This window comes from Paraburkholderia elongata (assembly GCF_013177735.1).
GTDB lineage: Bacteria > Pseudomonadota > Gammaproteobacteria > Burkholderiales > Burkholderiaceae > Paraburkholderia > Paraburkholderia elongata.
Window position 1 is genome coordinate 1 of the sequence record NZ_WOEZ01000088.1, and the last position, 43159, is coordinate 43159.

Below are 43159 nucleotides of genomic sequence, written 5' to 3' on the forward strand. Positions count from 1 at the left end.
CAACCGCCTTCGCCACACGCCTGCCAGATCTACCACCCCGGGCCTTGATGGTTATGGACTTCGCGATCATCGGCTCGCTCGTCCGGCCGGGTAGGCCTCATATCTGGTTTCTGTTCGTCAGGTCGTGACTTTGCTACACGCTTCCTTCAGACCCCGCCTCACGACGACGCCCTTGCGTTTCACTAGCCCTTCACCACCATCAGGTTGGGCAGGGGACTTACACCCCCAAGCTGTTGCGCATGCTCGGCGCACCGAAAAAAACCCCGGCTGTTACCAGCCGGGGCCAACTCTCTCGCTCGTACACCGGAAACCGTACGGGCATAAGTACTGTACCTGCGCAAACGAAGCGGATATACATGCGACTCTGGAAGAGTCCTTTCCACCGTTCGCCGGCTCCGCGGCTCAAACCTGAACGCCCGTGTGCCGCGTATGCCGCGATCAGAAGCGCGTGCGCAGGCCCACGGTCCCCACCACCTGATTGCCGGTCGAAGACGCGCCGCCCGCCGTATTGATGAAGGCGGTGTAGCCCTGGCCGCTCACGTGCTGATACATCGCCTCGGCGTACACGTCAGTGCGCAGAGACAACGCATAGACGGCCTGCAGATTCACCTGATTCCACTTCGGATCCGAGCCAAACGTCGACGTGCCGCCGACATGCGCGTTCGTGTACGTGTACGAGGCACCGAGGCTCAATGCAGGCGTCACCGCATACTTGCCGTTCACTTCGAAATTGTCGAAACGCATGGAGCCATGCGTCGCGCCGAACGACGCCGTATTCTGAAACTGGCTATGCGTGTAGACAAAACCCGTCGTCACCGGGCCGAAGCCGTAGCTCAATGCAGCCCCGGCCGTGCGCTGAACATCGGCGCCGAGCTGGAAGCCACCCGTGCCATTGGCCGCCGATTCCGCGAGATCGACCGCGCCGCCGGTGTTCGTCGTCGAGTTGGAGCCGTTGATCTGCAGGTAGCCCGCGGCCGCCTTGAACGGACCGTTGCTATAGCTCACACCCGCGCTATACGCACGATTGACAGCGAAGCCGGTGTTGTTCGAAAACGCGTAGAGGCCGCCGAACTTAAGCCCGCCGTAGTTCACGCTCGTGTACTTGATGGCGTTGCTCATCCGCACCGAGTGGTTCAGGTTGTCGTTGTCGAACGGATGGGCGAAGCCTGTATCGCCGAAGGTGCCCGCCGTGCCCGATAGCGGCGCGACGAAGTCGACCAGCGAGTCGTATTGGCGACCGAGCGTGAGCGTGCCGAACTGCGTGCTGCTCAGGCCGGCAAACGCCTGGCGGCCGAACATGCGGTTGTTCTGGCCGAGCTTGCCGTTCTGCACGTTGTAGCCGTCTTCAAGCACGAAGATGGCCTTCATGCCGCCGCCGAGATCCTCGCCGCCGCGCAAGCCGAAGCGGCTGCCGTTGATATTGCCGCTCGTCGCCTGAACGAGCGCGCCCTGCGAGCCGCCCTTCTTGACGTTGTTGGTATACATCACGCCGGCGTCGATGAGGCCATACAGCGTGACCGAACTTTGTGCGTTCGCCGCGGTAGCGGCAAGTCCTGCAAATGCCGCGACTGCGGCGGAAATCTTTTTCACGGTGATGCTCCTGCGTAGCTGAGGTCTGGTTTTGAACAGCGACGCGGAGTATAGAAACCCGGAGCCGTAAATCGAATGGCTGGGCCTTGGAGCAGTCCTTTATAGATTCAGGAACAATCGTTCATCAACATGCAGCAATCCAGACGCGATGCGCCTAGGCACTGTGTTTTTGACCACCAGAGGACGCTGACCGGCGCGCCGGCGCCGCGGGTCAGGTTGTGTGCGAACAACAAGCCGGCCTGCCGGCAAGCCGCGCTATTTCATTCGTTGCCACACGACTTTGGACGATCCATAGCCGAAGGCGCCCGGCGTGATGTACGTCAGCCGATCGCCGTCGAGCGTAAATGGGCGGCGCTGAACTTCGGCGTCCCAATTCGGAAAGTTGCTCTTTTGAATGTGAAAGACGATAACCTGCGCCGCCGGGTCCACGGTGTACGTGCCGAAATGCGCGACATTGCCGCGAGTGACCTTCGCGTTTTCTTCCGCTGTGCCCTGCTGCCGTTCCCCCGAAGTGAATTTCGGCAGATCGGAACTCAGCACGAGCAGCACGTAGCGGCCGTCATTGCCGAAGATGAGCTGCCCTTGCGGATGCGGACCGAGCAAATCTATTTCGCTGCCGCTCTTCGCCACCGTCAGCGAGACGAGCGACCACGATCCCACCACGCTGTTCGCTGCCTGGGCAAAAGCGCTTCGCACCGGCACGCACAATGCGGCGAACGCGATCACGATGGCTGCAAGGACCTGGCGGGTTGGTTTCATGACGTTCTCCACGCGCGCGAAGACGTGAAGTCAGACGAATCCGTCGCGCTTCGCTAACACCTGCGTAAAGATTCGCCGCAGCATTGCGCGGCGCTCCGTTCCGGGTCTCAACCGCTTTCTGGTGTCCACGATCGGGTGGAAACGATGAGGTCGGGCGAGACAGAAGACAATGCGGATTGGGTTCGGGTGTTTTGAAGCGTAGGTGGTTTGCAGGCGAAAAGCTATGGGAGCGGGCCCGGCGCCCAGATGCCGGACCGCCCTCCTATGTCAAGATTCGGGCCGCTCGGGCCTCAGTTGAAATCCCCGGTTTCGAGCTCCACGGATCGTCCCCCGTTTTTTTCGAGGACCCGCCGCGTCGCATTTTCAATCTGTGCGCGATTTGCCTCGAAGGTCCCAACCAGATCGTGTGCTGAGGGTCCCTCGTTGCCGAAATGGTCGTTCAGCGCGTCCAGCGACACGCTGCACCAGACGTCAGCGCCATCGACATTGGCTTCGAAGGCGACGCGCGCCGCTGCCACCACTTCACGGCGTCCGGTGAATTCGATCCTCATAATGACCCTCCATTTGGCGAAAGAAACGCTGAGCGCGCAAAGGCTGTGCCAAGCCGCGCTTTAAAGCAGCTTTAGCCTGGCCCTAGTTGCCCGCGTTCAGCGCACTTTCTCCGCAAGGTGCATACTCGACATCGGCCGCCTTCGGGCGGCCGCGCTTATGCGTCGCGGCATGCATGTCGCCAGTCAAGCCGTCAGACGCTTCCAACATCCTAATACTATCGCCCCATGTCACGCAGCCCGCAATCGTCGCGTCCTTTAGTCATTGCCGCAGTCATGGCCTCAATGGCGATGGTCGCCATCGAAGCCACCATCGTTTCCACCGCGATGCCGCAGATCGTCGCGCAACTCGGCGATCTGCACCTGTATAGCTGGGTCTTTTCGTCGTTCCTGCTGACGCAAACCGCGATGACCGTGGTCTTCGGCAAGCTCGCCGACCTGTATGGTCGCAAGCCGGTCATGCTCGCCGGCATCGCGATCTTTCTGCTCGGCTCGGTGCTGGCCGGCTTCGCCTGGTCGATGCCCGCCATGATCGTGTTCCGCCTGATTCAGGGCGTCGGCGCGGGCGCGATCCAGCCGGTCACGCTGACCATCGTCGCCGATCTCTATCCGGCGCGCGAACGCGGCAAGGTGCAGGGTTATCTTGCCAGCGTGTGGGCCATTTCAGCGGTGGTCGGGCCGATGGTGGGCGGCTTCATTATTCACAACCTGTCGTGGGCGTGGATCTTCTGGATGAACGTGCCCATCGGCCTTGCCTCGGCAGCCGGCTTCATTGCGTTCCTGCGCGAATCGGAACGGCATGCGCGTCCGTCGATCGACTTCGCGGGCGCGGCGCTGTTCATGGCGGCGATCGCGGCACTGATGATGGCGCTGACTTACGCAGGCGACGACGACATCGCCAAGGCATCGCTCGCGGGTGGCGCGTTCATGCTGTGCCTGCTGTTGTTCGTGTTCCAGGAGCGCCGCGCGGCTGAGCCGATGATTTCGTTCGCGCTCTGGAGCCGCCGGCCGATTGCCGCGTGCAATGCAGCAACCTTGCTGTCCGGCATGATCCTGATGGGCGCCACCACTTTCCTGCCGATGTATGTTCAGGGCGTGCTGCACCGCTCGCCCGTGGTGGCCGGTCTTGCGCTCACGATGATGATGGTCGGCTGGCCGGCAGGCGCGACGCTCGCGGCGAAATCATTTCACCGCATCGGCTTGCGGCGCATTCTGATCGGCGGCAGCGCGTTCATACCGATCGGCGCAGTGCTGTTGCTGTTCCTGCAGCCTGGCGGCTCGCCGCTCATCGCGGCGTTCGGCTCGCTCATCATGGGCTTCGGCATGGGCACGTCGAGCGTCAGTTCGCTTGTGCTGATCCAGGAGATCGTCAAGATGGACGAGCGCGGCAGCGCCACCGCATCGAATCTCTTTTCGCGCAATCTCGGCAGCACGCTGGGCGCAACGCTGTTCGGCGCGGTGCTCAACTTCGGGCTCAGTCACTCGAAGGACGTCGCCGTGGTCACCTCGGATCAACTGAAAGCGCTGTTGCAAAATCAGGTGGCGAGTCTCGCCGACAGCGACATGATCCGCGTGGTGTTGCATCAGTCGCTGCATCTGACCTTTATCTCGATCTTCGCGATTGCGATATTTGTCGTCGTGCTGTTGGGCTTCGTGCCGGCGATCCACATCGGGCCGGCGAAGAAGACGCAGCTTGAAGCGTTGTCGCCGCTTGAGGACTGAACGTCGCTACGCGCCCGACACCATCGTGACGTTTGCCTTCGCCATGAAACTGCCGCGTGTCAATCACCGTTCCGGCAGAGCTTCATCATCCACGCATAAACCGCATCCACCGCCGCGGAGCGCGCCGGTTGGGCAGAACGCATCAACCAGAGCGGCGCAAGCGCGAATCCCGGCACCTGCCGCAAGACCTCGACGCGTCCGCTCGTCAATGCGTCCGCGGCGGTGAGCCGGGACACCATCGCAATGCCCGCTTCGTGCTCGGCGGCCGCCACGAGGATGCGGGGATCGTCGATCGTCATCGCGCGGCGCGTACGCAAACCACCGCGCCTTAACTCAGGCAACCACGGCGCCCACTCCGGACGCGGCTCAAGCACCAGCAATGGTGCTTGCGTCAAGACTTCGGGAAAGGGCGCCGAACGCAGACGGCGTGCAGTCATGGGCCCGCAGATAGCGACCGCCTCCTCTTCGAGCAAAGGCTCGCAGATCACCTCAGACGTGCGGATCTCCTTCGCGGAAACGACCAGGTCGACATCGACGCGATCGATCTCATTCACCTCTTCCCCAGTGATGAGCCAGATCTCGATGTTCGGCAACGCCTCCGAAAACGCCGGCATGCGCGGCATGATCCAGCCCGTCGCAAACTGCGGCGCGCAATAGACAATCACCGAATCGGGATTGCCATACGGCTCGATGCGATCGCGTCCATCCGCAAGGGTCGTCATCGCCGACGTCACGGTCTGCGCAAACAGCACACCGGCGGCCGTCAATGCGACGCCGCGCCCGATCCGCCGGAACAGCGGCACCCCGGCCCATTCCTCGAGTTGCTGGATCTGATGACTGATCGCCGATTGGGTCAGCGCGAGTTCTTGCGCCGCGCGCGTGAAGCTGCCGAGGCGCGCGGCGGCGTCGAAAGCGAGCAAGGCCTGCAGAGGGGGAAGTCTACGCATCGGGTGGTCTGGCTCAGATATTAGAAATATCGATAGTTCCAGCAAGATTCTTCGCTTTTCGCCGGAATATTGCCTCGCAATGATAGCGCCAGTTGCCCGTCACACGCCGCCTGCTGTTTCGGCAGACATGAGAAATATTTGTGTGACGGCGCTCATTGAAACTGACCGGATCGACCTGTATGACCCTGAATCTGAACGCTTTGCAACCCACCGCCCCCCTGCGTGCCACCGGAGCTGACGCCGCCGGGCAACCCGCTGCTCCCACCTACGCCGGCGTGCTGTCTTTCATGCGCCGGCCCTACACGCGCGATCTCACCGGCGTCGACGTCGCCGTATCGGGCATTCCGCTCGACCTCGCGACCACCTTCCGCCCAGGCACGCGTTTCGGCCCGGCCGGCATGCGGGCAGCGTCCGTACAACTGGCCGAACTGGGCGCGTTTCCGTGGGGCATCGATCCATTCGACCATCTGAACGTGGTCGACTACAGCGACTGCTGGTTCGACGCTCACAACCCACTCGGCATTCGCGACGCGATCATCGCTCACGCCCGCGAGATTCTCGCGACCGGCACCCGCATGCTGACGCTCGGCGGCGATCACTACATCACCTACCCGTTGCTGGTCGCGCACGCTGAAAAATACGGCAAGCCGCTGAGCCTGATCCACTTCGACGCGCATTGCGACACATGGCCGGACGACAAACCCGATTCGCTGAACCACGGCACGATGTTCTACAAGGCAATCCGTGAAGGGCTGATCGATCCCGCCCGCTCGGTGCAAATCGGTATTCGCACATGGAACGACGACTTCATGGGCGTGCGCATTCTTGACGCACCGTGGGTCCATCGCAATGGCACACAGGCGACGATCGATGAAGTGTTGTCGATCGTCGGCGATGCGCCCACGTACCTCACCTTCGACATCGACTGCCTCGATCCGGCCTTCGCACCCGGCACGGGCACGCCGGTGGCGGGCGGTCTGAGCTCGGCGCAGGCGCTGGAAATCGTTCGTGCGCTAGGCGCAGTGAATCTGGTGGGGGCGGACGTGGTGGAAGTGTCGCCACCCTACGACCACAGCGATGTGACCGCGCTCGCCGCGGCTCACCTGGCCGCCGACATGTTGTGCCTGATGCGCAACCAGAAGCTGCGACGCCATCAGCGTATGTAAAGCCGCCAACCGCCCTGTTGAAACCACTCTGGATGACCATCATGCCCCACCCCATCATGAAGCCCAGGCCGGCCGTGTCGATGCTGGCAGCGCTGCTGTTAAGCGCGTTCGGCGCCACCGCGCACGCCGATGAAAAGCTGCTGAACCTGTACAACTGGGCGGACTACATCGCAAAGGATACGGTGCCGAACTTCGAGAAAGAGTCCGGCATTCACGTGCGCTACGACGTCTACGACGGCGACGAAACCTTGCAGGCCAAATTGCTGACGGGCTCGACCGGCTATGACGTCGTGGTGCCGACCTCGAACTTTCTCGCCCAGCAGATCCAGGCCGGCATCTACCAGAAGCTCGACAAATCGAAACTGCCGAACCTGGTGAACCTCGACCACAGTCTGCTCAAGCTGGTCGCCGACGCCGACCCCGGCAATCAGTACGCGGTGCCGTGGGCATGGGGCACCACGGGGCTCGGCTACAACGTGACGCGAGTCAGGAAGATTCTCGGCAACGATACGCCGCTCGATAACTGGGACATCCTCTTCAAGCCCGAGTATCTGAGCAAGCTGAAGAGTTGCGGCGTGTCCGTGCTCGATGCGCCGACCGACGTGTTCGCGGTCACGCTGCACTATCTTGGCCGCGATCCGAACAGCGTGAATCCGGCCGATTACCAGGCCGCATACGAAGCGCTAAAGAAGATCCGCCCCTACATCACTCAGTTCAACGCGACGAGTTATATCAACGATCTCGCGGGCGACGACATCTGCTTCGCGTTGAGCTGGTCGGGTGACGTGTCGATGGCGAGCCATCGCGCGCGCGAAGCCAACAAGAGTTACGAAGTCAAATACTTCATTCCTCAAGGCGGTGCGCCGGTCTGGTTCGACATGATGGCGATCCCGAAAGATGCGCCGCATCCGGAAGCAGCACTCGACTGGATCAACTACATCGAGCGGCCCGAGGTTCATGCCGGGATTACCAATGAGGTGTTCTATCCGAATGCGGACGCCGCCGCGCGCAAATTCGTGCGACCGGAAATTCTCAATGATCCGACCGTGTATCCGCCTGAGTCCGTGCTGAAAACACTGTTTCTGCTCAAGCCCTTGCCCGCCCCGATCAAACGCCTGGAAGGCAGGCTGTGGGCGCAGTTGAAGACCGGGGGATAACGAATCGGCGGTGGACGGATCAGCCGCCTTTTGCGTACAACGTCGACTCCGCGAATCCTTCGGCCGCGAGCACCTGGCCCACCAGAATCAGCGCAGTCCGCTCAATATTGGTGGACTGCACTTTGCCGACGATATCGTCGAGCGTACCAGTGATTTTTTCTTCATCCGGCCAGCTCGCACGATAGATCACCGCGATCGGACAATCACTGCCGTAATGCGGCCGTAATTCTTCGACGATACGTGCGAGGTGGCGCACGCCGAGGTGAATCGCCATCGTCGCGCGATGTCTCGCGAGGTCGGCGAGTTGTTCACCTTCGGGCATCGACGTTTTGCTTGCAAAGCGCGTGAGGATCAGCGTCTGCGAAATATTGGGCAACGTGAGTTCGCAACCGAGCGTCGCCGCGCATGCTGCAGTCGCCGTCACGCCGGGCACGATTTCGTAGGGAATGTCGAGTTCGCGAAGTTTGCGAATCTGCTCGCCGATCGCGCCATACAACGACGGGTCGCCGGAATGCACGCGCGCCACGTCCTGGCCTTTGTCGTGTGCGGCCTTGAGTAACGCGACGATCTGATCGAGGTCGAGGTCGGCGGTATTCACGACCTGCTCCGCGCTATGCCCCTCCAACACAGCGGCCGGCACCAGCGAGCCGGCGTAGAGGATCACCGGGCAGCCGCGCACGAGGCGTTGCCCCTTCACTGTGATCAGTTCCGGGTCGCCGGGACCCGCGCCGATAAAAAACACCGTCATTAACTACTCCATGATTCGTTCGGCCGGCATGTCATGCATGGGCCCTTTAACATAAAACTTGACCTGCGACTTGCAATGCTTCCAGCAAGTCGGCCACGTTGGCAAACTCGCGATCGACCGCGGGCAATTCAGTGCGCCGCAGCATGACGACCGGCAAGCCGCGTTCGCGCGCGACTTCGAGTTTCGCTTCGGTGGCGCCGCCGCCGCTGTTTTTGCTAACGACGACATCGAAGGCCTCCGCGCTGAACAGCGTTCGTTCGCCTTCGAGCGTAAACGGGCCGCGTGTCGCCAGAATCCGCGCACGTGGATTGGCTTCGTGTGCGTCAAGGCAACGTACCGTCCAGAACTGCTGCGGCGGGATTTCGTCGAGATGCGCGAGCGGTTCGCGTCCGAGCGTGAACAGCGGCCGTCTGAACGGAGCGAGCGCGGCCGTGAGTTCGGCCCAATCGTCGACCATGCGCCAGTCGTCGCCGGCTTGCGGCTGCCAACCCTCGCGGCGCAGCGCCCAGCACGGTACGCGCACCGCGCCGCTCGCTTTCGCGGCATTTGCGCTGATCTGCGCGGCGTACGGATGCGTCGCGTCGATCACGAGGCTAATGCGTTCGTCCTGGATATAGCGCGCCATGCCTTCGCTGCCGCCGAAGCCGCCCACGCGCACCCCGCACGATAGATCGTCCGGCACCTTGCCGAGGCCCGCGAGACTGTACACATGCCCGGGGCCGAGCTGTCTGGCGATCCGCAAAGCGTCGCCCGTGCCGCCGAGCAGCAGGACCCGCATCATCGCGCGGCTCCGATCAAATTGCCCTGGCGGTCGATCGCGAACATTTCGACGGCGACCTGCGGCGGCACGATATCGCGCGCGACAGCCAGCGCGTGACGGCAGACGATATCGCCGAGCGGCACGTGTTGTGCGTGCGCCAATGCAACCGCTTGCTGACTCGTATTGGCTGCGAGGATCGCCGCCTGCAACGCGTCGTCCGCGCCACACTCGGCGGCCCATGTTGCAAGCCGTTCCAGATCGATGCTCGAATTGCGGCTATGTAGATCGAGGTGCCCGGCTGCCAGCTTGCTGAGTTTGCCGAAGCCGCCGCACACGCTCAAGCGCTCGACCGGCGCGCGCTTCATATGCTTGAGCACGGCGCCGACGAAGTCGCCCATTTCGATCAGCGCGATATCCGGCAGACCGTAGTGCGCGCGCATCGCGTCTTCGCTTGCGTTGCCGGTGCAGGCCGCGAGATGCATGTAACCGTTCGCACGCGCGACGTCGATGCCCTGATGAATCGATGCGATATAGGCCGAGCACGAGAACGGCCGCACGATGCCGGTGGTGCCGAGAATCGACAAGCCGCCGAGAATGCCGAGGCGCGGGTTCATCGTTTTCAGTGCGAGTTCTTCGCCGCCTTCGACGCCGATCGTCACTTCGAAACCGCCGGTGTATCCATGTTCCGCCGCGAGTTCGGTTAGATGCTCGGTCATCATCTTGCGCGGTACCGGATTGATCGCCGGTTCGCCGACCGGCAGCGTGAGGCCGGCGCGCGTCACGGTACCGACGCCAGGCCCCGCGCGGAATATCACACCCGGTTCGGCAAGCAAGCGCACGCGGGCGAATACGATCGCGCCGTGCGTCACGTCGGGGTCGTCGCCTGCGTCTTTCACCGTGCCTGCTTCCGCGCCATCGGCAGTCAGGCGGCAGAACACCAGCGGCATCGGCACGTGCTGGCCCTTCGGCAACACGATCTCGGCGACCTCGCTGACGATACCCGTGAGCAACAGACGCGCGGCCGCGAGCGACGTCGCGGTGGCGCAACTGCCGGTCGTATAGCCGCTACGCAGCGGTGCGGGTTGTTCGGGCGTTTCTTGGCGCATTACGGTTGGGGGGAGTCGGCTGATGTGGCTGAGGTGCCGGTTGTGCCATTAGCGGCATTGATGCCACTAGCGCCGTTCGCGCTGGTCGCACTGAACGTGCCATTGGCATCGTAAGCCGGCTTGGTGACCTCCAGCAGCGTGATCGGCAGCGCCTGGCGCCACGTATCGAAGCCGCCGAGCGGCTGGGCGTCGGCAAGCGCGATGCGGGTCAGCGTGCCGCCATGTTGCTCCCGCCACGCCGCGAGCGCCGCCTCGCCTTGCAAAGTGACCGCATTGGCAACCAGTCTCCCGCCGTCGCGCAAACGCGCCCAGCAGACGTCGAGCACACCTGGCACCGTCACGCCGCCGCCGATGAACACGGCATCCGGCACAGCCAATCCTGTCAGCGCATCGGGCGCGCGGCCGGCCACCAGTTGCAAACCCGGCACGCCCAACGCATCGCGATTGTGTTCGATGAACCGCTGCCGCTCCGCGTGCCCTTCGATCGCGATCGCGCGGCAAGTCGGGTGCGCGCGCATCCATTCGATGCCGATCGAGCCGCTGCCCGCGCCCACATCCCAAAGCAATTCGCCGGGCGTCGGCGCAAGGCGCGCCAGCGTGATCGCGCGGACGTCGCGTTTGGTCAACTGACCATCGTGGCGAAAGGCGTCGTCGGGCAAGCCGGAGGTCAGCGGCAAACGCGGGGCGCCTTCCGTCGCACGGCATTCGAGCGCGATCAGGTTCAGCGCCGCCACTTCGTCCGCGGACCACTGGTCAGCGCGTCCGTCGATGTGCCGCTCCAGATCGCCGCCCAAATGTTCCAGCACGGTCATCCGGGTCGCGCCGAAGCCGCGCGCATTCAGCAATTCGGCCAGCGCGGCGGGCGTACGCCCATCGGCGCTCAGCACGAAGACGCGCGCGCCGTCGTGCAGATGAGCATTCAGCGTCGGCAACGGCCGTCCCACCAGCGAAACCGTGGCGACATCCTGCAACGGCCAGCCAAGCCGCGCGGCCGCCAGCGACAACGACGACGGCGCGGGCAGCACCCGCAACTCACCTGCCGGCAACTGCCGCGCCAGCGTCGCGCCGACGCCGAACAGCATCGGGTCCCCACTCGCCAGCACACACACGGACCCGGTCCGCTCCGCCAGCAAAGGCGCGAGATCGAACGGCCTCGGCCATGCCGCCCGGCGCGCGGCGAGGCGCGCGGGCAGCATCGCCAGATGACGTTCGCCGCCATAAACCACCGACGCCTCCAGCAAAGCACGCCGCGCGGGCCTCCCCAAGCCGGCGAAGCCGTCATCGCCTATGCCCACCACGGTCAGCCACGCCGGCATGCATCCATCCTCGTTCTGTATCTTCAAATAATGCGCTGTGCCACGCCGATCAAAGCGTCCAGCCTCGTTGTGCTGTTCGAAAAAAGGCATAATACAGCCGCCGGTGCCCTTCGGGGCCGAAGAGGGAACACAGTGCCACTGTGGCTGCCCCCGCAACTGTATGCAGCGAGTCCGCCTGCGCTCCGCGCCACTGGTTAGACCGGGAAGGCCGCGGTGGACGATGACCTGCCAGCCAGGAGACCTGCCGGCCAGACTGTTCGTGCCAGCCTACATCGGGCGGGGTGTACCGATGCCGCAGCAATGCCCGCCTGGGCGGTGCTCGGGCCGTCGCGCGACGCTAAACCCGGTGTCCGTCTTGAATCAAGCTTCGCCCTCCACTGCTTTGCCCGATGCGGCCCTCGCGCTGCGGCCCTCGGCGTGTCCGGGGCTGCTGCGCGTCGTCGCTGCACGCGATGGGGGGATCTGCCGGATCAAATTGCCCGGCGGCAAGCTGAGCGCGGTGCAAGCTGCGGTGATCGCCGAGGTCAGCGAGCGGCATGCAGCCGGTGTGGTCGAGCTGACCAATCGCGCGAATCTGCAGGTGCGTGGCGTGCGAAGCGGACATGAAGAGGCGTTGATCGCGGCGCTGGTCGACGCGGGGCTCGGACCGATTCCGGCGACCGGTGCGGTGGATGCTGCTAGCTTGCTGCTCGCGACCTCGACGGATACTTCAGACGCATCTCCGTTCTGCGCAACGGATGCTTCGAATACGCGATCGACGACCGCACAACAAGCTCCTGCCGCAATTTCGGCATCCGCTGCGGACGATGTGCGCAATGTGATGGTGAGCCCGACTGCCGGGCGCGATCCATTTGCGCTGTTCGATACGAGGCCGCTTTGCGTCGAACTGCTCACCTTGCTGCAAACCGAAGCGCGTTTCGCGGCGCTATCGCCCAAATTCGCGCTGCTGCTCGACGGTGGCGAGCGCCTTGCCAGGCTCGATCATCCGCATGATGTCTGGCTGGCGGCGACGCAAGCGGAAGACGGTGTGCGGTTTGTGTTTGGTTTGGCGGGTTGTCCGCCTGGGGTGGCGAACGCGGATGCTGAAGCCGATGCGTTCCAGCATGCCGAATACGCCGACTCGCGTGAATCCACCGAGCGTCCTCGCACGGATAGCGCCGGCACCCTCGCAGCCGTGCTGCCTTCGCAAGTCGCCGTCCTTGTTCGCGCGTTGCTGCATACGTTCCTCGATCTGGCCGTCGCCGACGCCACGCGCATGCGTCATCTGCTTACCGCACATTCCATCGACGCCGTATTGCAGCACGCTCAAAAGTACGTCGATTTCCCACTGTCACGCGACACGTCGCTCGCAAACTGGCAACGCGGCACGCCGGCCGATGCCACGTTGCGGCTCGGCGCGCACGCGCAACGAGTCGTCGGAACGCTACACGTAGGCGGCCAACCGCCGCTCGGACGCCTCGACGCCGCCATCTTGCGCAGCCTCGCCACGCTCTCGCAACAACGAGGCAACGGCACACTGCGCATAACGCCCTGGCAAAGCGTATTGCTGCCCGATATCGCTGCCGATGCAGCGCCCGCCGTGCTCGCCGAAATGAATGCGCTGGGCCTCGCCTGCGATCCCGCACAACCCATTACACACTTAATCGCCTGCGCCGGTTCGACAGGCTGCGCAAAAAGCCTTGCCGACACCAAAGCCGACGCACTGCTTTTAGCGGATCGCTTGCCCGACGACGTCGACGTCCATCTGAGCGGCTGTCCGCGCTCGTGCGCCGCCGCACATTGCGCGCCGTACACGCTGCTGGCTGCGGCGCCCGGCATCTACGACCTTTATCGACGCGACGGCCAGCCGGGTTTCGGCTCGTGCGTCGCGCACCAACTCACGATTGAACAGGCCGCGGACGTGCTCGACCAATTGGCACACCCGGCCCGGAGCCCTATAGATGCTTGATTACATTCGCGACGGTCAGGAGATCTATCGCCAATCCTTCGCGACGATTCGCGCGGAGGCCGATCTCTCGCGCATCCCCGCCGACCTCGAGAAACTCGCGGTGCGCGTGATTCACGCCTGCGGCATGGTCGACGTCATTGACGATCTTCAGTTTTCCGAAGGCGCAGGCGCGGCGGGCCGCACGGCGCTTGCACAAGGCGCGCCGATTCTGTGCGACGCCGGCATGGTGGCCCAAGGCATCACGCGCGCACGATTGCCCGCGAACAACGAAGTGATCTGCACGCTCACGCATCAAGACGTGCCCGCGCTCGCGCGCGAACTCGGCAATACGCGCTCGGCCGCCGCGCTCGAATTGTGGCGGCCGCATCTGGCCGGCAGCGTCATCGTGATCGGCAACGCGCCGACCGCCCTCTTTCATCTGCTCGACATGCTCGACGACGGCGCGCCGAAACCCGCGCTAATCCTCGGTTTTCCGGTCGGTTTCGTCGGTGCGGCCGAATCGAAAGCGATGCTTGCCGAAGATAGCCGCGGCGTGCCCTACGTCGTGGTTCACGGTCGACGCGGCGGCAGCGCGATGGCCGCCGCCGCTGTGAATGCACTGGCAACGGAGGTCGAGTAAATGAGCGTGCAAGGCCGTTTATTCGGACTGGGCGTCGGCCCCGGCGACCCGGAACTCATCACGCTTAAAGCGCTGCGATTGCTGAAAGCGGCACCCGTGGTCGCGTATTTCGTCGCGAAGGGTAAGAAGGGCAACGCCTTCAGCATCATCGAGGCGCATCTGCATGACGCTCAACAGCATCTGCCGCTCGTTTATCCCGTCACTACCGAAGCGCTCGAGCCGCCGCTTTCGTATGAAGCGATCATCGCCGACTTCTACGACACCGCTGCGCAGATCGTCGCCGGCCATCTCGACGCGGGTCGCGACGTCGCAGTGATTTGCGAAGGCGATCCGTTTTTCTACGGCTCGTATATGTATTTGCACGACCGCCTCGCGGCGCGTTTCGAGGCTGAGGTCGTGCCCGGCGTGTGCTCGATGCTCGGCGGTGCGGCGGTACTCGGTTCGCCGCTGGTGTATCGCAATCAGAGTTTGTCGGTGCTCTCCGGCGTCTTGCCCGAAGACGAACTGCGTCGGCGTCTCGCCGATGCGGACGCTGCGGTCATCATGAAACTGGGCCGCAATTTCGATAAGGTGCGGCGCGTGCTCGGCGAACTGGGGCTCGCGCATCGTGCGCTTTACGTCGAACGCGCGACGATGGGCAATCAGCGCATCGTCCCGCTTGACGAAGTCGATCCGATGGCGTCGCCATATTTTTCACTGCTCGTGGTGCCGGGGGAAAAATGGCAAGGTTGATGGCGCCGGCGATTGTGATTCTTGGTGCGGGCGCGCTGGCGACGGCGCAGCGTATCCAGATGCTGTATGAAGGCTGCCAGGTTCATGCCTTGCAGGGCCGAGTCGAGGCTGACGTCTCATACACGGAACTCCGCGCGCATCTGTGTGATCTGTATGCGCGCGGTACGCCGATCATTGCGCTGTGTGCTGCCGGGATCGTGATTCGTTGCGTCGCGCCGTTGCTGTCGAACAAGGGCGTCGAGCCGCCGGTGCTGGCCGTTGCAGAAGATGGCAGCGCGGTCGTGCCGTTGCTCGGCGGTCTTGCTGGCGTCAACGTGATGGCTCGCGAGATTGCGGCTGCGTTGACCGTGTCGCCCGCGATCACGACGAGTGGCGAACTGCGCTTCGGCACGTGCGTGCTCAATCCGCCTGAGGGCTATGCGCTTGCCGATATTGCGCAAGGCAAGCGCTTTGTTTCGGATCTGCTGGCCGGAGAAAGCACTCGAATCGAGGGTGAAGCGCCGTGGCTCGATGATGCGCAACTGCCCCGTTCGGAATCGGCACGTCTGGCGATTCGCGTGACACCGCGTGCGTGGGATGGGCGTGATGATGAGTTGGTGATTCATCCGCGGAGTGTGGTGGTTGCGTTGACGGGTGCGGGTACGCGCTCCGCTACGAACGCGGACTTCGGCGCAAATTCCAGTTCAGATGCGCAGACGGGTTCAGGCGCGCGAATCGCTGCACTTGTGCGCGAGGCGTTTGACGCGCACGGTCTTGCGCTGCTTTCGCTCGCGGCATTGCTGGCTCCTTCCGAACACATGGCAGACTCGGCGCTCGCCGATGCCGCGGCGAGCCTGAACGTGCCGCTGCGTTTTGCCGAGCCGCGCCCGGAGGGCGGCGAGCCGCCGAGCAATTTGCTGCGTGCCGCGCTGCGCGTCCCTTATCAGACGGTGCATGACGACGCAGACACAGGGGTTGCGCTCGCGCTGGCGTCGTTGGCAATCGACTCGGACACGATTGGCCGCGCACGCGGCCGCTTGACTGTGATCGGCCTCGGCCCCGGCAGCGCCGACCTGATGGTGCCTGCCGCCCGAACAGCGCTGAACGAAGCCACCGATATTCTCGGCTACGAAACCTACGTGAAAATGGCCGGCCCGTTACGTGCCGATCAACGCGTACACGGCACGGACAATCGCGAGGAGATGCAGCGTGCGCGTCATGCGTTCGAACTCGCGAGCACTGGACGGTCAGTGGTGATGGTGTCGTCGGGCGATCCCGGCGTGTTCGCGATGGCGGCTGCGGTGCTTGAGGCGCTCGAAGAAGGAGGGGCGACGAACGCTGACTGGCGCGCGGTCCAACTTGCCATCGTGCCGGGGGTGTCCGCTGCCATGGCGACCGCGGCGCAAGCTGGCGCGCCGTTGGGCCATGACTTCTGCATGCTGTCGTTGTCCGACAATCTGAAGCCGTGGACCATCATCGAAAAGCGTCTCCGGCATGCCGCCGAGGCGGATCTGGTGATGGCTTTCTATAACCCGATCTCTCGCGCACGGCCATGGCAATTGGATAAAGCTTTGGACATCGTGCGGGAATATCGCCCGGCAGCGACGAAGGTGGTGCTCGGACGCGACATCGGCAGACCGGGCAGCACACTGCGTACGATCACGCTCGGCGAGCTGTGTTCAAACGATGTGGATATGCGGACGATGGTGATCGTGGGGTCGTCGACGACGCGGGCGTTTGCTAACGGCGTCGACGGTGGCGAGTGGGTTTATACGCCGCGGTGGTATGAGTGAATCGACGCACACTTATTGGTCGCTACCTGACTAGGGGACACATCTCCATCACCATCCCCATCTGCCTCCCGGCCGTCCGCTAACGCGAGCGTTCCCTACGCCGCCACCTTCAAATCCTCAATCGCCCGCTGCCTGACACCCAAATCGTCCCAAAGCTCCGGATGGCACGTGAACACCAGAATCTGGTGCCGCGTCGCCGCGTCGATCAGCGCGCGCTTGATCGCATCGCGTCGCGCCGCATCGGTATGCACGGCGGCGTCGTCGAGCATCAGCAAGGTCGGGCGGCCCGATGCCTTCAACAGATCCGCATACGCCAGCCGCGTCAAGATACCAAGCTGCTCCCGCGTGCCGAAGCTCAACGCATCGAGCGTATCCGCGCGACCATAACGATCCAACGTCGCGGGACTCAGATCGTCGCCGAGCGCAATCGTCGATTGCGGGAAAATCCGCTTGAGGTAGTGCCCAAGCCGCTCGGTCAGTGGCGCACGCAATTGGGCCACCGCCGCATCGCGTTCGTCGACAAGCACCTCGTCGAGCAGACTCAAAGCACCCGCCCGCAAGCTGAGTTCGTCCTTGCGACGCGTGGCCTGTTCGACTGAAGCATTCACCACCGCAAGTCGCTCCCCAAGCCCAGACGCGCCAACCGTCTCCAACTGACTGCGCAATTGCGTGATCCGCAGTTGCCGGTCGCGCTGCTCGTTGCGCGCAAGCTCCGCGGACGCACGATAGCGTTTCGCTTCAGCCGCCGGATCGTCGAGACGCACCGCCTCCAGTTCCCGCTCCCTTCCTTCAAGCTGTTTCTTCAGCGCCTCGACCTGCACACGCTGCTCGACAATTTTCGTCTGCCACTGCGCGCGGTTGCGACAAAACGCTTCATCGCTCAGTTGGGCTTCCTTTCGCTGCAACTGACCGGCGAGCGACTCCGTCGTAGCCATGGCGGTGGATTTGCTTTCCGCCGCCTGCGCCAGCACTTTTCTGGCGGCTTCCAACGCATCACGCGCGAGGTCGGCATTCCTGCGGGCCTCGTCGAGCGGTGGCGCGGCAGACACGTCGGGCAATAGAGCCAGCCGCTCATTCGATGTCTGCAGCCGCGCAGCAGCCGAAGCCAACGCAGCACGCAGCGCGTCGATCCCCTGTGGTGCATGCACCTCGAGAATCTTCGCCTGGCTTTTCTGCTGCGCGACCAGCGTCTTCCACTGCTCGTGCCTGGCCTCGGCCTCGCCCAGCGACGCCACGCCCAGCGCCCGCAACAACTGCACATGCCGGGCTTCAAGCGATGCCAGTTCAGACAACTGCGCCGACAGATCGGAGACGCCCGGAATCACGCGCAATTCGCCGAGCTCGCCAAGGCCGATCAGCTTCTCCTCGTCGAGCCGCAGCACGCCCTCGCCGCTTACCTTGGTACCGCCGACGGTGATCGCACTATTCAGCCGATATTCGATGCGCGTCATCGCCGCTTCAGTACGCGCGCGCAGCACGGTCAACTCCGCATCGAGCGACTGGAGCCGCTTCAATTGCGCCCCGTCGATTTCGAGTGCAGCCGCCGCACGCGTCGCCTCCAGCACGGCCTCGTTTGCCTTGCCGGCGGCCGCGATCGCCGCTTCAAGCCGCTCGCTCTCGGTGCGGTGCAGAGCTATCTGGCTGCGCAGATCGCCCGCGGTCACCGCGGCGTTGGCCAATTCGTGGGCGCGGCTGGCATCGGCGTACGCCTGTTCGAATTGCGCCACGCTCGCCTGAGCCTGCGCATGTTCGTTCTGTACCGCCGACACGTTGGCTCGCGCGGCATCGAGTTGCTGCCGCTCGCGAGCAACAGCCGCTTCGAGTTCAGTCGCCGCCTGTTCCTGCTGCAAGGAAAGCGCCAGTTCCGCCTCGCTCAATTGCAGCGACTGCGAGAGCGCCTGAAGACTACGCTCGAGTTCCGCCGCGGCATCGGCACGCTGTTGCGCCTGCACGGCTTTCTGCTCATGAAGCTCCCACGGACGCTTGCGTTGCGCGTCGTCGAAGGCTTCCTGCTGCGCGGCAAGCCGCACGATGTTCTCGTCGAACTGCTGGCGCTGCTGCTCCAGCTCGTCGCGCTCGACGATCAGCGCCGCCAACGCCTGTTCGGCCTCGGCCAGCGGCCCGGTGGACTTCTGCGTACGCGCCGTGAGCAGTTGTCGAAGCTCGCGCTGCACGGCGGCGATCAGCGCGTCCTCGCCTGCGGATTCGCTACTGCCCGACAGTTGCGAAAGCGCATCGCGCAGATACTGCGCCGCGTGCCCCGTGGAATCGCGCATCTCCTGCGTGCCGCCTTGTTGCACCCACAACAAACCGGGAACACCGGCATTTTCCGCCCTAAGCGGCCCACGCGCGGCACGCGAAAAACCGAGCAAGGCGGCGAGCTTGTCTTCGGCTTCGTCCTCGCCGAACACCGTCTGACCGATCTTCAGCTCGCAGCGCTGCCGTGTGACGAACTGCTTCGACAGCCTGCATGCCGTGCCGTCCATATCGAACGTCACTTCAACCGACGGCTGCCCGCTCGCCTTGCCCCACGGCAGCAGGTCTTTCAGATGCGAAGCCTTGTAGCGTTCGAGGAACACCGCTCGCACGGCTTCGGCGATGGTGCTCTTGCCAGCCTCGTTCGGGCCGGTGAACAGGTTGAGACCGGGCTCCAGATCGTCGATAACGAGCCGGCCGGTGAACTGCTTGAACTCCTGAATCGCGATACTTTCCAGCTTCATGCTGACCTCGCTTCGCGCGGCAGTTCACGTTGAAAACGCGCGAGAAGCAATAACGCCTCCGCCGCTCGCTTGACCTGTTGCGGGTCGGACTGCGGGTCCTCCTGCAAGCCTCGCAGACGCGCTACCACTTTCGCGAGGTAGCCGCTTTGCGCGCCGAGTTCGGCGAGGTCGTCGGCGGTGGGCAGCACCTGCAGGCCACTCAGATCGACACGTAGCGCACGCACCCGCGCGCGGGTCTCTTCCACCGCAACGCGAATCGCTTCGGCCTCGGCCAGTGCGGTCGTGCCGTTTACGGTGACCCGCAACACGTCGTGACTGCCCAACGCACTGAGGCGCGTCTTGAGCGAATCCACATCGGTCGGCACCGAGATCGTCTCTTCCCAGCGATGCCATTGATATTTACCCACCCGCACCGCTTCAACTGCCGGTGTGGCGCCAGGCTCGGTTAGCGTGACGTCGAGCATGAAGCCCGGATCGTTGGCGCGGAAACGGTCCTGTTCGTGCGTGCCGGCATACCAGGTCCGCTCGTCCACACGCAAATGACCGTGCCAATCGCCGAGCGCGAGATAGTCCAGACGCGCGCTCGCGGCACGCGTCGGGGCGATCGGGTTCGACGAATCGATGCCTTCCTGCAGAATTCCGCTCACGCTGCCATGCGCGAGCCCGACGCGGTGATAGCCGTTCGGCGTCTCCGTTGTGTCGAAGAAACCCGTCGTGTCGTCGTAGGTGATACGTTGCGTGAGCGGCGCGCAGAGCAACGCGCATTGGCAGGCGTCGAGCGTCACCACGCCGGGTTCGAGCACCACCCGCACGTTCGGCGCAATGCAATTCAGGCGCTGCGCACGGGTCCACACGCTCTCGACCAGCGCGGCATCGTGATTGCCAGGCAGCATGATCCACGGCCCGGAAAACGCTTGCAGCGCGCCGAACAAACGGCGGATCACCGTGTCCGATACGGTCTGCAGGTCGAATACGTCGCCCGCGACCAGCACGGCGTCGACCTTGCGCGCCGCCGCTTCCTCAGCGATCCGGCGTACGGTTTCGAAGCGCGCTTCCGCGAGGTGCGCGGCTTCGTCCGGCTCGAACTGGCCGAATTGCGTACCTATCTGCCAGTCCGCGGTGTGCAGAAACCTGATCACTGTGCCTCCATTCCGTTCAATTGCATCGTCACTCAACACTCATCAACACTCATTCGGCGCCCATGTTACCGCGCCGGCGGGTCAAAGAATGTCCCAGGCCGGTGCCACACGGCCGGAACAGCGGCGCTACACTCGCGTTTCCAGACGACCACGTCAATCGCACCGCAACATGTCAATCGAATTGAATCCCGCCGCCCCGCTGCCGATGAACAAAGAGACCGAACTGAAAAAGGCCAAGCGCACCCCGTTGCTGTTGCTGGCGGCGGCCGCCTGTGTTTTCCTCGTGACCGCTTTCATGCCGCGCGGCTTCTGGGTGGACGGCATCAAGGCGGTGGCCGAAGCCGCCATGGTCGGCGCGCTCGCCGACTGGTTCGCGGTGGTCGCACTGTTTCGCCGTGTGCCGATCCCGATCGTCTCCGCGCACACCGCGATCATTCCGAAGAACAAGCACAAGATCGCCGACAACCTCGCGGTGTTCGTGCAGGACAAGTTTCTGGACGTGCCGTCGCTGGTCGGGCTGATCCAGAAACACGACCCGGCACAAAGCATCACCGGCTGGCTGACGCAGCCGGCCAATACCGCGCGCCTGGGCGACTACGTGGTCAAACTGACGAGCGGCATTCTCGAACTGACCGACGACGTGCGCATCCAGGTCTTCATCAAGGACGCGTTGCGCGACGTGCTGGCCAAGGTCGATCTGTCGCAATCCATGGGCGCGATTCTTGACACGCTCACCAAGGACGGCCGTCACCAGGAACTGCTCGACGCCGGCATCAAACAGGTCGTAGCGCTGCTGAGCGAGCCGCAGGCGCGCGAGTTTATCGCTGAACGTATCGTCGAGTGGGTAAAGAGCGAATATCCGACGATGGAGATGATCCTGCCGTCGGCATGGCTCGGCGAAAAAGGCGCCGAAACGATCGCCAGTGTGGTGAACCGGATGCTTGAGCAGATCAGCGAGAACCCCACTCATCAGTTGCGCCAGAAATTCGACGACGCGGTGCAGAAGCTGATCGTCAAACTCAAGAGCGATCCAGCGTTCCTGCGGAAAGGCGAGGAACTGAAGCGCTATCTGGTGGAAGGCGAAGCGTTGAGCACGTATGTGAAGGACATGTGGGGCGAATTGCGCGCATGGCTCAAGCGCGACCTGCAGCGCAGCGATTCGGCCCTGCACGCCAGAGTGACGGCGATGGGTCAATGGGTAGGCCGCGAACTGGCGCAGGACCCCGCGCTGCGTCAGTCGCTCAACGACCATCTGGAAGAAGCGGCGCGCGCCATGGCGCCGGATTTCGCCCAGTTCCTCACGCGCCACATCAGCGATACAGTGAAGAACTGGGACTCGCGCGAAATGTCACGGCAAATCGAGTTGAACATCGGCAAGGATTTGCAGTACATCCGCATCAACGGAACGATTGTGGGCGGCTTTATCGGCTTGCTGCTGTATGCGAGTTCCCAGCTGTTCGAACTGCTGCGTTTGCACATGGGCTAGGGATACGGCCGCCGCACGCCAAAGCGCCTACAATCCGGGCATATGAATTGCTCAGGCGCTTTACCTGATTGCCGCCGTTCCATCCGCGCGTGCCCTCAATAAAAGCGACGGCGCCACCACATCGAGAAGTCTGCTCATGAAAATATCGTTACCGCCGCATGGGCGGCCGAACCGCGTATACCCGCCGGGTACGCCCGGTCTGCATGGTTTGGCCTCGATCATCACCGGCGTGGTGGTGGTGTGCGCGCTGTACTTCGGCCGCGCGGTGCTGATTCCGATCACGCTCTCCGTGCTGCTCAGCTTTCTGCTCGCACCGCTGGTGCAGGCATTGCGGCGCTTGCACATGGGTCAGTTGCCGTCGATCTTTATCGCCGTGCTGTTCGCCCTCGCCACCTTGCTGGCCGTCGGCGGGCTGATCGGAGCCCAACTGGTGCAACTGGCGAGCGATCTGCCGCAGTATCAGGTGGCGATCGAGCAAAAGATCGAGACGGTGCAGGAGAAAACCGTCGGCCGGGCCGATTCGCTGATGAGCCGCGCCGCCGCCACGCTGCAACGCGTCGCGCCGAGCAAGCCGAGCCCGCCGCGCCTCACCGGACGCGCGGCGCGCAATGCGCCCCCCGTGCCGACACCCGTCGAAGTGCACGAGCCATCGCTCACGCCGATGCAACTCGCTCAACGCGCGCTGTCACCGGCGATCGAACCGATCGAGACGACTTTCATCGTGCTGGTCGTGACGATCTTCATCTTGCTGCAACGCGAAGACCTGCGCGACCGTTTGATCAGTCTGTTCGGTTCGCGCGATCTGCACCGCACGACCACGGCGATCAACGACGCCGCCGGGCGGCTGAGCCGCTATTTCGTCGCGCAACTGGGCGTGAACCTCAGCGCGGGCGGGATCATCGCGATCGGTCTGGCGATCATCGGCGTGCCGGGGGCGCTGCTGTTCGGCGTGATTGCTGCGTTGCTGCGCTTCGTGCCGTACATCGGCATCTGGATCGCCGCGATTCTTGCCGTGTTTCTCGCCGCCGCCATCCAGCCGCAATGGACCATGGCGGTCTATACGCTGATCCTGTTTATCGTCGTCGACGTGGTGGCCGGGCAGATCGCTGAGCCGCTGCTGTACGGACATCGTTCGGGGCTGTCGCCGCTGGCGGTGGTGGTCGCGGCGATTTTCTGGAGCTGGCTGTGGGGGCCGATCGGCCTCGTGCTGTCCACGCCGCTCACCCTGTGCGTCGTCACGCTGGGCCGCTACGCCGATCGTCTGAACTTCCTCACGGTGCTGCTGGGCGACCAGCCCGCGCTTACTCCCGCGCAGACCTTCTATCAGCGGCTTCTGGCGGACGATCCGCATGAAGCCATCGTGCAGGCCGAGCGCCTGCTGCGCGAGATGTCGCTGATCGATTACTACGACAATGTCGCGCTGGAGGGCCTCAAGCTCGCGCGCAACGATGCGATGCGCGGGGTGTTGATGCCTGAGCAGTTGGCGCGAATCAACGACGCGCTGGTCGATATCGTCGAAAACCTGGAAATCGCCGACGGACTGCCGGATCGTCTGTCACGCACGGAACCGGCCGACGCCGCTGAGGCGATATTGGCTTCGGCGTCCGCGGATCTTTCGGAGCGGCACGACAGCCACATTTCGGTCCATCCACAGCAGCACCATGAAAGCGAAAAGACCTCGGCGCTGTGCGTGCCTGGACGCGGCGCATTCGACGAGGTCACCACCGCGATCGCCGTGCAGTTGCTCGGGCGCCAAGGGCTCGCGCCGATGATGGCCACGCACTCGGGTTATCGCAGCGCGCATGCCGGCGAACCGAGCTTCAAGGACGCGCCGATCATCTGCATCATCTCGCTCGACGCACCGGAATCGCCGCCGTATCTGCGCAATATGCTGCGGCGCACGCGAGAATGGCGGCCGAGGGCGACGCTGGTGGTCGGCGTTGGAGGAGCACCCGAAGGCGGCCCGGAGATGGGCGCGACGGGTGCTTCGCACGCGGCGCCGACTTTCCGTGCGATGATCGAGGAATGTCAGGTGGCGGCGAGCCTGCAGTACACGCGGCAGCCTTCGCACGCGGCCGGGGCGGATTGAGATAGTCTGCGGCGTCCCTGCATGATTGAATAAGAAAGGCCGTGAGGTGCTGGCGCACCCCACGGCTTTTCTATTTGCGGTGCGCTAGGGCAATGTACCCAAAATGAGGACAGCCACGCGCCACCCCTCCTTCATACTTCACCTATCGATTCGCACCGCCTCTAGAGCGCACTCAAGCCCCGGCGGGCAATCCATCGGCATCGAAGATCCAGGAGACACGCATGAGCCGCAGCTTCAAACCCTATCCGTTCACGCCTCGTCACTATGCGGGGGTGGTGCCGCCGCTGGTCGACGGGCATGACCCTGTGCGGCGCGCCGTAGCGATTGTCGGTGGCGGTCCGGTAGGCATGACGCTGGCGCTTGCACTGGCTCGCCAGGGCGTGCGCTCGGTGCTGATCGAAGCAGACGACGGCGTCTGCACCGGCAGCCGCGCGATCTGTATTTCACGGCGCAGCCTGGAGATTTTCAAACGCCTCGGTGCAGTGCGCGGCTTCCTGCAAAAAGGCCTGCCATGGACAGGCGGTCGCAGCTTCTACCGCGATACCGAAGTGTTCCGCTTCGCCATGCATCAGGACGACGAGCAATCGCTGCCGCCGATGATCAACATCGCGCAATACCAGATCGAACAGTTGCTGCTCGACGAAGTGGAACAGCACGCCGATCTGATCGACATCCGCTGGCAAACCCGCGTGACCGGTATCGAACAGCACACCGACAACGGCACCGCCGGCGCAACGCTTGACCTAAGCACCGGCGACACCACATGGAAAATGCGCGCGGATTGGGTCGTCGCATGCGACGGCGGCCGCAGCACGATCCGCGAAGCACTCGGCCTCAAGCTCACGGGCACGACCTATGAGGGCCGTTACGTGATCGTCGATATCGAATTGAAGAGCGAGCGCGCCACCGAACGTCTCGCCTATTTCGATCCACCCTCCAATCCCGGCTCGACCGTGCTGGTGCACAAGCAGCCCGACAATGTCTGGCGCATCGACTACCAGCTTCGCGACGATGAAGACCCCGAGGCCGCGGTCAAGCCTGAAAACGTGATGCCGCGTGTGCAAAGCGTGCTCGACTCGATGGGCGAAACAGGCGAATGGTCGCCGATCTGGGTTACGGTCTACAAGGCCAACGCATTGACGCTCGAACGCTACCGCCACGGCTCGGTGCTGTTCGCGGGCGATGCCGCGCATCTCGTGCCGATTTTCGGCGTGCGCGGCGCGAATTCCGGCATCGACGACGCCGACAATCTCGGCTGGAAACTCGCTTGCGTGGTCAATGGCATTGCGTCGGCGCGACTGCTCGACAGCTACAGCGACGAGCGCGTTTTCGCGGCGCGTGAAAACCTGAGCTACGGCATGAAGAGCACGGAATTCATGGCGCCGCCCTCGTTCGCATTCGACCTGATGCGCAAGGCGGTGCTGGGACTTGCCGAGCGTCATCCCGCCGTGCGGCCTCTGATCAATCCGCGGCAGACACATGCGATTGCGTATGCCCAGTCGCCGCTCAATCGGGTCGCGGCCGTTGCATCGGGCGCGTTCGCCGACGGTCCGGCGCCAGGCACCGTATTGCCGGAGTGCCGCCTTCAACGCATGTGCGACGGCGTAGCAGTCGATATCCATCTCACCGATCTGCTCGGGCCATGCTTCACCGCACTTCGCTTCGGCGCGGACGTGGCGCAAGACGAAGCATGGCAGCAATTGCATCATGCGCTCGGCGAACACAGCATTCCATTCAAAGCGGTCACACTGGTCACCGGCGACTCGCCGCGCGCCAGCAGCCCGCATGTGGTCGATCCGGCGGGACGCCTGCACGAGATGCTCGACGCGACCCCGGGCACCGTCTATCTGATCAGGCCGGATGGTCATGTGCTCGCCCGCTGGCGCAACGGCAACGCGGCGAACGTGCAAAGCGCCGTGACGGCCAGTCTGACGAACTGACGCAAGAGGAACTCACACCATGACCGATAGCGAACTCGACCTCGTCTACACGACGCTCTGCAAGACACTGACCGCTGAAGGCGAAGCGCAAGCGCCCTTGTATCTGGCACGCCTTGCGCTGCTATCCATGACGGAACTCGGCGATATGCAGCGGGCGTTGTCGTTGATCGAGGCGGCGAAGCTGCCGCCATCTTCGGCAGTGACTGCGTAGCAATGCCGAAGAGCGGCGGGAATACGGTGCAACGCCAAAGAAGTAAACCATAAGGCGAAAAAACCGCCCCGTTGATGACGCGGGGCGGCTTCTTACTACCGTAGCAACTTTCACTGTCCGGGATATAACCCCAACGTGCTTGCATGCAGACGCGCGAGCCCGAGCAACGCGTCCGTGTAAGGCGTAGGCACATCGGTAAGCTGCCCCAGTTCACGCACCGCGGCCACCAGCGCATCGAGTTCGACCGTTTTACCCGCCTGAACGTCCTGCAGCATCGAGGTTTTCATCGCGCCGAGTTTGAGCGTGACCTCGTGGCGATCCGCCGGCGCCTGCTCGATTGGAATGCCGAAGCGCGCACCGATCTCCTTTGCTTCCAGCATGATGCTCGTAACGAAGTTGCGCACCAGTTCGTCGCTGAGAATCCGGTCGGTGGTCGCGCCGGTGATGGCGCTGATCGGATTCATCGTCATATTGCCCCACAGCTTGTACCAGACGTCGCGCTGAATCTGCTCTGACATCGACGCATTGAAGCCCGCTGCGGCCAGCGTGGCGGTGAGCGTTTTGACGCGTTCGCTCGAACTCCCCGACGCCTCGCCGACGATCAGCCCATTGCCCTGATGATGCCTGATGACGCCCGGCGATTCGATCAAGCAGCTCGCATGCACCACGCAACCCACCGTCTGTGCGGTCGGAATCGCGGCGGCGATCGCGCCGTCAGGATCGATCGACTTCAGCCGCTTGCCCGCGAAATCGCGGCCGAGCCCGTCACAGAACCACCATGGCACGCCGTTCATCGCGGTCAGCACGATCGTATGCGGGTTCAGCAGCGGCGCGATATGCGCGGCCACCGACGCCATTGCCGGGCCCTTGACCGCCACCACGACGAGGTCCTGCACGCCGAGATCCGCCGTTTGTTCGCTCGCCTTCACCTTCACGGTATGCGTCGCGCCGCCTTCGATCAGACGTAAGCCGTGCTGCTGCAACGCACTGAGCGTCGCTCCGCGCGCCACCACGCTCACGTCGTGGCCGGCCTGCGCGAGCTTCACCCCCATCCAGCCGCCGATCGCGCCTGCACCGTAGATTCCTACTTTCATCGCTTCAATCCTTGCTTTAATCGTCGGGGCAATCTTCGCCTCAATTCTCGCGTTAGTTCTTTCGTTAGTCCTTGCGTTAATCCTTATAGCTCGCGTCGATGCGATCCACGCGCCGCACCAACGCGTCGAACACATCCTGTCCCGCACCGTGACGCGGATCGAACTGCAACGAGTCGCGCGAGCAGCGGATCGCCACTTCTTCGGGCACCGGCCGCGCGCGACCCATCGAGAACGTGGCCATCTGGATTTCGCATGCGCGGTTGAGCGTCCACAGAATAGCGAAAGTCTGCGGCAACGTGTGCCCCCAAGCAAGCAGGCCATGGTTGCGCAAGATCACCGCCTGTTTGTTACCGATATGTTCGAGCAAACGCGGCCCTTCTTCCGCATGCACCGTAATGCCTTCGAAGTCGTGATACGCGATGCGGTCATGCAACTGTGCGCTATAGAAGTTGGTTTGTTCCAGGCCGTTTTCGAGGCATGCCACTGCGACGCCGGCCGTGGTGTGCGTGTGCATCACGCAGTGCGCATCGGCCAAACCTTCGTGAATCGCCGCATGCACGACAAAGCCCGCGGGATTCACCGGATACGGCGAGTTGTCGAGCACGCGCCCTTGCGCGTCGATCTTCACGAGATTGCTCGCGGTCACTTCGCTGTAATGCAGGCCGAACGGATTGATCAGGAAGTGGCGCTCGCCGCCGCTCACGCTCGCCGGCACGCGCAACGTGATGTGGTTGTAGATCATCTCGGTCCAGCCGAGCATATCGAAGATGCGATAGCACGCCGCCAGTTGCACGCGCGCCTGCCATTCGTCGGGATGCATCGCGGCGGCCTTCGGCGGGGCCGCTGGTTGCATTTCAAGAGTCGTCATCAAGGTCTCCGTTGTTATCGTTCGATATCGTTCGCTGCGGTTCGCTATCGTTCGTTACGTTCGGCCGTTGCGAGTCACAGCCGTTATGCGCCCGCCACCACCGCCGCGATTGACGACGCCACATAGCCGGCGTTGCTCGCATTCAATCCGGCAACGCACATGCGTCCCGAACGCAGCACATACACGGCGTATTCGCTTCGCAAACGCTCGACCTGGGCTTCGCTCAAGCCCGTGTACGTGAACATGCCGCGCTGCGCCACGTAACGCGCGCGCATCACTTCATCGACGCGGCCTGCAAGGCCTTCATGAATCGTGCCGCGCATGGCGAGAATCCGTTCGCGCATGGTGGCGAGCTCCGCTTCCCACGAAGCACGCAAGGACGTGTCCGACAGCACATTGGCGACGAGGCGAGCGCCATGCGTCGGTGGATTGCTGTAATTGGCGCGCACCGCCGACATCAATTGCCCGAGCACGCGAGCCGCTTCTTCCTTGCTCTTGCACACCACGCTCAACGCGCCGCAGCGCTCGCCGTACAGCGAGAAATTCTTCGAGAACGAACTGGCGACGATCAACGGCACACCCGCATCGGCGAGCAGGCGCACGCAGGCGGCGTCCTCCTCGAGACTCGCGCCGAAACCTTGATACGCCATGTCGACAAACGCAATCAGTTTGCGGCGCTGCAATACCGGCACCAGTTCCGCCCATTGCGCCGGACTCAGGTCGACGCCGGTCGGGTTGTGGCAGCACGCGTGCAGCAACACGATGCTCTGTTCCGGCAAGCGGCCGATCGTGTCGATCATGTCGGCGAACCGCAGGCCACCAGTGTGTTCGTCGTAATAGGGATAGGTGTTGACCGTGAGGCCCGCGCCTTCGAATACCACGCGATGGTTTTCCCAGCTCGGATCGCTGATCCATATCTGCGAGGCCGGGAAATAGCGCTTCAGAAAATCCGCGCCGACCTTCAGTGCACCTGAGCCGCCGATGGTCTGCAAGGTCGCGATGCGGCCCGCTGCACGCGCTTCGTGGTCCGCGCCGAACACCAGCGCCTGTGCTGCGTCGCGGTAGAGCGGCAGACCGGCCATCGGCAGGTACGAACGCGGGCCGATCGCGCCGAGCAGCGCGGTTTCGGCATGCCGCACGGCGTCCATCACCGGCAGCTTGCCGGCGTCGTCGAAATAGATGCCGATGCTCAGGTTCACTTTGTTGGGCCGCGGATCGAGTTGAAAATCCTCGTTCAGGCTCAGAATCGGGTCGCCCGGATAGGCGGGAATATGGTCGAACATGGCAATTCCTTGAGTGGAGCCCCGCATGTGGCTGGATTGCGACCGGCGTATACCCTGAATGTGGACTGTTGCAGCCTGGTCTTAGCCGCGTGGGCGAGACGGAAGTCTAAGCGGGTTTCCAGCTTCCCGTCGACCAGGACGAGTGTCGACTAATGGCTCGCTGCATACAATCAATCGATTTTTCACGATTCGTAAGTTTTTCTTTAGAATCGCCTGATGCCACTCACACGCGTCACCATCCGTCAGTTCGAAGCGTTTCTCGCCATCGTCGATTTGCACAGTATCGGCGCGGCGGCGGAACGGCTCGGGCTGACCTCGTCGGCGGTCAGCCAGTTGCTGGCCGAACTGGAAACGGAACTGGGCTTTCGCCTCTTCGACCGTACGACGCGGCGCGTCAATCTGTCGAGCGCGGGGCAGGATTTTCTGTCGTCGGCCGAATCGGTGTTGCGCTATGTGCGCGCCGCCGCCCAATCCGCCGACGACATCCGCAATCGTGCGGCCGGCATCGTGCGAGTCGGCGCACCGCTGGTGCTCGCGGCGACCGCGCTGCCGGCGGCCATCGCCGAATATGCGCGTGACAAACCGAAAGTGGTCGTGCGCATTTTCGACACCGTGGTCGAACAGTTGGTGGAGCGCGTGGAAAGTGGCGACGTGGATCTGGCGATCGGCCCGGATCGCCAGAGCGGCACGCGGGTGCGTTGCGATCCGGCCTTCGCGAGCCCGTGGGTGATGTGGTGCGCACCGAGCCATCCGTTGAACGCACGGCGCCGGGTGCAGTGGCAGCATTTGCGCGACGTGCCGATCGTGGCCACCGGCCGCGATCACGAGCGCGCGGTCGAACAGATGCTGGCCAACCTGCCGGTGGAGGCGCGCATCATTCCGGTGGACGTGGTGGACAACGTCACCACGGCGTTCGGCCTGGCTTCACAGGGGCTTGCCGTGACGCTCGCGCCCGCCTATGTCGCGCCGCTCGCGCGAACCTTCGGGCTGGTGATGAAGCGGATCGTCGATCCGGAAACGATCCGCGAAGTTTGCGTGTATCGCTCAACCGAACGTGCACTGTCACCGCCCGCGGACGGTTTCGCGGAATTCATCATGCCGTGGCTGAAGCGCTGGGATCGTGAGACGCAGGCCGATGCGCGGGTTAAGCGCGGGTGATTTTCCATGCAAGTTCAATTGCGCTTCGGCTACCCATCAACTGCGTCGCAGTTAACCTACGGGCGCAGCTTCGGCGCGCCGGCTCAGGACCGCTCAGGCAACAGACATAGCGCGAACAACTGGCGCTGGCCGGAGATTCCCAGCCGCGCATAAGCGCGCTTCTGATACGTAATCACGCTGGTCGCCTTGATGCCCATTTGCTCGGCAATCTCGGTGGCGCTTGCGCCCTCGAGCGTGCCGCGCAGCACGTCGATCTCGCGCGGTGTCAGCGCCGGGCAGGCGCGTCTGACACGCGCCAGCATCGCGGCTGCCGTGCCTTTCTGATGCTGTCCGTTGAGCGCGTAATGGCTTTTCGCCGCGTGCGCGAACAGATGCGCCACGCTTTCTACGTGCTCCAGTTCGCCTGGCTGAAACATGTCGTATGCCCTGTCACGATACAGATTGATCGACAGCCAGACGCTTTCCATTGGTTGCAGAAGCAACGAAAGCCGGTCGGACACGTTGGGCTGTGCATAGCAGGCGGCGCGGTAGGCTTCGTTCTCGATTTCTTCGCTTTGCTGCTGGTGCAGCACTAATGCCTCGTGCGACTGTTTCGCTTGCGGGCGGCCGATGATGGCGCGATTGCCGTCGAGGGCGTAGAAGTGCGTAGCGTAGCGGTCGGCGACATCACGGAGAAAGCGGCCGCCGCGATGGTCGGCGGCAGAGACAGTGCGAGGCCTCGCGTCGAATTCATAGGCGAAAATCGTGCACTGCGAAACGGGAAGCGTGTCGCCGACGGTTTTCAGAATGCTTGCAGCGAGCGCGTCCGGGTCGGCATGCGAGATCGACATGACGAGATCAGTCACACGCGAAGTGTTGATTTGCCCGCTGCGGGGCGGTGTGGATATGCGCCAGGAACGCATGATAAAGGCGAGGTCGCAGTGCTTGGGTTTCAGTCTGGCAAGCGTAGCACAATGGCGCGTTACGGCTGGCGCTGCTCTGCCTTGGCGGCGGAGTCCGCTTACGCCGCTAGGGCCCACGCAAACCGGGCGACGAATGAAAAAACTATAGCGCCCCCAATTTAACAGCCAGGAAATCGACGAGCAGCCGCGTTCGCTGTGGCAAGCGCCGCGTTCTCGCCCACATCGCATGCAACGGCAAAGGCGTGAGCTGGAAATCCGCCAGCAAAACCTCAACCCTTCCTGATTCGACCCATTCCTGAATCTGCCAGAAGGCCGCTATCCCGACCCCCATGCCGCCCAGCACGCCCGCATTCACCGCAGCCACCTGATTGCTGTCGAAGCGCCCTGCCACATTCACCGTAATCTCGTGTCCATCGGACGACGTAAACACCCACCGCCCAGGATTAGGCACTCCCGTTCGGACGACACAATCGTGTCTCGCCAGATCCCGTGGATGCGACGGTCTGCCGTGTTCGGCAAGATAGGCCGGCGCTGCGAACACCACCCGCCGAAGCGTGCCGATCCGTCGCGCCACCAGCCGTGAATCCGGCGTTTCGCCAATGCGGATCGTCACATCGGCACCGGTTTCTGCCGGATCGCGATACTCGTCGCTCAGATCGAGCGACAACTCCAGTTGCGGATGACGCTGCAAAAACTCCGCAGCGAGCGGTGCGATGAATTGCGGGCCGAACAGCGTGGGCGCATTGATGCGCAAACGCCCGGTGAGCCGGTGCGCTTCCTCGGCGAGTTCGGTGCGCGCCAGTTCGAGTTCGGTCAGCGCGCCTTTGACGCGCTCGTAAAAACGCATGCCGGCCGCGCTCGGTTGCGAAGTGCGCGTGGTTCGCACGATCAAGGTCGATCCGTGCACCCGCTCGAGCACCTGAAGCGACCGGCTGACGGCCTGCAACGACCGCCCAAGCCGGCGCGCGGCGCTCGTCAGACTGCCCTCTTCGACGATCGCCACCAAAGTTTCCAGATCGCGCAATGCATCCATCGCCGATTCTCCCGTTTTTCGTGAGGATGTATCCAATTTAGTGCGATTTGTGTTTGTCTGACGTGAGAGTAGCATCGATTAACTTTCACTTTACGGCTAGCCCGACGATGGACTCTCCCACGATTCAATGCCAGACAGCGCCCCGAACGGCTACGCCGCCGGCGCACAGCGTTCCGACCGCGCGCTTCGCCGCGATGGTCGCGGTCGCCGTGCTGCCGCTGTATGCGTCACAAACGTTGATCGGCCCGCTCGACGCCTCGCTGCATCTCGGCGCGTGGACCACGCTCGTCACCGCCTTGACGCTGTTTGGTTATGCGGTCGGCCTCGTCGGCCTCGTACCGCTGATCGACCGCTTACCCAATCGGCCCTTGATTGCCGCGACGCTGTTCGCGCAGATCGCGTGTCTCGCACTGGCCGCTATCGCGCCGCTGGCACCCGTGTTTCTCGCGGCATCGTTCGCTGTCGGCGTGACATCGAGCGTCGTGCAGATGCTGGTGCCCGCGGCGGCGTCGCTCGCGCCGCCGTCTTCGCGCGGCAAAGTCGTCGGCAACGTGATGAGCGGTTTGATGCTCGGCATTCTGTTATCGCGGCCGCTTGCCAGTGTGATCGGCGGCGCATTCGGCTGGCGCGCGTTTTATGCAGTCGATGCTCTGCTGCTCGCCGCCGTCACGCTTGCCGTGGTACCGCGTTTGCCGGATAGCCGCCCTGTCGGCGCGCCGTCGTATGCCGCATTATTGGCGTCGATGGTGCGGTTGGTGGCGCATGAGCCCGTGCTGCGCCGGCGGGATCTGTACCAGGGCTTGCTAATGGCCGGCTTCAATGCGTTCTGGAGCAGCGTTGCCATCGTCCTGACGCGTGCGCCGCTCGGTCTGAACAGCACCTCTGTTGCTCTGTTCGCGCTGGCCGGCGGTGGCAGCGTGTTCATCGCACCGTTGGCGGGCCGAGCCGGCGACCGGGGCTGGTCGAAGCCCGCCAGCATGCTCGCTCATGCGGTCGCCATTGCGGCCGCCCTGATGGCGGCACTGGCGTTGGCCTCGGGAGTGTCGCGCGCCGCATCGATCGTCATGCTGGCCGTGGCCGCATTCTTTATCGATGGTGGCGTGATTGCCGATCAGGCGCTCGGCCGACGCGCGATCAATCTGCTCGCGCCCGAATCGCGTGGCCGGGTGAATGGGCTCTATACAGGGCTCTTCTTCGTCGGCAGCGCGGTAGGCGCCACTATCGCCGGGCCGGCGCTCGCGCGTTGGGGCTGGCCGGGTGTATGTGTCGCTGCATTGGGCTTTTTCGCCGCGGCAGCGGGACTGCATCTGCGCGACAGTTCGCGCGGACGCGACGCATGATCGATCTTACGAACGACTGAAGGATTAAGTGGAAGGTGCTCACGCCTATCGTGGCAACGTGCCCAGCGCCGAAGCGCACCTGCTTGAAGGTGGGCACTTTGTGTTGGATGAAGCAGTCGATCAGGTTGCGGCGTTAATGATTCAGTTTCTTGGTGCGCGGCTGGCGCGATAATGCGTTCTTTCCTGGCGGGTGGTCTGGTTGTATGCGCAACGACCGTGGGCCGGCCCCCGGGAAAGACACCCACGATCACCCGGGAAAGGACTCGCGCACCCATCAGAAGCGGTAGTTGATAGAGATATCGGCCACACCGGTGGCCCTGCTGTGCGTAATCGGACTATTGCCCGCGCTGCCGACCAGTTCTTCAAATGCACCGTCGGCAGTGGCAAACCAGTGCTTGTCGAACAGCCACACTGCGCTAATGCCGAAGCCCACCGACTTGAAACCCGCGCTCGCGTGATACTGCGAGTATTGCGAGTGCGCCGCCTGAGTCTGATTCACACCGTACCAGGCATTCATGTAGTCGGAGTCCGCAACTGTCACGTTCGGCCCGGCGAACCAAAAGAATTTTTTCGTGCTGCCCGGCATTGGCAGATAGGCGCCGAGATCGCCGATCCAGCCGTTCGAGCCGCCGAAATAGCGCCGGACGTCGGCGCGCAGCACGAGCGGAAAATCCTTCGACACGACATATTCCCCGGAGAGTTTGGCGCCCGGCGCCTGATTGATGTTGCCGAGGCCATTCAACTCCTCCGGATCGTCATGACCGCGACGCCCGAGATCGTAGACGACCCCGAGACTCGCGCGCCAGTTCTGCCCTTGCGCGAAGTTGACCCCAAGACCTTCGCCGCTCGAAAAGTAGAACAGGTCCTTGTAGCGCACGTCGATGCTCGGACCGGCCATCACGTGATACCGGTCGGAGCCCTCATAACGCGGCTGGAACGACGCCGCCGCGCCGACGCGCACCTGCCAAACCGGAATATCCGGTTGCCACATCTTCTGCAGCGGAATGCCCACGGAATACTGCCATTCGCCCAACGGCGAAGGGGTTTGGGCCAAGGCCGAACCCGGCAAAACGCCGATACCGCCGAGGGTCACGGCGACCAGAGATGTTGCCGCGATGCTTGTTTGTTTCTTGCGAATCCTGCCGATCCGCTTTCTACGGCTGATCAACACCAGAAGCCTCCGTTTCTCGCGTATCGCGACGGGGTTTAGGTTTTCACCCGAGGTCCGCAATGGGTTGCAAACATCCGGGCGACCGCCGCCATGCTACGCGCGGCATGTAATTCTTTCAGCAGACGACACGCATTGCCCGGCAAAACGCACTGTCCGAATCGGGTGCCGACCCGTAAATTGGGCACTTGTACGAACAGAGACGTGCGAAAGATTTGCCGACGCACGCTCCTGTGCAAAATGCGGGCCAGGTCGCCGGAGAGGCCCGGATCGGCTTGGGTTGGCTCGATTCGGATCGGACAGGAGAATCGCAAGACAGACCGACGGACGCTAGCAAGCGTGCCGTGGCGATGATGAGAGGCAGAGTACAGTCACAAAAAAACGGCCGGCGCCGCGCGATGCGGCGCCGGAACAGGACGATTAGCGCCGGTGGGGCGTTCGCCGCTTTACAGCGCTGCTTTATTACGGTGCTTTATTACGCTGCTGGGCCGCACCGATTTGTAGCGCGGTCTTACTGTGCCGCTTCGACCAGCACAGGCTTGTCGCGATAGAGATTCGGAAACAGACGCTTCAGGTTTGCGACCTTCGGCATGTCGTTGATGGCGATATACGCGGAGTTCGGATGCAACGTCAGGTAGTTCTGATGGTACGACTCAGCAGGATAGAAGCCCTTGAACGGCTCCGTCTTCGTCACGATCGGCGCCGGGAAGGCGTGTGCCTTCTCGAGTTGCGCGATGTAACTCTGCGCGACGTGCCGCTGCGTGTCATTCAGCGGGAACACCGCCGAACGGTATTGCGTGCCGCTGTCCGGCCCCTGGCGGTTCAACTCGGTCGGATTCTGAATCACGGAAAAGTAGACCTGCAGCAGTTGCCCGTAGGAGACCTTGGTGGGATCGAACGTGACCTGCACGGATTCCGCATGGCCGGTTTCGCCGCCACTGACGGTTTCGTACTGCGCCGTGTCGCGCTGGCCGCCTGAATAACCCGACACCGCCTTCGTGACGCCTCGCACGTGCTGGAACACGCCCTGCACGCCCCAGAAGCAGCCGCCCGCGAACACGGCGGTTTCTTCGTGCGCGGTCGTGGCGGAGATCGGCTCGTCGAGCGCGGGTGGCGCAATGACAACCCCGGCTTCCGACGAGAATGCCACGCGCTGCGCCAGCAGCAGCGCCAGCGCGCCGAGCCCGACCGAAAGCGCGATGGCCGCTGTGCGTGAGCGGGCCGGTTTGCCGATAATGCGTTTCTCGATGTTCATGATATTCGTCCTGATTCGATCAGCTCGTGCCGCGCGCGGCGGGCGTGAAAGTTAAAGCGAGGCCGTTCATGCAATAGCGCAGGCCGGTCGGTTTGGGGCCGTCGTCGAATACGTGCCCCAGGTGGCTGCCGCAGCGCCGGCACAGTACTTCGTCGCGAGTCATGCCGAACGACGTGTCGGAATGCGTAATGACCGCGTGATCCAGCGGCTGCCAGAAACTCGGCCAGCCGGTGCCGCTATCGAACTTCGTCTTCGACGAAAACAGCGGCAGTGCGCAACCGGCGCACGCGAATGTGCCGGCGCGGTGCTCGTCGTTTAGCGGGCTGCTGAATGGCCGCTCCGTGCCCGCTTCGCGCAGCACGCGGTACTGCGCGTTCGTGAGCAGCTTGTGCCATTCGGCATCGCTGTGCACGACCTCGTAGGACGCCGCTGCGCCCGCGGCACCCATACCCGCCGCGCTTGCCGTGCGCCATGCGCCGGTGCTGCCGGCGAGCGACGCCGCGCCGATTAACCTGAAGAAACTCCGTCTGCTGCAAGTCATGATGATCGTCCCGGAAAGTCCGTACCGTTCACCCGTTCAGGCGCTGAGCGCGCCGCCCGCGAGTGGTCCTGGCACTTAGTCGGCCAACAAGGGGATTTATGACAGCATGCGCGTCTTTTTGCGTGACGGCGGCGGTTACAGCGGAAATTTCGTGGTCGACAGGATTTCCTTGAGCACCATGAACGAGCGGATTTGCCGGACGCCTGGCAGGTAGAGCAACTGCTCTGCGTGCAGACGATTGAAGCTGTCGCTATCGCGCGTACGGATCGTCATGAAATAGTCGAACTCGCCGGTTACGACGTGACATTCCATGCACCCGGCCACCTTCTGCGCCGCTTTTTCGAACTCGGCAAACGACTCCGGCGTGGACCGATCCAGCACCACGCCGATGATGACCAGCATGCCCGCCCCGGCCGCCTTCGGGTCGATCAACGCGACGACGCCGCGAATCAGCCCCGATTCCTTCAACCGCTCGACGCGCCGCAAGCACGCCGGCGCACTCAGTTTGACTTTGGCCGCGAGCGCGACGTTCGAAATCGACGCGTCGGTTTGCAACTGACGCAGGATCGCCCGGTCGATGCGATCGAGCGCGTGAAGCGGATCAGCTTCCGCGGTTGGAGTTGCTGCGGCGGTTACGGTGGTTGCGGCAGCAGTGACCGGTGTATTACGAACTTTTGTTGCGCTCATCGGTTCCCATTCGGCTTTTTGTTAGGTGAATTTCGATTGATTATTTTTAAAAGTATGCCGGATGGAATTTCTTTGCAAGCTCATTTCTAGCGCTTTTCCCTACCATTTGTTTAGCGCGACTGCTTGCTGCTCGCGTCGAACCTATCACTCCGGAGCTGCCATGAACCTGCAACGATTCCCTCGCTACCCACTGACTTTCGGGCCTACGCCGATCCAGCCGTTGAAGCGTTTGAGCGACCATCTGGGCGGCAAGGTGCATCTGTACGCGAAGCGCGAGGACTGCAACAGCGGCTTTGCCTTCGGCGGCAACAAGACGCGCAAGCTTGAGTACCTGATTCCTGAGGCATTGGCGCAGGGGTGTGACACGCTGGTGTCGATTGGCGGCATCCAGTCGAACCAGACTCGCCAGGTAGCGGCTGTTGCCGCGCATCTGGGGATGAAGTGCGTGCTGGTGCAGGAGAACTGGGTCAACTATTCGGACGCCGTGTACGACCGGGTTGGCAACATCCAGATGTCGCGCATTTTGGGCGCTGACGTCCGACTGGTTGCCGACGGCTTCGACATCGGCTTTCGCAAGAGTTGGGAGGACGCATTGGAGAGCGTGCGTGCCGCGGGCGGCAAGCCATACGCGATCCCGGCCGGCTGCTCCGACCATCCGCTGGGAGGCCTCGGCTTCGTCGGTTTTGCCGAAGAGGTACGCCAGCAGGAAGCCGAGTTGGGCTTCAAATTCGACTACATCGTGGTGTGTTCTGTGACGGGCAGCACCCAGGCCGGCATGATAGTGGGTTTCGCCGCCGACGGCCGCGCCGAGCGCGTGATTGGCATTGATGCATCCGCGAAACCTGCGCAGACGCGCGAGCAGATCACACGAATCGCGAAGCAGACCGCAGAAAAAGTCGACTTGGGGCGCGACATCACCAGCAAGGACGTGGTACTGGACGAGCGTTATGGCGGCCCCGAATACGGCTTGCCGAACGAAGGAACATTGGAGGCGATCCGTCTATGCGCGCGACTCGAGGGCGTGCTGACCGACCCGGTGTACGAGGGCAAATCGATGCACGGGATGATCGACATGGTACGAAACGGCGAATTCCCGGATGGCTCACGGGTGTTGTACGCGCATTTGGGCGGCGTGCCGGCACTGAACGGCTACAGCTTCATTTTCCGGAACGGGTAAGCGACGGCAAGCGCGCGGTCAGCGGTCGGCAATTAGTTAGTTTGCCGTAGCAACGTTCGCTGCTGGTCCGCGAAATAGTGCTGAATTAGCGGAGCCGAGGACTCAAACGCGGCGGACGGTTTTTGAAGTACGCTTCGGCGCGCGCAGCGCCGCCGGAAGTATGATGCCCTTGTCACTCACGCCGAATGTGCGAGGGCGCAGATTCCAGATGCACCACTGCCTCCTCCGAGCGAGGGACCCGCTTAAGAATTAGCGGTTTGAGCCGCTTTCTCTTGCCTACTTCTCTTTGCGGCGGCAAAGAGAAGTAGGTGCCGCCCCGCACAGGGGCAACGCTAATAAACCAATAAGAATTCAAGGCAAGGCCAACGCCGCAGGCATACAGAAAAACAAGCGCCGCACAGGCAAAAAAATCAAACCCTCAACCCCTCCCTCAAAAACTCCACAAAAGCCCGAATCGTGACAGAGCTCTGCCGATGCTGCGGATAGACGGCATAGACAGTAGTCGCCGAAGGCAAAAACTCTTCCAACACGGTCACCAACTGACCGCTCCCAATCGCATCAGCAACAATAAAATCAGGAAGCCGAACAATCCCCAACCCAGCGACGGCAGCATCGCGAATCAACTCCCCATTATTAGCCCGCAGCGGCCCATGCACATCAACCCCCTCGGAAACCCCATCAACAACAAAATCCCAACTCACCACCCCGCCATGCCCATACAACAGACACGAATGCCGCGCCAGATCGGCAGGATGAACCGGCGCCCCACGCCGCCGCACATACCCCGGACTGCAACACACCACCATCCTGACATCGACGAGCTTCTGCGCGATCAGCGTGGAATCCTGCAACGTGCCGATCCGAATTGCCATATCGAACCCCTCGCCCACCACGTCGACGGTACGATCGCTCAACTCCATATCGAAGCGCACATCGCCATGCTCGCGCAGGAAGCTCGCCACCAACGGCGATAGATGCATCATCCCGAACGACATCGGCGCGCTGACCCGCAACAACCCACGCGGCCCGGCGCGGCGCAGCGACATCGCCTGCTCGGCGTCATCCACTTCCCCGAGAATGCGCCGAGCACGCTCATAGAACTCCTGCCCGAGTTCGGTCACAGCCAGCTTGCGCGTATTGCGGATCAGCAGTTGCACGCCGAGCGCCTCTTCCAGCGCCATCACGCGCCGGCTGACGAACTGCTTCGACAGCGCTAACCGCTTTGCCGCCGCGGTGAAGTTATGGGCGTCGACCGTGGCGACGAAGATCCGCATGTCATCGAGTTGCATCGTTTTGTCCACCTCAGCGTGACAGTGTTTCCTGTTTACATCCGATTATAACCATCCTGATTGACCTAAACTGTCATTCATGGATTGCGGACAAACCTCTGGCCGGATCGCACAACAGAACCAAGGAGAAATACGATGCTCGATATCAGACACGCCAATCAACGCGGCCGCGCGGAGCACGGCTGGCTCAGCTCGCGTCATACGTTTTCCTTCGCGAGCTATCACGATCCGAAGCAGAACGGCTTTTCCGACCTGCTCGTGATCAACGACGACCGTGTCGCACCCGCCCAAGGTTTCGGCACGCACCCGCATCGTGACATGGAGATCTTTTCGTACGTGCTGGAAGGCGCGCTCGAACATAAGGACACGATGGGCACCGGCTCGGTGATCGTGCCTGGCGACATCCAGCTGATGAGCGCGGGAACCGGCGTCGCGCATAGCGAATACAACCATTCGAAGAGCGAGCCGGTGCACTTCATGCAAATCTGGATTGCGCCGGCGCAGAACGGCACCGCGCCGCGCTATCAGCAACGTCACTTCGGTGCGGACCAGAAGCGCGGCGTGTTGCGCCTCGTGATGTCACCGGACGGTGCGGACGGCTCGCTGGTGCTGCAACAGGATGCGCGCGTCTATGCCGGTCTTTTCGACGGCGACGAAACTGCTCGCCTCGAACTGGCCAGTAATCGCTATGCTTATGTTCACGTGGCGCGTGGCAGCGTCACGGTGAACGGCGTCGAGCTTGGAGAAGGCGACGGCGCGCGGGTCCGCGACGAAGAAGCCCTGACCTTCACGCAAGGTCACGACGCGGAGGTGTTGGTGTTCGATCTGCGTAACATCGAAGTGTCAGAGTTGTGGGCTTAAGCGGCTCGATCCCGTCGATAGATCCGGCCGGCTTAAGCGTGGCTCGCGGCGAACTTTGCGGCGAGCCGCACCCTTCCTAATTTTTGAGAAAAATCATGCGCTATACGCTATTTGAAAACCAGAAAGACGCAGGCATTCTCGTCGCCCGCGTCCTGTTGATGGTGCTGTTCGTGATGTTCGGCTGGTCGAAGCTGACCGGCTTTTCCGGCACCGTCGCTTATATGACGTCGACCGGCGCACCGATTCCGGAATTGTCGGCGATCATCGCCGTGGTGATGGAGTTTGTGGTGGGCATTGCGCTGGTGGTGGGCTTCTATACGCGGCCGCTTGCGCTGCTGCTTGGGATCTATACGGTGGCCACGGCGATCATCGGCCACCACTACTGGAACATGACGGGCATGGTGCAGTACGAAAACATGATCAACTTCTACAAGAACGTCAGCATCATGGGTGGATTGTTCCTGTTGTGCTTGACCGGGCCCGGCAAGTATTCGTTCGACCGGCGTTAAGACTGCGCTAGGCCACGCTGCCGGTGTTCGGCAAGCTCGACAAAAAGGTCGCCCGACATTCGCCGGGCGACCTTTTTTGTCGCATGAGGCAGTCCACGCTAGCCGGCAAACTGCGCCAACACGCGCTCACGAATTGCCGGCCGGATATTCGACTGCGCCATATTGCCTTGATAATGCGCGACCACGCGCGGGTTCATCACGCGGAACCACAGTGGCGGCACATACGCGAGCATGATCATCGTCGCGTAACCGGAAGGCAATTGCGGCGCGCCGTCGAAATGACGCAGCGCCTGGTAAGAGCGCGTCGGATTCGCATGATGATCGGCGTGACGCTGCAACTGATACAGAAACAGATTCGTCACGATGCGATTGCTGTTCCATGAGTGCTGCGGCTGGCAACGTTCATAACGGCCGCTCGCGAGTTGTTTGCGGCCGAGCCCGTAGTGCTCCAGGTAGTTGACCACTTCGAGCAGCGAGGCGCCATACGCCGCCTGAATCAGCAGAAACGGAATCACCGTTTTGCCGAACAGCGCGATCATCGCGCCCCACAGCGCCGCCGTCATGGCCCACGAGTGCAGGACTTCATTGCGCCATGTCCAGGGCGATCTACCGAGGCGTTCGAGCCGATGTTTTTCGAGGCGCCACGCTGAGGCGATGCTTCCGAACACCGTACGCGGCAGAAAACGCCAGAACGATTCGCCGTAGCGCGCGCTCGCCGGATCGGGCGGCGTAATCACGCGCACGTGGTGCCCGCGATTGTGTTCGACGAAGAAATGACCGTAGGCGACCGGCGCCAGCGTGATCTTGGCAAGCCATCGTTCGAAGCCATCGGTCTTGTGGCCGAGTTCGTGCGCGGTGTTGATCGACACGCCAGTCGCCGCACCCAGCGAGAGCGCAAAGCCGAGATAGTCGTACCACGCCAGGGCGTGCGTGCCGACGATCCACAGTGCGCCGAAGAACGACACGTATTCGATGAAGGTGGCCAGATAGACCACGCGGCGGTAATAGCGCTCTCGTTCGAGCCTCGGGACGACGTCTTCTGGTGGATTGCTCGGATCGTCACCGATCAGATAATCGAGCGCCGGAATAATGCCGAACACGAAAATCGGCCCGAACCACCAGAAAATATGCCAGCCGGTCTGCAACGCCAGATTGGCGGCGTGCAGCGGCAAGGTGATGGTGAGTGCACCGAGCAGCCATAGATACCGCTTGCCGTCGACCCACCGAGCGGGGGCCGCTTGCGATGTTGCCATTGTCTCCCTCCTGGTTTTATGTCGCCTGGTATCAGCGAGCTTTGCGCTTGCTAGCCAGTACGCATGTCGGCAGGACTTTGCCCGACTCCCAGATTTATATGGCCTGACGAGCGGGATAGCCAAGGAATTGGCCTAGGTGCAATACTGTTAACAAAGTCGAATTTGTGTTAACTTTCAAGCGCCTGCAACGACAAGAAGAGCTTGAAGATGGCAAGAACGGAAGCAACGCTGCCCGGTGGTGCGAGGCTCGCGGACTATCTGGCGGT

The 43159-nt window shown here is 62.8% G+C and carries 38 protein-coding genes and 1 riboswitch; of the genes, 17 read left to right on the top strand and 21 right to left on the bottom strand.

All coding sequences use genetic code 11. The features are described 5' to 3' along the window. Positions 1-438: 438 nt before the first annotated feature. The 3 genes from GNZ13_RS17040 to GNZ13_RS17050 all read right to left on the bottom strand — a co-directional run bounded on the left by GNZ13_RS17040 (position 439) and on the right by GNZ13_RS17050 (position 2900). Positions 439-1590 carry a porin gene (locus tag GNZ13_RS17040; RefSeq protein WP_172166487.1) on the bottom strand — a complete coding sequence of 384 codons (1152 nt, stop codon included), beginning with the start codon at positions 1588-1590 and terminating at the stop codon, positions 439-441. A 255-nt stretch (positions 1591-1845) separates the two neighbouring features. Then, positions 1846-2349: a lipocalin-like domain-containing protein gene (locus GNZ13_RS17045; RefSeq protein WP_172166489.1), complete on the bottom strand. Its 504-nt coding sequence runs from the start codon at positions 2347-2349 to the stop codon at positions 1846-1848. A gap of 290 nt (positions 2350-2639) precedes the next feature. Then, a complete protein-coding gene (locus GNZ13_RS17050; RefSeq protein ID WP_172166491.1) occupies positions 2640-2900 on the bottom strand; it encodes a DUF1488 family protein in 261 nt (86 codons plus the stop codon). A 225-nt stretch (positions 2901-3125) separates the two neighbouring features. Between GNZ13_RS17050 and GNZ13_RS17055 the strand changes: the two genes are divergently transcribed. Further along, positions 3126-4619: an MDR family MFS transporter gene (locus tag GNZ13_RS17055; RefSeq protein ID WP_172166494.1), complete on the top strand. Its 1494-nt coding sequence runs from the start codon at positions 3126-3128 to the stop codon at positions 4617-4619. A 59-nt stretch (positions 4620-4678) separates the two neighbouring features. On the opposite strand, the gene GNZ13_RS17060 is transcribed toward GNZ13_RS17055, so the two are convergent. Further along, positions 4679-5566: a LysR substrate-binding domain-containing protein gene (locus GNZ13_RS17060; protein WP_172166497.1), complete on the bottom strand. Its 888-nt coding sequence runs from the start codon at positions 5564-5566 to the stop codon at positions 4679-4681. A gap of 179 nt (positions 5567-5745) precedes the next feature. Here GNZ13_RS17060 and speB point away from each other — a divergent pair, with 179 nt between their 5' ends. Further along, on the top strand, positions 5746-6732 hold the full coding sequence (gene speB / locus GNZ13_RS17065) for an agmatinase (RefSeq protein ID WP_236002039.1): 987 nt from the start codon (positions 5746-5748) through the stop codon (positions 6730-6732). Positions 6733-6812: 80 nt separating this feature from the next. Beyond that, on the top strand, positions 6813-7889 hold the full coding sequence (locus GNZ13_RS17070) for a polyamine ABC transporter substrate-binding protein (RefSeq protein ID WP_236002040.1): 1077 nt from the start codon (positions 6813-6815) through the stop codon (positions 7887-7889). A 19-nt stretch (positions 7890-7908) separates the two neighbouring features. On the opposite strand, the gene cobM is transcribed toward GNZ13_RS17070, so the two are convergent. From cobM to cbiE, 4 genes are read right to left on the bottom strand one after another with little or no spacing between them, the layout of a single operon-like run. Beyond that, entirely contained in the window at positions 7909-8637 is a 729-nt protein-coding gene (gene cobM / locus GNZ13_RS17075; protein ID WP_172166500.1) for a precorrin-4 C(11)-methyltransferase, read from the bottom strand. A gap of 46 nt (positions 8638-8683) precedes the next feature. Beyond that, positions 8684-9418, bottom strand: a complete 735-nt coding sequence (locus GNZ13_RS17080; protein WP_172166503.1) for a cobalt-precorrin-6A reductase — start codon at positions 9416-9418, stop codon at positions 8684-8686. Beyond that, positions 9415-10503 carry a cobalt-precorrin-5B (C(1))-methyltransferase gene (locus GNZ13_RS17085; RefSeq protein WP_172166506.1) on the bottom strand — a complete coding sequence of 363 codons (1089 nt, stop codon included), beginning with the start codon at positions 10501-10503 and terminating at the stop codon, positions 9415-9417. Before GNZ13_RS17085 ends, GNZ13_RS17080 begins: the two co-directional genes overlap by 4 nt. Further along, a complete protein-coding gene (gene cbiE, locus GNZ13_RS17090; protein WP_172166509.1) occupies positions 10503-11819 on the bottom strand; it encodes a precorrin-6y C5,15-methyltransferase (decarboxylating) subunit CbiE in 1317 nt (438 codons plus the stop codon). The genes GNZ13_RS17085 and cbiE overlap by 1 nt, the downstream gene beginning before the upstream one ends. Before the next feature lie 84 nt (positions 11820-11903). Beyond that, positions 11904-12082: riboswitch (cobalamin riboswitch) on the top strand. Between the two features lie 83 nt (positions 12083-12165). Here cbiE and GNZ13_RS17095 point away from each other — a divergent pair. Genes GNZ13_RS17095 through cobJ form a run of 4 tightly spaced genes read left to right on the top strand, consistent with a single transcriptional unit; the run spans position 12166 to position 16890 of the window. Beyond that, entirely contained in the window at positions 12166-13767 is a 1602-nt protein-coding gene (locus GNZ13_RS17095; protein WP_328807242.1) for an oxidoreductase, read from the top strand. Continuing rightward, positions 13760-14386 (top strand): precorrin-8X methylmutase, encoded by a 627-nt coding sequence (locus tag GNZ13_RS17100; RefSeq protein WP_172166514.1) that lies wholly within the window; start codon positions 13760-13762, stop codon positions 14384-14386. The genes GNZ13_RS17095 and GNZ13_RS17100 overlap by 8 nt, the downstream gene beginning before the upstream one ends. Next, the gene (locus tag GNZ13_RS17105; RefSeq protein WP_172166517.1) at positions 14387-15118 is read left to right on the top strand and encodes a precorrin-2 C(20)-methyltransferase; all 732 of its coding nucleotides are present in this window, start codon (positions 14387-14389) and stop codon (positions 15116-15118) included. Then, positions 15106-16890 carry a precorrin-3B C(17)-methyltransferase gene (gene cobJ / locus GNZ13_RS17110; protein WP_172166520.1) on the top strand — a complete coding sequence of 595 codons (1785 nt, stop codon included), beginning with the start codon at positions 15106-15108 and terminating at the stop codon, positions 16888-16890. The genes GNZ13_RS17105 and cobJ overlap by 13 nt, the downstream gene beginning before the upstream one ends. A 95-nt stretch (positions 16891-16985) precedes the next feature. Here cobJ and GNZ13_RS17115 read toward each other — a convergent pair whose 3' ends face one another. Together GNZ13_RS17115 and GNZ13_RS17120 are read right to left on the bottom strand one after the other, a co-directional pair. Further along, positions 16986-19610, bottom strand: coding sequence for an AAA family ATPase (locus GNZ13_RS17115; protein WP_172166522.1), 2625 nt, complete (start codon positions 19608-19610; stop codon positions 16986-16988). After that, complete coding sequence (locus tag GNZ13_RS17120; protein WP_172166525.1) at positions 19607-20749, bottom strand: metallophosphoesterase family protein; 1143 nt, start codon at positions 20747-20749, stop codon at positions 19607-19609. The genes GNZ13_RS17115 and GNZ13_RS17120 overlap by 4 nt, the downstream gene beginning before the upstream one ends. A gap of 205 nt (positions 20750-20954) precedes the next feature. Between GNZ13_RS17120 and GNZ13_RS17125 the strand changes: the two genes are divergently transcribed. From GNZ13_RS17125 to GNZ13_RS17140, 4 genes are all read left to right on the top strand, one after another. Next, positions 20955-22235: a DUF445 domain-containing protein gene (locus GNZ13_RS17125; protein ID WP_172166582.1), complete on the top strand. Its 1281-nt coding sequence runs from the start codon at positions 20955-20957 to the stop codon at positions 22233-22235. A gap of 136 nt (positions 22236-22371) precedes the next feature. Further along, a complete protein-coding gene (locus GNZ13_RS17130; protein ID WP_172166527.1) occupies positions 22372-24324 on the top strand; it encodes an AI-2E family transporter in 1953 nt (650 codons plus the stop codon). A gap of 221 nt (positions 24325-24545) precedes the next feature. After that, positions 24546-26264: an FAD-dependent oxidoreductase gene (locus GNZ13_RS17135; protein ID WP_172166530.1), complete on the top strand. Its 1719-nt coding sequence runs from the start codon at positions 24546-24548 to the stop codon at positions 26262-26264. A 19-nt stretch (positions 26265-26283) separates the two neighbouring features. Then, entirely contained in the window at positions 26284-26475 is a 192-nt protein-coding gene (locus GNZ13_RS17140; protein ID WP_172166533.1) for a hypothetical protein, read from the top strand. Positions 26476-26585: 110 nt separating this feature from the next. Here GNZ13_RS17140 and GNZ13_RS17145 read toward each other — a convergent pair whose 3' ends face one another. From GNZ13_RS17145 to GNZ13_RS17155, 3 genes are all read right to left on the bottom strand, one after another. Next, a complete protein-coding gene (locus GNZ13_RS17145; RefSeq protein ID WP_172166535.1) occupies positions 26586-27569 on the bottom strand; it encodes a 2-dehydropantoate 2-reductase in 984 nt (327 codons plus the stop codon). A gap of 76 nt (positions 27570-27645) precedes the next feature. Then, positions 27646-28437 carry a class II aldolase/adducin family protein gene (locus GNZ13_RS17150; RefSeq protein ID WP_172166538.1) on the bottom strand — a complete coding sequence of 264 codons (792 nt, stop codon included), beginning with the start codon at positions 28435-28437 and terminating at the stop codon, positions 27646-27648. Between the two features lie 83 nt (positions 28438-28520). Then, positions 28521-29720 (bottom strand): amino acid aminotransferase, encoded by a 1200-nt coding sequence (locus tag GNZ13_RS17155; RefSeq protein WP_172166540.1) that lies wholly within the window; start codon positions 29718-29720, stop codon positions 28521-28523. A gap of 216 nt (positions 29721-29936) precedes the next feature. Here GNZ13_RS17155 and GNZ13_RS17160 point away from each other — a divergent pair, with 216 nt between their 5' ends. Beyond that, entirely contained in the window at positions 29937-30878 is a 942-nt protein-coding gene (locus GNZ13_RS17160; protein WP_172166543.1) for a LysR family transcriptional regulator, read from the top strand. An 83-nt stretch (positions 30879-30961) separates the two neighbouring features. On the opposite strand, the gene GNZ13_RS17165 is transcribed toward GNZ13_RS17160, so the two are convergent. Further along, positions 30962-31780 (bottom strand): helix-turn-helix transcriptional regulator, encoded by an 819-nt coding sequence (locus tag GNZ13_RS17165; protein ID WP_172166546.1) that lies wholly within the window; start codon positions 31778-31780, stop codon positions 30962-30964. Between the two features lie 142 nt (positions 31781-31922). Continuing rightward, a complete protein-coding gene (locus tag GNZ13_RS17170; protein WP_172166549.1) occupies positions 31923-32813 on the bottom strand; it encodes a LysR family transcriptional regulator in 891 nt (296 codons plus the stop codon). A gap of 107 nt (positions 32814-32920) precedes the next feature. Here GNZ13_RS17170 and GNZ13_RS17175 point away from each other — a divergent pair, with 107 nt between their 5' ends. Then, complete coding sequence (locus GNZ13_RS17175) at positions 32921-34153, top strand: MFS transporter (RefSeq protein WP_172166552.1); 1233 nt, start codon at positions 32921-32923, stop codon at positions 34151-34153. Between the two features lie 28 nt (positions 34154-34181). Continuing rightward, entirely contained in the window at positions 34182-34325 is a 144-nt protein-coding gene (locus GNZ13_RS17180) for a hypothetical protein (protein ID WP_172166555.1), read from the top strand. 102 nt (positions 34326-34427) lie between these two features. On the opposite strand, the gene GNZ13_RS17185 is transcribed toward GNZ13_RS17180, so the two are convergent. The 4 genes from GNZ13_RS17185 to GNZ13_RS17200 all read right to left on the bottom strand — a co-directional run bounded on the left by GNZ13_RS17185 (position 34428) and on the right by GNZ13_RS17200 (position 37804). Beyond that, positions 34428-35324: a MipA/OmpV family protein gene (locus tag GNZ13_RS17185; RefSeq protein WP_172166558.1), complete on the bottom strand. Its 897-nt coding sequence runs from the start codon at positions 35322-35324 to the stop codon at positions 34428-34430. 508 nt (positions 35325-35832) lie between these two features. After that, complete coding sequence (msrA, locus tag GNZ13_RS17190) at positions 35833-36576, bottom strand: peptide-methionine (S)-S-oxide reductase MsrA (RefSeq protein ID WP_172166561.1); 744 nt, start codon at positions 36574-36576, stop codon at positions 35833-35835. Between the two features lie 19 nt (positions 36577-36595). Beyond that, positions 36596-37117 (bottom strand): peptide-methionine (R)-S-oxide reductase MsrB, encoded by a 522-nt coding sequence (gene msrB / locus GNZ13_RS17195; protein WP_172166563.1) that lies wholly within the window; start codon positions 37115-37117, stop codon positions 36596-36598. A gap of 135 nt (positions 37118-37252) precedes the next feature. After that, positions 37253-37804, bottom strand: a complete 552-nt coding sequence (locus GNZ13_RS17200; protein ID WP_172166566.1) for an Lrp/AsnC family transcriptional regulator — start codon at positions 37802-37804, stop codon at positions 37253-37255. 160 nt (positions 37805-37964) lie between these two features. On the opposite strand from GNZ13_RS17200, the gene GNZ13_RS17205 reads away from it, so the two are divergent. Beyond that, a complete protein-coding gene (locus GNZ13_RS17205) occupies positions 37965-38981 on the top strand; it encodes a 1-aminocyclopropane-1-carboxylate deaminase (RefSeq protein ID WP_172166568.1) in 1017 nt (338 codons plus the stop codon). A gap of 410 nt (positions 38982-39391) precedes the next feature. On the opposite strand, the gene GNZ13_RS17210 is transcribed toward GNZ13_RS17205, so the two are convergent. Continuing rightward, entirely contained in the window at positions 39392-40270 is an 879-nt protein-coding gene (locus tag GNZ13_RS17210) for a LysR family transcriptional regulator (RefSeq protein ID WP_172166570.1), read from the bottom strand. A 135-nt stretch (positions 40271-40405) separates the two neighbouring features. On the opposite strand from GNZ13_RS17210, the gene GNZ13_RS17215 reads away from it, so the two are divergent. Continuing rightward, positions 40406-41131 carry a pirin family protein gene (locus GNZ13_RS17215; RefSeq protein ID WP_172166572.1) on the top strand — a complete coding sequence of 242 codons (726 nt, stop codon included), beginning with the start codon at positions 40406-40408 and terminating at the stop codon, positions 41129-41131. Between the two features lie 95 nt (positions 41132-41226). Next, positions 41227-41640, top strand: a complete 414-nt coding sequence (locus tag GNZ13_RS17220) for a DoxX family protein (RefSeq protein WP_172166574.1) — start codon at positions 41227-41229, stop codon at positions 41638-41640. A gap of 98 nt (positions 41641-41738) precedes the next feature. On the opposite strand, the gene GNZ13_RS17225 is transcribed toward GNZ13_RS17220, so the two are convergent. After that, positions 41739-42893 carry an alkane 1-monooxygenase gene (locus tag GNZ13_RS17225; RefSeq protein ID WP_172166576.1) on the bottom strand — a complete coding sequence of 385 codons (1155 nt, stop codon included), beginning with the start codon at positions 42891-42893 and terminating at the stop codon, positions 41739-41741. Positions 42894-43159 lie beyond the last annotated feature (266 nt).

What these genes read in the sequence shown, in the direction of transcription:
- GNZ13_RS17045 (WP_172166489.1), bottom strand. Translation starts at nt 2,349, where the DNA reads ATGAAACCAACCCGCCAGGTCCTTGCAGCCATCGTGATCGCGTTCGCC.
- GNZ13_RS17050 (WP_172166491.1), bottom strand. Translation starts at nt 2,900, where the DNA reads ATGAGGATCGAATTCACCGGACGCCGTGAAGTGGTGGCAGCGGCGCGC.
- GNZ13_RS17055 (WP_172166494.1), top strand. Translation starts at nt 3,126, where the DNA reads ATGTCACGCAGCCCGCAATCGTCGCGTCCTTTAGTCATTGCCGCAGTC.
- GNZ13_RS17060 (WP_172166497.1), bottom strand. Translation starts at nt 5,566, where the DNA reads ATGCGTAGACTTCCCCCTCTGCAGGCCTTGCTCGCTTTCGACGCCGCC.
- speB (WP_236002039.1), top strand. Translation starts at nt 5,746, where the DNA reads ATGACCCTGAATCTGAACGCTTTGCAACCCACCGCCCCCCTGCGTGCC.
- GNZ13_RS17070 (WP_236002040.1), top strand. Translation starts at nt 6,813, where the DNA reads ATGCTGGCAGCGCTGCTGTTAAGCGCGTTCGGCGCCACCGCGCACGCC.
- cobM (WP_172166500.1), bottom strand. Translation starts at nt 8,637, where the DNA reads ATGACGGTGTTTTTTATCGGCGCGGGTCCCGGCGACCCGGAACTGATC.
- GNZ13_RS17080 (WP_172166503.1), bottom strand. Translation starts at nt 9,418, where the DNA reads ATGATGCGGGTCCTGCTGCTCGGCGGCACGGGCGACGCTTTGCGGATC.
- GNZ13_RS17085 (WP_172166506.1), bottom strand. Translation starts at nt 10,503, where the DNA reads ATGCGCCAAGAAACGCCCGAACAACCCGCACCGCTGCGTAGCGGCTAT.
- cbiE (WP_172166509.1), bottom strand. Translation starts at nt 11,819, where the DNA reads ATGCCGGCGTGGCTGACCGTGGTGGGCATAGGCGATGACGGCTTCGCC.
- GNZ13_RS17100 (WP_172166514.1), top strand. Translation starts at nt 13,760, where the DNA reads ATGCTTGATTACATTCGCGACGGTCAGGAGATCTATCGCCAATCCTTC.
- GNZ13_RS17105 (WP_172166517.1), top strand. Translation starts at nt 14,387, where the DNA reads ATGAGCGTGCAAGGCCGTTTATTCGGACTGGGCGTCGGCCCCGGCGAC.
- cobJ (WP_172166520.1), top strand. Translation starts at nt 15,106, where the DNA reads ATGGCAAGGTTGATGGCGCCGGCGATTGTGATTCTTGGTGCGGGCGCG.
- GNZ13_RS17115 (WP_172166522.1), bottom strand. Translation starts at nt 19,610, where the DNA reads ATGAAGCTGGAAAGTATCGCGATTCAGGAGTTCAAGCAGTTCACCGGC.
- GNZ13_RS17125 (WP_172166582.1), top strand. Translation starts at nt 20,955, where the DNA reads ATGAACAAAGAGACCGAACTGAAAAAGGCCAAGCGCACCCCGTTGCTG.
- GNZ13_RS17130 (WP_172166527.1), top strand. Translation starts at nt 22,372, where the DNA reads ATGAAAATATCGTTACCGCCGCATGGGCGGCCGAACCGCGTATACCCG.
- GNZ13_RS17135 (WP_172166530.1), top strand. Translation starts at nt 24,546, where the DNA reads ATGAGCCGCAGCTTCAAACCCTATCCGTTCACGCCTCGTCACTATGCG.
- GNZ13_RS17140 (WP_172166533.1), top strand. Translation starts at nt 26,284, where the DNA reads ATGACCGATAGCGAACTCGACCTCGTCTACACGACGCTCTGCAAGACA.
- GNZ13_RS17145 (WP_172166535.1), bottom strand. Translation starts at nt 27,569, where the DNA reads ATGAAAGTAGGAATCTACGGTGCAGGCGCGATCGGCGGCTGGATGGGG.
- GNZ13_RS17150 (WP_172166538.1), bottom strand. Translation starts at nt 28,437, where the DNA reads ATGACGACTCTTGAAATGCAACCAGCGGCCCCGCCGAAGGCCGCCGCG.
- GNZ13_RS17155 (WP_172166540.1), bottom strand. Translation starts at nt 29,720, where the DNA reads ATGTTCGACCATATTCCCGCCTATCCGGGCGACCCGATTCTGAGCCTG.
- GNZ13_RS17160 (WP_172166543.1), top strand. Translation starts at nt 29,937, where the DNA reads ATGCCACTCACACGCGTCACCATCCGTCAGTTCGAAGCGTTTCTCGCC.
- GNZ13_RS17165 (WP_172166546.1), bottom strand. Translation starts at nt 31,780, where the DNA reads ATGCGTTCCTGGCGCATATCCACACCGCCCCGCAGCGGGCAAATCAAC.
- GNZ13_RS17170 (WP_172166549.1), bottom strand. Translation starts at nt 32,813, where the DNA reads ATGGATGCATTGCGCGATCTGGAAACTTTGGTGGCGATCGTCGAAGAG.
- GNZ13_RS17175 (WP_172166552.1), top strand. Translation starts at nt 32,921, where the DNA reads ATGGACTCTCCCACGATTCAATGCCAGACAGCGCCCCGAACGGCTACG.
- msrA (WP_172166561.1), bottom strand. Translation starts at nt 36,576, where the DNA reads ATGAACATCGAGAAACGCATTATCGGCAAACCGGCCCGCTCACGCACA.
- msrB (WP_172166563.1), bottom strand. Translation starts at nt 37,117, where the DNA reads ATGACTTGCAGCAGACGGAGTTTCTTCAGGTTAATCGGCGCGGCGTCG.
- GNZ13_RS17200 (WP_172166566.1), bottom strand. Translation starts at nt 37,804, where the DNA reads ATGAGCGCAACAAAAGTTCGTAATACACCGGTCACTGCTGCCGCAACC.
- GNZ13_RS17205 (WP_172166568.1), top strand. Translation starts at nt 37,965, where the DNA reads ATGAACCTGCAACGATTCCCTCGCTACCCACTGACTTTCGGGCCTACG.
- GNZ13_RS17210 (WP_172166570.1), bottom strand. Translation starts at nt 40,270, where the DNA reads ATGCAACTCGATGACATGCGGATCTTCGTCGCCACGGTCGACGCCCAT.
- GNZ13_RS17215 (WP_172166572.1), top strand. Translation starts at nt 40,406, where the DNA reads ATGCTCGATATCAGACACGCCAATCAACGCGGCCGCGCGGAGCACGGC.
- GNZ13_RS17220 (WP_172166574.1), top strand. Translation starts at nt 41,227, where the DNA reads ATGCGCTATACGCTATTTGAAAACCAGAAAGACGCAGGCATTCTCGTC.
- GNZ13_RS17225 (WP_172166576.1), bottom strand. Translation starts at nt 42,893, where the DNA reads ATGGCAACATCGCAAGCGGCCCCCGCTCGGTGGGTCGACGGCAAGCGG.